We start from the raw sequence: 45,379 nt of genomic DNA, 5'->3' as shown, positions 1-45,379 counted from the left end.
GTGTCCTGCAGCAGGTAGAGGTCGGCGTGAGGCAGGGGGTCCCCGGCGCCGTCACGCAACACCCCGGTCCACGTCACCGCCTCCTGGGGGACCAACTTCACGTCGACCGTCTGGTCACGGGAGGTCTCGATGCCGCGGACCACCGCCGGCTGGTAGCCGCTGCCGGGCGGTGGGGTGACCACCAGGTCGACCTGGGCGGCGTCCACGGAGAGCGCGTAGCGGCCGGTGGCGTCGACGCCGGTGCTGGCGAGGGTGGCCCCGCCCGAGGGGTCGGTGGCCTTCACGGTGGCGCCGACGACGCTGCCGTCGCCGTCGATGGTGACCCGGCCGGAGATCGTGGTGACGGCGGCCTGGCTGGGTGTCGCCAGTCCGGCGGTCAGCAGCACGGCGCTGAGCAGTGCCACCAGCAGCCGTGCCGCGGCCCGGACCTGCGTGCTGGGCCGGGGCCTGAGCTGCGTACGCACAACGTGCCTCGATGTGAGCCGGTGCATCCTCGACATGTCTCCCCCTCGTCATGACGGGGCGACCACCGACGGCCCCCCGACGTCGACACGAGGCTGACAGCGCGGAGACAGCACAGACGCTTCTTGAGCAGCCCTTAAGCCGTTCTTGAGCCGCCGCTAGACCAGTGCGGACGTGCGGCGGCTCAGGAGTCGGCGTCCGGACCCTCGCGGAGCAGGAAGTCGACCAGCTCGGCAGCCATCTTGTTCACCCGCCGGTCGGTCGCGACCCAGTCGGGGCCGTGGCCGATCATCCGCATCGTGATCGCGCCATAGAGGGAGTGGAACAGGGTCAGCCCGTCGAAGTCGTCGGCCAGCTCGCCGCGCTCCCGGGCCCGCGCGATCACTCCACGCGAGAGCGACTGCCGGCGGCGGTTCACCTTCTCCTGGTAGATCCGCATGCCGTGCGGGGCGCTGAACACGTCGATCGAGAGCCGCAGCGTCGCCCACCCGTAGGTCTCGGTGTAGGAGTGGATCAGCGTCGCGGCGAGGTGCTCCAGGTCGCCGCGCAGGGTGCCGGTGTCGACGTCCTCGAGGGTGTCCTGGTGAGCGCTCACGGCGTCGATCAGCAGCACCAGCTTGTCCTGCCAGCGCAGGTAGACCGTCGACTTGCCGACCCCGGCCCGGCGCGCCACCGCGTCCATCGTGAAGCCGGACCAGCCGCGCTCGACGTACTCCTCCAGCGCGGCGGCGAGGATGCGCGACTCCGCCCCCGGAGAGCGAGGGCGCCCGCGCGAGCGGCGAGGGGGCTCCATTGGCTGATTAGAACACCCCGGAGGGGGCGCGACGCGGAACCCGGCGCGCGCCACGGATCGCGTTGCGGTGAGCGGTCAGCACGGACCAGACCGGCGGTGGTGGCGTCGGCATCGGGCGGGGGTCACGCCGGGCGCGCCGGCGCCAGCCGCGGCTGCGCCGGATCCGGCAGTGGGATGCGCACGGTGGCACGCAGCGTCCGGTCGCCCTGCGGGCCCGGCGGCACGCTCGACCAGGTCGGCGAGCTCGGGCCGGCCCGGTGGATCGACTCGCGCCGCGACCGCACCACCATCACCTCGAACTCCCGCTGCCCGAGCGCCTGCGCCAGCGTCGCGCGAGCGGCGTACAGGTCGACCGCGGAGCGGCCGCTGACTAGCACCTCCAGCGGCAGCACCAGCCCGGGAGTTCGCGGCCGGGGGACCGCCAGCGACTCGACGGTGTCGTCCCAGCGGCGCGGGCGGGGGACCACGGCGCCGGCCGGTGGTGCCGGGCGCGGGCCGCGCTGCAGCTCGGCGCGCAGCGGCCACTCGGCGGGCACCTGCGCCAGCCAGTACGTCGTCGCGTCCGGGTCGGTGCTCAGCTCCAGCGGCGGCAGGCCCAGCTCGGCGCGGGAGACGACCACGGACAGGATCGACACGGTGGCCCCCCGGCTCTGCTGACGTTGGTGCTGCGGCGTGGCCTCTCACGCTAGGCGGCCCACCAAGTCGACGCGGCCGAACGAGGCGCGGATATGCACTCGTCTGGACCGGTTTCGTGGGTGTCGTCGTGGGGCCGGCTTCTCGGTGGCAGGACGTTGCGGGAAGCCGTGGGTGGAGAGTCGGCGATGCCGTGCTCGATGGACGAACTCAGCTCCACAGAGCGGAGTAGGGCAGCGCCCAGAGCCGGTCTCCGAACGGAAGTGGCTGCCGACCTGTGTACAGGACCACGCCCATGGCGAATCGGTCGTTCAGTTTGTCACGCAGGAGTGCAAGTCCCTTGAAATCCCTTTGTGAGACCGAGCCGGCTGCCTTCATCTCCACCCCGGCAACCCGGCGTCCGTCACTTTCGATGACGATGTCGACCTCGCGGCCGTCGCGGTCGCGGAAGTGGAAGAGCCTCGCGGGCGTCTGCGCCCAGACCAGTTGCCGGCGGAGCTCCCCGGAGACAAACGACTCGAACAGGCCTCCCGCCGCGTCGCTGACTGCTCCTGGAGCCATCGCGGCCGGCGTCACGTGGTTGAGTCGCGCTGCGAGACCCGTATCCAAGAGAGCGACCTTGGGTCGGCCGGTGACTCGTTTGGTGAGGTTGTCGCCCCAGGCCGGCAGAACCTGGATGAGATACAGGGTTTCCAGTAGGTCGAGGTATCCGGGCAGGCTGGTCTCCGGAATGCCGGCGTCTTTGGCGATCCGGGCCTTGACCAGTTCGCCGGAAGTGTTGGCGGCAAGCAGGCGGAGTAGGTCGGGCAGGCGGTCAAGGTGGGCAAGTCGGCTGAGACTCTGGGCATCGCGGGTCGTGATGCGCTTGACGTAGTTGTCGAACCAGGCACTGCGTCGTCGCCCCACGCGGGTGAGGGGTTCGGGGAAGCTGCCCGCGCAGACGGCCTCGAGGTACTCCTCACGGGAGAGCGTGCCGACTCTGGCGCTGAGCGCTCTCTCGTCGCCGGCGAGAAGGCGGTCGACGAAGTCCTCTCGGTGGCCGGCGAGCTCCCCCTGGCTCAGTCCGTACAACACCACCGTCTCCGCGCGGCCAGCCAGGCTCTCCTCGGTCCCTGGGATGTGCAGCAGATCTGCCGACCCGGTGACCAGGAACCGTCCCGGTCGCCGATCCTCCTCCACCGCGTCCTTCATCGCACGCACCAACTCCGGCACGCGCTGCACTTCGTCGATGACCAGAAGTCCATCGGTCTGGCGGACGAAGGCGTCCGGGTCAGCGCGGGCGGCGCCGTAGGCCGCGGCCGCGTCGAGGCTGAGCACGGTCGCATCCCGGCCGACCACCACCTCCCGCGCCAGGGTGCTCTTGCCCACCTGGCGGGCGCCCTGAATCACGGTGATGGGCGTGTCGGCCAGGGTCTCCTCGACCAGTTCTCGTGCGTGCCGTGTCCGCAGGCCTGTGAGGCGATCCCCCGGTCTCATGTGTGCGAGGCTACTCTGCTGACCTGCAGTTTCGCTGGGACAGTCGCGGATTCGCGGAGGTTGAGTCGCGGATTCGCGAAGGTCGAGTCGCGGATTCGCGCGGTCTCGGTGGCGGCTATGACACACGATGTGGAGACGCAGGCTCGCTGGTGACAAGCCACACGATCGACGGAGCGCAGCCCCGGCAGCCGTGAAGCGCTCGGTGACAGCCCGCCGCAAGTCCGGGAAGCCGAGGCCCGCCGACGAGCCACCCACCCGGCCGGCGTCCGGCCACCCTCTAGGGTCGGAGACGGCCACGCCGACGACCAGATGGCGGCCGGCCCGCCCCCCGAGAGGACCTCGATGGACTGGTTCGCAGCCAACACCCACCACTGGGACGAGTGGACGGTGGCGCAGCTGGTCGAGGCCAAGGGGTCGCAACGGGTCAGCCTGGTCGTCCCGGCCCGCAACGAGGCCGGCACCGTCGGCGACGTCGTCACCCGGGTCCGCGAGGCACTCGTCGACACCGCCGCGCTGCTCGACGAGATCGTCGTCATCGACTCCGACTCCACCGACGACACCTACGCGGTCGCCGCCGACGCGGGGGCCGTGGTGCACCGCTCCGCCGAGATCCGACCCGATCTCGGCAGCGTCCCCGGCAAGGGCGAGGCGATGTGGAAGTCGCTGTTCGTCACCCGCGGCGACCTGATCGTCTTCATGGACGCCGACCTCGTCGACTGGGACACCCACTTCGTCCCGGGCCTGCTCGGCCCGCTGCTCACCCGCCCCGACATCTCCCTGGTCAAGGGGTTCTACGAGCGCCCCGGCGAGTCCGGCTCCTCCCTCGACGGCGGGCGGGTCACCGAGCTCGTCGCCCGCCCGCTCATCGCCCTCGACCACCCCGAGCTCGCCGGACTCGTGCAGCCGCTCGCCGGCGAGTGGGCCGTGCGCCGGTCGCTGTTCGAGACGCTGCCGGTGCCGACTGGGTACGCCGTGGAGTTGGCCGCGCTCGTCGACACCGCCGCCGCCGTCGGGGTCGGCGCGATCGCGCAGGTCGACCTCGGCCGGCGGGCGCACTCCCACCAGGAGCTGCTCGACCTCGGGGCGATGGCCACCCAGATCCTCGCGGCGATCCAGCGGCGGTCTGCCGCTGGTCGAGCCGGCGAGCGCCAGCGAGCCGAGTCGAGACCCGGTGAGCCAGGAGGCGGTGGTGGGCACGGTGGTCTGCCGGGTGCGGGGGTCTCGACTCGCATCGGCGCTGGGGCGCCTCGCGGCTCGACCGACGGGGGTCCCGCCGCTGGCGCGCCTCGCGGCTCGACCGACGGTGGGGTCGTCGCGCTGCGGCAGTACCACCCCCGCGACGGCCAGATCGTCCCCGTCGACCGGTCCGTGCTCGTCGGCGAACGGCCGCCCGCGATCACCGTGTCTCGGCAAGCTCGACCCTCGCAGGCGTCATGACCCTCAAGCTGGGCCGGCACGAGTTCGCCGACGACGCCACCCTGATGATGGCGATCGTCAACCGCACCCCCGACTCTTTCTTCGACAAGGGAGCCACCTGGGCCGAGGACAAGGCCTTCGACCGCGTCGCCACCGTCGTCGAGCAGGGCGCCGAGATCGTCGACATCGGCGGCATCAAGGCCGCCCCCGGGGTCGAGATCGACGCGGCCGAGGAGAAGGCGCGCGTCGTCGACTTCGTGGCGCGGGTGCGCGCGGCGTACCCCTCCCTCGTCATCTCCGTCGACACCTGGCGCGCCGAGGTCGGCGACGCCGCCTGCGCCGCCGGCGCCGACCTGCTCAACGACGCCTGGGGCGGCGCCGACCCCGAGCTCGTCGACGTCGCCGCCGCCCACGACGCCGCCGTCGTCTGCACCCACACCGGCGGGGTGACGCCACGCACCCGCCCCTATCGGATCGAGTACGACGACGTGGTGCGGGCCGCGATCGACGACACCGTGGCCTACGCCGAGCGGGCGGTCGCCGCCGGTGTCGACCCCCGGTCGGTGGTCATCGACCCCGCCCACGACTTCGGCAAGAACACCTTCCACTCCCTCGAGGTGACCCGCCGGCTCGGAGAGATGGTCGACACCGGCTGGCCGGTCCTGGTGTCGCTGTCGAACAAGGACTTCGTCGGCGAGACCCTCGACCTGCCCGTGGGGGAGCGGCTGGTCGGCACCCTCGCCGCCACCGCCGTCTGCGCGCTGGCCGGGGCGCGGATCTATCGCGTGCACCAGGTCGTCGAGACCCGCCAGACCGTCGACATGGTGTGGACCATCGCCGGGCGGCGCCGCCCGGCCCGGGCGATCCGGGGGATCCAGTGAGCGCCCCCGCCCAGCCCGGCCGGCCGCGCCGGGTGGCCCTCGTGCCGGGCGTGCTCGCGCTGCTGCCGGAGTACGCCTCGCTCGTCGACCCCGTCGCCGACCTCCGCGCCGCCGCGCTCGGCGCGGTCGGGTGGCTCGCCGAGGCCGGACCTGTCGAGGTGGTCGCCGACGCCCAGGGCCAGCGGGTCGCCGCGCACCTGCTCGCCGAGGTCGGCGGGGTCGCCACCCAGCCGCTCGACGCCGGCGACGGCCCGGTGCTGGTCGTCGCCAACGGCACCGCCCGCCGCGGCGAGAAGGCCCCCGGGCACCTCGACGACCGGGCACGGCCCTTCGACGACCGGCTCGCCGTCGCGCTCGGCGTACCGGCTGGTGCCGCTGGCGCACCCGACCCGGCCGCCCTCGCCACCCTCGACGAGTCCCTGGCCGGCGAGCTGCTGGTCGGCCACGTCGCCGGGCTGCGGGCGCTCGGCCGGCTGCTCACGCCGGAGCGCCGGGCCGAGGTGGGCTATGCCGACGACCCGTTCGGCGTGCAGTACTGGGTGGTGCGGTGGGCATGAGGGTGCTCCTCGATCGCGGCCCCGACGCGCCGCTCCACCCCCGCGACCCCGAGCTCACCGACCAGCGCCTCGCCGCCGCGTACGCCGCGCCCGCCGACCCGTGGCTGCGGGTCAACATGATCGGCACCGTCGACGGGGCCGCCACCGGCGAGTCCGGCCGCAGCGGGTCGATCAACAACGCCGCCGACCACCGGGTGTTCGCGCTGCTGCGGCGGCTCGCCGACGCCGTGGTGGTGGGTGCCGGCACGGTGCGGGCCGAGGAGTACGGCCCGGCCGACGTGCCGATCGTCGTGGTCAGCCGCCGCGGCGAGGTGCCGCCCACGCTGCGCGGCGCCCCGCCCGGCCGCGTCCTGCTCGCGACGTGCGAGCACGCCGACGGCCTGGCGCGGGCCCGGTCGCTGCTGGGGGACGAACACGTGCTGGTGCTCGGCTCGCACCGCGTCGACCTCGCCCGGCTGCGCGCCACGCTCGTCGAGCGGGGCCTGCGGCAGCTGCTCGCCGAGGGCGGTCCGCACCTGCTGCGCGACCTGCTCGCCGCCGGCGTCGTCGACGAGCTGACCACCACTGTCGTGCCGCGGGTGATCGCCGGCGACCACCCGCGGATCACCGCCGGCCCGCCCGTCGACGTGCCGCTCGAGCTGCGGCTGCTGCTCGAGGCCGAGGGCACGCTGCTGGCCCGGTGGTTCGTCGCCCGCTGAGAACGCGAGACGTGATCGTGTGGATCTGCACGCATCAGGCACGTGCAGATCCACACGATCACGCGCCCCTCTAGGGTTCAGCCATGCGCAGGGGGGACGTTGTGGTGGTGGCGGCGGTGACCACCGCGCTCACCCTGCTGCTCCTCGCCGGCCACGGACCCTGGGCCGGGCGGCCGATCCTCACGATCAGCGCCGGCAGCCACGGCCTCAACGCCGGCGACGTGCCGGTGCTGGTGCTGTGGGCGGCCGCGATGGTGGCCTGCGCCCGGCTGTGGCGCGACGCCGGGCCGTCGCGCTGAGCCGCGCTGCTCGGCGTACGGCGTGGGGTGCGGGGCGGCACCGAGCCGTCACACGTTCCGCGACACGCCGCGAAAACCCGGGAATCAGTGACGGGTCGGCGAGAGACGCGGGCCCGGAATGCCGACGGCCGTCGCGGGGTTACGACTCCACGTGACCACCGACGACTCCCGACGCGTCTCACTGCTGCTCGGGGTGCTGTTCGGGCTCGCGGGCATGGGGTCGGCGTCCGCGGCGATCGTGGTGCCGATCATCAGCGACGAGTTCGGGCTCGGCGTCGGCGGCGCCACCTGGACGATCAGCCTCTATGCGCTGATGTTCGCGGTCACCACCGCCGTCTACGGCCGGGTCTCCGACCTGGTCGGCATCAAGGCGCCACTGCTGTTCGGCATCGTGCTGATGAGCGGCGGCGCGCTGGTCGCCGCCCTCGCCCCGACGTTCGGGCTGCACCTGGTCGGCCGGCTGCTCCAGGGCGCCGGCGCCGCCGCCGTGCCCACGCTCGGCGTAGCCGTGCTCACCAGCCGGTACGACGCCCGGTTGCGCAGCCTGGCGCTCGGCCGGCTGGCCGCCACCGCCGCCGCGATCTCCTGCCTCGGCCCGCTGCTCGGCGGCGCCGTCGAGCACAGCCTCGGGTGGCGCGCGGTGATGGCGATCCCGATCCTCGGGGCGCTGGTGCTGCCGTTCCTGTGGCCCGCGCTCAGCGGCGAGGGCACCCGCGCCGAGCTCGACCTGATCGGCGCCGCCCTGGTCGCGGCCACCGCCGCCGGGCTGGTGCTGCTCGTGCAGTCGCCCTCGACCGGCGCCACCGTCGCCGTGATCGGGCTGCTGCTGCTCGTCTGCGGACTCCCCGCCGTCGCCTGGTGGGTGCGCCGCCGGCCACACGGCTTCCTGCCGGTCGCGGTGATCCGCAACGGCACCGTGGTGCGCCACGCGCTCGCCGGATCCGCCGTGCCCGCCGCCTGGTTCGCGCAACTGATCGCGGTGCCCGCGGTGCTGATCGGCGACGGCTGGCAGACCTGGACCGTCGGCCTGCTGCTCGTGCCCAGCGCCGTGCTCGCCGCCCTCGTGCCGCGCCTCACCGGCGGCCTCATCGACCGGCTCGGACCCAGCGGCTCGCTGTCGGTCTCGGCCGCGGTCGCCGCAGGCTCCCTCGGCGTCTGCGCCATCGGCGCCGCCACCGTCTCGCCGGTGCTGCTCGCCCTCGGCATCGTGCTCAACACCTTCGCCTTCGGCATCGGCCAGCCCTCGATGACCGCCGCGGTCGGCGACGCCGTCGCCCCCGAGGTGCGCGGCATCGCCCTCGGCGTCGCCACCCTGGTGTTCATGACCGGCGGCAGCGTCGGCTCCGCGGTGGTCGGCGGGCTCGGCGACGTGGCCGGCATCGGCGCCAGCCTCGGCGTACTCGCCGCGCTGCCACTGCTCGGCGTACTCGCTCTGGTGCCGGAGGTGCGCCGCACCGCCGGGGTCGTCGGCTAGGCGCTCACCCCCGCCGCGGCGGGTCGTGGGACGTCATACGAGGCGGTCGCTCTGGGAGCCATCCCGTATGACGTCCCGATGGCCTCGGCAGGACGTCATACGAGGCGGTCGCTCTGGGAGCCATCCCGTATGACGTCCCGGACGGCCGCGGCTCACACCACCTCGGCGACGATCGCCGCCAGCTCGACCACGCCCAGCAGCAGCACCACCGCGACGATCACCCCTACCCGCGCGCCGACCCCGACCCGTTTCCGGCCGCCGGAGACCACAGCCAGCGCGAACAGCCCGGCCAGCGCCGCCGCCCACACGACCGGACCGATCCGGTCGGCGGTCAGCCGGGCCAGCGCAAGCAAGGCCACCGCCAGCGACAGGGCGGTCCGCAGCTCCGCGAGCTGGGTGCGCTCGGGCGCCAGCCCCGCCTCCCGCGCGACCCGACTCACCCAGCCACCCGACTCACCCAGCCACCCGACTCATCCGGCCAGCACCAGCACCACCAGCAGCACCGCCACCAGCGCGGTGCCCAACGCCAGCACCACCCCGGCTCGCAGCCCGCCGATCGGCGCGCCCCGCCGGATCGCCCGCTCGGTCCCCGCCCACCGCAGCCAGCCCAGCACCGCGCACACCAGCGCCAGCACCACCAGCAGCATCGACAGCGACCGGGTCGCCCACTCCGGGTAGTCCGTCGGCACCGCGTCCAGCGCCACCCCGCCCGCCATCAACGCCAGCGAGGTGCGCACCCAGGCCAGGAACGTGCGCTCGTTGGCGAGCGAGAACCGGTAGTCCGGCTCATCGCCCTGCCCGTAGACCTGGTCCGGCCAGCGCCGGCCCATCGGCGTACCTCCTGCTGGTCGCGGCTGACGTCGGCAACCTATCGGGCGTGGCCGCCGCTAGCCCTGCTGCACCAGCCCGATGTCCTCGCCCGGCAGCACCACCTTGTCCTCGGCGCGCTCCCGCCGCGAGACCAGCAGCGTCAGCAGCGACACCGCCACCCAGGCGACGAGTACCAGGAGCGGCCGCGTCTCCAGCCGCGAGAAGTACGCCGCGTCGGTCACCGCCTCCAGCGCCGCGCCGTGCGGCACCAGCTCGGTCACCCACGGCCACGGGCGCGGCAGCAGCCCGGTATCGCGGCCGGTCGCCAGCGGCGTCATCAGCAGCACCGCCACCGCCACCGCGAGACCGATCCCGCCGATGCCGGCCAGCGACTCGTAGGCCAGCACCAGGAACGACGACGACATCATCGTCAGCCAACCCAGCAGCCACAGCTCCGGCCACGCCCCGGCATACCCCCACGCCTGCACCGCGGTCGCCGCCACCGCCGCGAGCGCCGCCGTGGCCGCCGCCATCGAGGTGATCCGGACCGCCGCGCGAGCACCGGTGCGCGCGACCGGACCCCACCCGAACGAGACCACCAGGCTGAGCAGGAACCCGGCCACGATCCAGCCCAGCGAGACGTACGCCGCGCCGAGCCGGTCGACGTCGCCGTTGGCCAGGGGCCGCACCCGCACAACCTTCACCTCGCGGGCGAACGTGGATGCCACCGCCCGCGCCTCGGCGGCCAGCGCCTCGACCAGCACCGGGTCACGCACCGAGGCGACGTAGAGCACGTCGCCGTCGGCCACCAGGTCGATCGCCAGGGCCGCGGTGACCTCGCCGCGGACCACGCTCGCGCGCGGGTCGACGTCGGCGTCGAGCGGCACCGCCACGACCGGCCGCCCCGGCAGCGCGTTGGCCCGGTCGGCCAGCGACTGCACCACCACCGGCGGGCCGGACAGCCCCAGGTCGACGCCCCTCAGCTCGGTCTCCGTGGCCGCCAACTGCCAGGCGACCGCCGCCTGCGCGACCACGACCGCCGCGAGCAGCGCCAGCACCGCCCGCGGGAAGACCTGCCGCAGCGACGCCATGGCGCCCAGCCTAGAGAGCGGCCGCCCTCCGGGAGGCCGAGGGGCGGCCGTCACACCCGGCGTACCCACGCACCGGCGCACCCGCCCGATCCACCGTCCGGCGTGACACGAGATCATGGCCGCGACCCCCGGTCGGCCACGGGCCGGCCACGAGCGCAGGAGGTGCGATGCCGGAGTCCGGCGCCGTGACCACCAAGGTGCCGTGGCGCCTGCGCGTCATGACGGTGGTGGGGCCGGTGCTGCTGCTGTCGTTCCTCGCGGTCGCGCTGGTGCCCGAGGTCGACGTCGACATCACCGCGCCGCGGGTCGCCGAGGCCGCGCAGACCAAGTGCCTGCCGACCGGCGACCTCGACAGCGTCCGCGCCCTGAACCGGTTCGCCGCCACCGTCCGGGGCGGCGGGGAGTTCGCCGGAGCCGACGTCGGCGCGAGCACGGTGCTCCAGGACGGCCGCCGGCTGCTGGTCTTCGGCGACACCCTGCGCGCCGCCGACTTCGAGGGGCAGCGGTTCGTGCGCAACTCGATGCTGGTCTTCTCACCCGGCTGCGCCAGCGTGGTGATGCCCGCCGACCACGGCGCGCTGATCCCCGACCGAGCCGACGGCGTGGGCTACTGGCCGATGTCGGTCGCCCGCGCCCGGCGGGCCGGCTACGACCTGGTGATCGTCTTCGCCCAGCGGGTCCGCAGCACCGGCGGCGCCGACGACGCGTTCGCCTTCGAGAACCTCGGCCCCGCGGCGGCGGTGTTCGTCGTCCCGCGAGGGGAGTCGCCGCAGCTGGCCAGCGTGCAGGACTTCGGCCCCGACCGGCCCGGGACCGAGCACCCCACCTGGGGGGCAGCCACCGAGGTCGCCGACGGTGGGAACGGCGAGTGGGTCTACCTCTACGGCACCTCGCGTCCCGAGGTCGAGGGTGTCTTCGGGTTCGCGCTGCAGGTGGCGCGGGTGCGGCCCGAGGAGGTGCTCGAGCAGGACGAGTGGCGCTACTGGGACGGCACCGACTGGGTCGCCGACCCCGACGCGGCCGCCGAGCTGATCGACGCGGTCGGCGGGGTGTCGCAGACGTTGAGCGTCTTCGAGAAGGACGGCACCTGGTACGCCGTCAGCAAGCGCGACGAGTTCCTCGGCACCGACCTCGCCGCCTGGACCGCCTCCGCCCCGACCGGGCCGTTCGCGCCCCCGGTGGCGTTGGCCGAGCTGCCCTCCACCGAGCAGGAGCTGCGCTACATGCCGCTGGCGCACCCGCAGCTGCTGCCCCGGCCGGGCTCGGTGGTGGTCTCCTACAGTCGCAACAACCCCGACGTCGGCAAGGTGCTCGACGACCCGTTCCTCTACCGGCCGCGGTTCCTGCGGGTCGACCTTCCGTAGCCGGGGTCTCGGCAGGCTCGACCACCGGTGGCGACTCGACCACCGGGAGAGGATCAGTCGGCCGAGAGCGCGTCGTCCATCGGGGAACGTGGGGCAGGCGCGGACGCCGACGCAGCCGGGGCCGCGAGCAGCCCGAGGTACTCGTCCATCAGCGCCGACAGCTCGTCGTGGTCGTCGGGGTCGCGGCCCACCTGGAACCCGGCCAGGATCACCACGCCCAGCAGTGCCAGCCGGGCCGCCCGCTCCGCGTCGCCCACGATCCGGTGCACCAGCCGCTGCACGGCCTCCAGCCGCCGGGCGTCCACCCGGGCCTGAGCCGCGGCGACCTGCTCGTCGGTGTGGCTCCACGCCCGCAGCGCCGCCTCGGCGCGGTGCGGCAGCGCGTGCACCGCCTCGCGGATCAGCGGCAACCCGGCGAGCGGGTCGCCCACCTGCTCGAGCAGCTCGGCGTACTGCTCGGTCTTGGACCGCTCCCAGTGCGCGAGCAGCTCGCCCACGAACGCGCGCATGCTCGGGAAGTGGTGGTAGAACGACCCGGTGGTGACCCCCAGGTCGCTGCACAGACGCCCCACCTTCAGGGCGCCCGGCCCCTCCGCGGCGAGCAGCCGCAGCGCGCAGTCGTAGTAGTCGGCTCGGTTGACCAGAATCGTCATGGGCCCTCCCCCAGGGCTGGATCGACAGTGATGGTGCCGGCACCTCCCTGGTCCAGGGACCGGGCTATCACGAGGCGCTGGATCTGGTTGGTGCCTTCGAAGATCTGCATGACCTTCGCTTCCCGCAGGTACCTCTCGACGGGGAAGTCTCTCGTGTAGCCGTAGCCGCCGAGCACCTGCACGGCGTCGGTGGTCACCTTCATCGCGTTGTCGGTGGCGACCAGCTTCGCGACCGACGCCTCGCGCCCGTAGGGCAGGCCGCGGTCCTTGAGCCGCGCCGCGTGCAGCATCGTCGCGCGCGCCGACTGCACCGCCGCCTCCATGTCGGCGAGCAGGAAGCCCAGCCCCTGGTGGTCGATGATCCGGCGGCCGAACGTCTCCCGCTGCTGCGCGTACGCCGTCGCGGCATCCAGCGCACCCTGGGCCAGCCCGGTCGCCACCGCGGCAATCCCGAGCCGGCCGGCGTCGAGCCCGGCGAGCGCGATCCGCAGGCCCTCACCCTCGGCGCCGAGCCGACGCTCGGCGCTCACCCGCACCCCGTCGAACCGCATGGTCGCGGTGGTGGAGCCGGTCAGCCCCATCTTCCGCTCGGCCGGGTCGGCCTCCAGGCCGGGGGAGTCGGCCGGCACCAGGAAGCAGGAGATGCCGTTGCGCTCCTCGGAGGTGCGGGCCATCACCTTGTAGAAGTCGGCCTCGCCGCCGTGGGTGGTCCACGCCTTCGCGCCGGTGATCACATAGTCGTCGCCGTCGCGGCGGGCGGTGGTGCGCATCGCCGCCGGGTCGGAGCCGGCGTGCGGCTCGGAGAGGCAGTAGGCGCCGAGCAGCTCCCCGCCGAGCATGTCGGGCAGCCACGCCTGCTGCTGCTCAGGGGTGCCGCGGGTGACCAGGCCGAAGCACGACAGCGCGTGCACGCTGGTGCCGACGCCGACGCTCGCCCACACCGAGCCGATCTCCTCCAGGACCTGGAGGTAGACCTCGTAGGGCTGCCCGCCGCCGCCCAGCTCCTCGGCGTACGGCAGACCCAGCAGGCCGGCCCGGCCCAGGGTGCGGAACACCTCGCGCGGGAACGTCGCGGTCTCCTCGGCCTCCGCCGCACGCGGGGCGAGCTCGCGGGCGACCAGGTCGCGCACCAGCCGCAGCAGGTCGGCAGACTCCTCGGACGGCAACACACGGGTCGCGGGCACGACGACACCCCATTCTCAAGATCTAGGCAAAGTTAAGTCCCCAGTCTCCCAGTTGGCAGCCGAACGGCCACGGACCACCCGAGTGGGCCATCCGCGATTCACCGGACCGGCAGACCGGAGGCGGTCGGCCGCCTAACCTCGAAGGATGCGCATCGACTGGGTCCCGGCCTCGGCGGCGCTCCTCGTCACCGGGGCGATGTCGCTCGCCTTCGCCCAGCTGCTGGCCGCCGGCGACTCCGACCTGCGCACGGCGCTGAGCATCGTGGAGCGCGAGGACGGCCGCTGGTTGGCCGCCTCGGCGCTCGACTTCCTCGCCGCGGTGGCGTTGACCATGGGGGTGCCGGCGGTGCTGTCGCTGTTCCGGGACCGGGGCCGCTACACCTCGGTCGCGGCCGCGTGCCTGCTGGTGGTGGGGTTCGTCGGGCTGGCCGGCTACAGCATGCTGCTGGTCTTCTTCCGGGCGCTGGTCCGCAGCGACGCGGTGCGGGGGAGAGCCCTCGACGACGTGCTGGACGACCCCGGACTGCAGGCGTTCCTGATCGTCTGGGTGGCGGCCTTCCTGATCGGCGAGCTGCTGCTCCTGATCGCGCTGGTTCAGGCCGGCCCGGCGGCCGCACCGGCGTGGGTGCCGGTGGCGCTGGGCGCGCACCTGTTCCTCCAGTCGCTCCTCGTGGTGCTGCCCGAGACGGTCGCCCGCAGCAGCGCGCTGCTGCTGACGGCGGCGCTGTGCGGGTTGGCGATCCGGGCGGCGCGGCCCGAGCCGGCGCACGGCACAGGCTGAGCCGCGGGCGCTACCCGCGGCCGGCGCGTGGGGAACCGGCCGCGGCCCTGCCCGCGCGGCGTACCGGATCAGGGCGGCCCGTGGCAGGCGGCCCGCTGTCCGAGTCAGGTCAGGTCACGGGCCGCCGGCACCGCTCAGGGCTTGGCGCCCTTGCGGGCCCGGGACGCCATCTTGGCCCGCTCGTTCTGGTCGAGCACCACCTTGCGGATGCGCACGGTCTCGGGGGTGACCTCGACGCACTCGTCCTCGCGGCAGAACTCCAGGCACTGCTCGAGGCTCAGCTTGCGCGGCGGGATCAGCTTCTCGAAGTTGTCGGAGGTGGCGGACCGGATGTTGGTCTGCTGCTTCTCCTTGGTGATGTTGACGTCCATGTCGTCGGCGCGGGAGTTCTCGCCGACGATCATGCCCTCGTAGACCTCGGTGGTCGGCTCGACGAACATCACCCCGCGCTCCTGCAGGTTCGTCATGGCGTACGCCGTGGCGGCGCCGGAGCGGTCGGCGACCAGCGAGCCGGACGCGCGGGAGCGGATCTCGCCGGCCCACGGCTCGTACTTCTCGAAGACGTGGTGGGCGATGCCGGTGCCGCGGGTCTCGGTGAGGAACTCGGTGCGGAAGCCGATCAGGCCGCGCGCGGGCACCAGGAACTCCATGCGCACCCAGCCGGTGCCGTGGTTGGTCATCTGCTCCATCCGGCCCTTGCGGGTCGCGAGCAGCTCGGTGATCGTGCCGAGGTACTCCTCGGGGGCGTCGATGGTGAGCCGCTCGACCGGCTCGTGCACCTTGCCGTCGATCTCGCGGGTGACCACCTGCGGCTTGCCGACGGTCAGCTCGTAGCCCTCGCGGCGCATCTGCTCGACCAGGATCGCCAGCGCCAGCTCGCCGCGGCCCTGCACCTCCCAGGCGTCGGGGCGCTCGGTGGGCAGGATGCGCAGGCTGACGTTGCCGATCAGCTCGGAGTCGAGCCGGTCCTTGACCAGCCGGGCGGTCACCTTGTGGCCCTTGCCGCCCTTGCCGACCAGCGGCGAGGTGTTGGTGCCGATCGTCATCGAGATCGCCGGCTCGTCGACGTGGATCAGCGGCAGCGCGACCGGGTTCTCGGGGTCGGCCAGCGTCTCGCCGATGGTGATCTCGGGGATGCCCGCGACCGCGACGATGTCGCCGGGGCCGGCCTTCTCGCCCGGCTTGCGCTCCAGGCCCTCGGTGATCAGCAGCTCGGTGATCTTGACGTTCTTCACGCTGCCGTCGCGGCGCATCCAGGCCACCGTCTGGCCCTTGCGCAGCTCGCCCTCGTGCACCCGCACCAGCGCCAGCCGGCCCAGGAACGGCGAGGCGTCGAGGTTGGTGACGTGGGCCTGCAGCGGCGCGCCCGGCGTGTACGACGGCGCCGGGATCGTCTCGAGGATCGTCTTGAACAGCGGCTCGAGGCTGTCGCCCTCGGGCATCGTGCCGTCGGCGGGCTGCTCCAGGGAGGCGATGCCGGCCTTGCCCGAGGCGTAGACGACCGGGAAGTCGAGGGCGGCCTGGCTGTGGCTGTCGTCGAGCAGGTCCATGAACAGCTCGTAGCTGTCGTCGACGACCTCGCTGATCCGGGCGTCGCCGCGGTCGGTCTTGTTGACCACCAGGATCACCGGCATGTCGGCGTTGAGGGCCTTGCGCAGCACGAAGCGGGTCTGCGGCAGCGGCCCCTCGGAGGCGTCGACGAGCAGCACGATGCCGTCGACCATCGACAGCGCGCGCTCGACCTCGCCGCCGAAGTCGGCGTGGCCGGGGGTGTCGATGATGTTGATCGTCATCGACTCGCCGCCGGCGGAGGGCCCGGTGTAGTGGATCGCGGTGTTCTTGGCGAGGATCGTGATCCCCTTCTCGCGCTCCAGGTCGCCTGAGTCCATGACCCGGTCGGCCACCCCCTCGGCCTGGTGCTCGGTGAAGGCGCCGCCCTGGCGGAGCATGGCGTCGACCAGCGTGGTCTTGCCGTGGTCGACGTGGGCGACGATCGCGACGTTGCGCAGGTTCGCGCTGGCGGTGCGGTCGGTGGAGGCGGGAGAAGACATACGGAGCTCGGGCTCCCTTTCGGCTGGCGGTCCGCCGGGCTGGCGGTCGTGACGGGGACGTCGGGTGCGGCGGTGGCGCGGCGGCGCTGCTGCGCGGACGATCCGACGGGCCCCGGGAAGTGTAGTGGCCGCCGGGGCGAGCGGCGGCATCGTCGGTCGGCACCGCCGCGCCTGGACAGGTGCTTCCACGAAGTGACTCGCCGGTAGTACGTTGCGCCGGCCGGCTCCGGGAGGGGGCCGGGTCATGTCCGTGACGCCGCCGACGCACCGGCGGCGTCTCTCTCGGGAGGGAACTCCGTGCGCCTGTCTCGCCTGCCCTGGGCAGCCCATTCCACGCCGTCCACGCCGTCCACGCCGTCCACGCCGTCCACGCCGTCCACGCCGTCCACGCCGAGGAGGCGGTCCCATCGGTCGGCGCTGCTCGCGCTGAGCCTCGTCGGCGGGCCGCTCGCCCTGCTCGCCCCGCCCACGGCCGCGTCCGCGGACGTGCCGGACCGCCCGTTCGACCACTACGTGGCGCTCGGCGACTCGTTCACCGCCGGGCCGCTGATCCCCGGCACCGCGCTGGTGCCCTGCGCCCGCTCGAACCGCAACTACCCCGCCAAGCTCGCCGAGCGGCTCGAGGTCGAGCTGACCGACGTGTCCTGCTCCGCGGCCCGCACCGAGCACCTCTTCGAGCCGCAGGAGGGCATCCTCGGCACCGCCCCGGCCCAGCTCGAGGCCCTGCGGCCCGACACCGACCTGGTCACCTTGGGCATCGGCGGCAACGACGGCGGCCTCTTCGGCACGCTCATCGACCGCTGCCCCGAGCTCGCCGCCGAGCGGCCGACCGGGGCGCCCTGCCGCGCGGAGTTCACCGTCGACGGCGTCGACACGATGGCCGCGCTGGTGCCCCGCACCGGCCGCAGCGTGGCCCGCGCGGTCGCGGCGATCCGGCAGCGGTCGCCGCACGCCACCGTGCTGGTGGTCGGCTACCCGCGGCTGATGCCCGCGGGCGGCTCCTGCACCAACGGCGCGGTGCCGATGACGCCCGCCGACATGGTCTGGGCCGACCGCCTGCAGAAGCAGCTCAACCGCGCCCTCGCCCGGGCGGCGTCCCGGCAGCGAGCGGGGTACGTCGACACCTACCGGCCCTCGCGCGGCCACGACGCCTGCGCGGGCGAGGACGCCTGGGTGCAGGGCAAGTGGATCGACGTGCTCAAGGCGATGGAGTACCACCCGTTCGAGTCGGGGATGACCGCGCTCGCCGGCCTGGTCTACGCGTCGCTGGCCGGCGACGACCTGGCTCGCGGCGGGCTCGCCCAGGCCTCGGGCACCGAGCCGGGCCACGCCCCGTCGCAGGCCGTCGACGGCGACCCCACCACCCGCTGGGCCAGCGGGGCCCGCGCCGACGGCGAGTGGCTGCGCGTCGACCTCGGCCGGAGGCGGACGGTGGACCGGGTGGTGCTGCGCTGGGAGACGGCGTACGCCCGCGGCTACCGGATCGAGGTGCGCGACGGCCGCCGGTGGCGAAAGGTCTGGTCGACGATCAACGGCGACGGCGGCCACGACACCGCGCGGTTCGCTCCGGTCACCACCCGGCACGTGCGGCTGGTCGGCGAGCGGCGGGCGACCCGCTACGGGATCTCGGTCTTCGACTTCGAGGTCTACGGTCCGGAACCCCGCGCCCGACAGGTGGTCCAGCCCACCGCATAACGCGGGGTTCTGTGGATGGTCGCGCGGGCCGGGCAGGCCTAACCTCGGAAAGGTGAGGGAGCAGCCGGTCGGGCCCGTGAGCCGCCCGCGTCGCGGCGCGCTCGGCCGCGCCCTGGCCGCGCTGCTCGCTCTCGGCCTGCCCGCCGCGCTGGTCACCCCGTCCGCCGCCGCGGACGACGGCGGCGGGCCGGCCGCCCTGGCCGCCCGCGACCACGCCTCGCCCGGTGGTGGCGGCGGCCACAGCCACGGAGGTGGCGGCGGGGGAGGCGGGGGAGGCGGGGGCCGATCGTCGTCCGGGCCGATCGCGATCGGCGTCGACAAGCGCGGCACGTCGTACGTCGGGTTCCGCAGCGGCGGCGCGCTGGTGCGGGTCAACTCCTCCGGCAAGGTCGTCGGGCGGGTCGGGCTCGACCAGGACGGCCCCGTCAGCGGCGTGTTCGCCTACGGGCGCGGACGGGTGTGGGTCGACTACGGCACCTCGGCCTCGCTGCTCGCCGGGCGGGGCCGCGTGCTCGAGCACTTCGAGCACCACGAGGGCAGCTGCCCGGACCGGGCGAGCGCCGAGCGCTACGGCGGCATCGTCGCGGTCCGCAACCGGGTCTACATCGCCAGCCGGTGCAGCGGCACCCTGCTGGCCTACAGCACCAGCGGCCAGCGCCTGGCCCGCGTCGACCTGCCCGGCCGCGGCTTCCCGCGCGGGATCGCCTACGCGCCGGAGCAGTCCGGGCACCCGGCACGGGTCTTCGTCGGCCTGCCCGACAGCGGACGGCTGGTCGCCTACTCGGTCTCCGCGCTGGGCCACCACGCGAAGGCGACGGTCGTGCGCGTGCCCCGGCCACGCGGCGGCCGCAAGCCGGTGCCGTCGGGGGTCACCGCCGACCGGTTCGGCCAGGTCGTCGTCGCCGACTCCGCCAACCACGCCGTCTACGTCCTCGACGCCAACCACAGGTTCTCCCACTACCGCACCCTCGGGCACCCCCCGCGGGCCAGCCGCCGCCTCGGGTCGCTCTGGTCGCCCGGGGCCCTCGCCCAGCACCCGCAGGACGGCGGGTCGCTCTCGGGCAACCTGTTCCTCGCCGACACCCACAACCGGCGCATCCAGCGCTGGGACGTCGGTGGCTACACCCACTGGGGGCAGCGGGTGAAGGCGCCGGCCGGTGGCGGCGGCTCGGGTGGTGGCTCGGGTGGTGGTGGCGGCGGCCAGGACCCGGACGACCCGGACGACCCGTCCCCGGTCGGACTGCCCCAGAACCTCGCGCCCCCGGAGATCACCGGCACCCCCTCGCCGGGGAACCGGCTCGAGTGCGACCCGGGCACCTGGAGCGGCTCCCCGTCGTACACGTTCGCCTGGACCGTCGGGTCGGGTGTTGCCGGCAACGGGCCGGTCTACGACCTCACCTCGTCCGACGTGGGCGTCTCGCTGGTCTGCGAGGTCACCGCGAGCAACCGCAAGGGCTCGGCGACCGCCGAGTCCGCGGCGGTGGCGATCGTGGCCGACGAACCCTGAGCTTCACCCGTCGGCCCGGCGCGACGCCGGTGACGCCGGTGCCGGTCCGGCCCCGGCCTAGGCTGGCGGCATGGTCACCATCGCCAGGAACGAGCGCGTCGACCTCGAGGGATTGCTCGACTTCGTCCGCCCGCGCCACCAGTTCGTGCTGCTCACTCACCGCGCCGACGGCCGTCCCCAGATGTCCCCGGTCGCCGGCGGGGTGTCCGCCGACGGCCACCTGGTCGTCTCCACCTACCCCGACCGGGCCAAGGCCACCAACCTGCGCCGCAACCCGGCCTGCTCGGTGATGGTGCTCTCCGACGACTGGAACGGCGCCTGGGTGCAGGTCGACGGCACCGCCGAGGTGCTCGACATGCCCGACCCCGAGGCCGAGGACGCGCTGGTGGAGTACTTCCGCTGCATCGCCGGCGAGCACCCCGACTGGGAGGAGTACCGCGCCGCGATGCGCCGCCAGGGCAAGTCGCTGCTGCGGATCACCGTCGAGCGGTGGGGCCCGGTCGCCACCGGCGGGTTCCCGCCGGACCGCGCGCCGCAGGACTGACGCCGTAGCCTTGCCGGTGTCGGTGGGCTGCGGTTCCCTCGTCCCATGACCTCTCGGACCGGCTGCTCGTTCGTCCCGCCCTACCTGCTGCGCCACCTCGCCGAGGCGGAAGCGGCGGCGACGCTGGCGGTCGACGAGGGGTTCCGTGCGTCCCGTGCGTCCCGGGCGGCGCGGGCCGGTGTCCGAGGCGGTACGCCGACCCCGCCGGCCGAGCGGCAGGCGGGGGCCTGGACCGTGCACACCGCCGACAACACCGAGACGCTCCCGGGCCGGGCGGTGCGCGCCACCGGCGAGCCCGACGTCGGCGACCCGGCCGTCGACGAGGCCGCGACCGGGGTCACCGCGGCGCTCGCCCTGTTCGAGGAGGTCTTCGGCCGCCGCTCCTACGACGGCGCCGGCGCCCCGGTCAGCGTGACCGTGCACTACGGCCGCGACTACGCCAACGCGTTCTGGGACGGCACCCAGCTGGTCTTCGGCGACGGCGACGGCCGGGTCTTCGAACGCTTCACCAAGCCGGTCGACGTGCTCGGCCACGAGCTCGCCCACGGCGTCGTCGAGCACACCGCCGGGCTGGTCTACTCCCACCAGTCCGGCGCCCTCAACGAGTCGCTGTGCGACGTCTTCGCCGCCTGCCTCAAGCAGCGGCTGCGCGGGCAGACCGCCGCCCAGGCCGACTGGTTGATCGGCGAGGGCCTCTTCCGGCCCGGCGTCGACGCCCGCGCGCTGCGCGACATGGCCGCCCCCGGCACCGCCTACGACGACCCCGCCCTGGGGCGCGACCCGCAGCCGGCCCACCTCGACGACTACGTCCACACCGACGACGACTCCGGTGGGGTGCACCTCAACTCCGGCATCCCCAACCGGGCGTTCGTGCTGGCCGCGCGCGCTCTCGGCGGCTCATCGTGGGAGGGCGCCGGCGCCATCTGGTACGCCGCGCTCACCGGCGGGCGGGTCGGCCCCGACACCGGCTTCGCCGGGTTCGCCGCGGCCACGGTGGCGGCCGCCGGCGGCTCCGCCGAGCAGGTCCGCGACGCCTGGGCGGAGGTCGGTGTGGTCCCCGACGACACTCCCGCGCCACCGGTGCCGGCGCCGGGCGGTGAGCCGCGCGGGGTGGTGCGGGTGCGGCGTACCGGAGGGTTCGCGGGCCTGGTCGCCGAGGGCGAGGTCGACCTCGACACCGACGACCCCCGGGCGCCGGAGCTGCGCGCGCTCGCCGACCGGGTCGACCTGGCGGCGGTGACCGGCGGAACGGCGCAGCCCGACCGGTTCGTCTACACCTTCGACGTGTGCGGCCACCACGCGGTGCTGCCCGAGCAGGCGCTGACCGACGACCTACGGCGCCTCGCGGGGCTGCTGCTGGACCGACGAGAGGGCAGGTGAGTCAGGGGGTGATCGGCACGTGAGCCGGGTCGAGCTCAGGCAAGAGCGCGGTCGAGCGCCGCCGACACGTGCAGCGTCGTGCACGGGAACACCGGCACGTCGCTGTCGGCCTGGCGCACCAGCAGCTCCAGCTCGGTGCAGCCGAGCACCACGCCCCCGGCGCCGGCGTCCCAGAGCTCCTCGATGACCGCCAGCACCGTGCGGCGGGAGCCGTCGTCGACCTTGCCGTGCACCAGCTCGTCGTAGATGATCCGGTCGACGGTCTCGTGGTGCCGCTCCTCGGGCACCAGCACCTGCAGGCCGTGCGAGGCGAGCCGGTCGGTGAAGAACGAGCGCGACATCGCGAACGAGGTGCCGAGGAAGGCCACCGACTCGACGTCCTCGGCCCGGCAGGCGTCGGCGACCACGTCGGCCAGGTGCAGCAGCGGGATGTCGATGGCGGCCTCGACCTGCTCGGCCACCCGGTGGAACGTCGTGGTGCACAGCAGGAGGAACTCCGCGCCGGCGCGCTCGACGCCGCGGGCCGCCTCGGTGAGCAGCGCCGCGACCTCGTCCCAGCGCTCCTCGCGCTGCAGCCGGGTCACCTCGGCGAAGTCGACCGACGACAAGACGGTCCGGGCCGAGCTCAGCCCGCCGAGACGGTCCTCCACGCCGCGGTTCAGCGCCTCGTAGTAGACCGCGCTGCTCTCCCAGCTCATGCCACCGATGAGTCCGATCGTCTGCACGCGCCGCAGTCTGCCATCCCCGCGGCCGAGTGCCACCTCCCGTGCCCCGGTTCGGGACCTTCGTCCCCACGCGTCTCGACAGGCGGACGAGCCGCCCGGTGGTCGAGTCTGGCCGGTGGTCGAGCCTGCCGAGACCCGGGGGTCGAGCGGCCGGTGGTCGAGCCTGCCGAGACCCGGGGGTCGAGTTTGGCCGGTGGTCGAACCTGCCGAAACCCGGGGGCAGTGGTCGAGCTTGCCGAGACTTCGCAGGCTCAGGCCTGGCGGTGGGGTCTCGACCCGCCCGTCGCGCCCTCCTCCGTCGGCCGCGGGGCTCGCTCGACCTCCACCGCGTCAGGCACAACGCAGGCTCAGGCCTGGCGGTGGACCTTGTGCTGGGCGGCCTGCGCGCGGGGCCGGATCACCAGCTCGTCGATGTTGACGTGGCTGGGCCGGGTGGCGATCCAGGCGATCGCGTCGGCGACGTCCTCGGCGACCAGAGGGTCGGGCACCCCGGCGTACACCGCGGCGGCGCGGTCCTGGTCGCCCTCGAACCGCACGAGCGCGAACTCGTCGGTGCGCACCATGCCCGGGGCGACCTCGGAGACCCGGATCGGCTCGCCGCACAGCTCCAGCCGCAGCGTCTCGGTGACCACCTTGGTGCCGTGCTTGGCCGCGGTGTAGCCGCCGCCGTTCTCGTAGGCGACCCGCCCGGCGGTCGACCCGACGTTCACGATCACCCCGTCGCCGCTGGCGCGCAGCGCGGGCAGCAGGGCCTGGGTGACCTGCATCAGGCCGACCACGTTCACCTCGTACATCGCCCGCCAGTCGGCGGCGTCGGCGTCCTCCACGGTCGCGGCGTCGAAGGCACCGCCGGCGTTGTTCACCAGCACGTGCAAGGAGCCGTCGGTGGCGTCGACCGCGGCGGCCAGCTCGCGCACCGAGTCGGCCGACGTGACGTCGCACCGCACCGCCAGGCCGCCGATCTCGGCGGCGAGTGCCTCGATCCGGTCGGTACGCCGCGCGGCGCACACCACGCGGAAGCCCGCCGCGGCGAGCGCCCGTGCCGTGGCCGCGCCGATGCCGCTGCTGGCGCCGGTGACCACCGCGAGGCGGGTGCCGGGGCTGGGTGAGGACGTGGTCGTGGGCGAGGCGACGGTCTCGGTCATGGCGCCCATTGTCGTGGAGGGCGTCCCGCTCACCGTCTTGACCCTCGAACCCGGCCGGGTGACGGTGGCACACTCGGGGCGTCCCCCCGATCCGTGCCCGGATCGACCCCCGACGCCCCCACCCCGACGCCCACCCCGTCGGCCCACCCGGCCGGCCGCTGCCGAGAGGTCCTGCCCATGCGTGCCACCGTCCTCGCCGCCGTCGCCGGGCTGCTCGGTGGCGGCTGCTGGGTGGGCGGCGCGCTGCTCGAGGAGGAGAGCCTGCACTGGGCCGGTCTCGCGCTGCTCGCGCTCGCGCTCGCCGCCGCCGGCACCCGCCTGGTCTCGAGCAGCGCGGGCTGGCTGCAGGCGCTGGTCGCCGTGGCCTTCCCGCTGCTGGTCTGGTCGGTGCTCGAGGTCGTGCGCGACGGCCTGGACGCCGACCCCGCCGTCGACGGCGTCGCCGGCGGTGCCGCGATGCTCATCGCGGTGGCCGGTCTGGTCCGGGCCCGGGCGGCGTCCAGGGCCGCCGTGCCCGTGGGGCCTGCGCCGCAGGTCCCGGCGCCGCGTCGCGCCGGCAGCCGCCGCGCCACCCGACGCGACCGGGGCACCCACGCCCACTGAGCGGGGGTAGGGAAGAACGCGTGGGAAGCCCGCTGCTCGGCGCGACGGCGAGACGCATGCGACACCCACCCGCGGGAATCGGAAAGGGCACACGCTGGTTGCAGGTCGATGGACGAGTGCGCCGCCGAGCGGCCGCCCCGCCGACCGCACCCCGGGGACCGGACCCGGCAGAGGCAGAAGAGGACGATGTGGACCCCATGAGGCGCCTGGCCATGATCAGCCTGCACACCTCGCCGCTCGACCAGCCCGGCACCGGCGACGCCGGCGGGATGAACGTCTACGTCCTCGAGCTCGCCAAGCGGCTCGCCGCCCACGGGGTCGAGATCGACATCTTCACCCGCGCCACCAGCTCGGCCCTGCCGCCCCAGGTCACGGCGTACGACGGGGTGACCGTGCGGCACGTCCACGCCGGGCCGTTCGAGGGCCTCACCAAGGAGGAGCTGCCCGCCCAGCTGTGCGCGTTCGCCCGTGAGGTGCTGCGGGTCGAGGCGGCGCATCCGGTGGGCCACTACGACCTGGTGCACTCGCACTACTGGCTCTCGGGCCAGGTCGGCGCGCTGGCCCGCGACCGGTGGGGCGTGCCGCTGGTGCACACCATGCACACGATGGCGAAGGTGAAGAACGCCGCGCTCGCCGACGGCGACGCTCCCGAGCCGGCCGCCCGGATCATCGGTGAGGAGCAGGTCGTCGAGGCCGCCGACATGCTGATCGGCAACACCGACGCGGAGGCCAAGCAGCTGATCAACCTCTACGACGCCGACCCCGGCCGGGTCGAGGTCGTCTACCCCGGCGTCGACCTGTCGGTCTTCCAGCCCCGCGACAAGGCCACCGCGCGCGCCGAGCTGGGGCTGCCCCAGGATGCCGCCGTGCTGATGTTCGCCGGCCGGATCCAGCCGCTGAAGGCGCCCGACGTGCTGCTGCGCGCGGTGGCGGTGCTGCTGGCCCGCCACCCCGAGCTGCGCTCCCGGCTGGTCGTGCCGATCGTCGGCGGCCCCTCCGGCAGCGGCCTCGAGCACCCCGAGTCGCTGGCCCAGCTCGCCACCGAGCTCGGCCTCGACGGGCCCGACGGGGTGGTCCGGTTCGTGCCGCCGGTCTCCCAGGCCGAGCTGGCGCGCTGGTGCGCGGCCGCCACCCTGGTCGCCGTCCCCTCCTACAACGAGTCGTTCGGGCTGGTCGCCGCCGAGGCACAGGCCACCGGCACCCCCGTGGTCGCCGCCGCCGTCGGCGGCCTCACCACCGTGGTCCGCGACGAGCGCAGCGGGCTGCTGGTCGAGGGCCACGACCCGGCCACCTGGGCCACCGCCCTGCTCCGGGTGGTCGCCGACGAGGCACTCCGGCGGCGCCTCGAGGCCGGCGCGCTCGCCCATGCCCGCACCTTCTCCTGGGAGGCCACCGCCGCCGCCACCCTCGAGGTCTACCACCGGGCCCGCGCGTCGATGCGGGAGGCGGCGGCGTGAGCGACCAGTCTCCGGCCGAGGCCTCGTCCGCGTCGGGAGTGCCACAGGCTCCGGTCGACGACGCCGTTCGCGCCGCCGTCGACGTGGTGCGCGCCCATCTCACCGACAGCGAGATCGAGCACCGCGAGCTCGCTGCGGGGGTCTTCTCGTTCTCGCTGCCGGGCGAGAAGAAGCTGCAGACCGCGGTGCGCCTCGACGTCGGCCCGCACGCCCTGGGCGTCCACGCGTTCGTCTGCCGCCGACCCGACGAGAACCACGAAGAGGTCTACCGCTGGCTGCTGCAGCGCAACCTGCGCATGTACGCCGTCGCGTTCGCCCTCGACCGGCTCGGCGACATCTACCTCGACGCCCGGCTGCCGCTCGGCACGATCACCCCCGAGGAGCTCGACCGGCTGCTCGGGTCGGTGCTGACCTACGCCGACGAGTCGTTCAACACCATCCTCGAGCTCGGCTTCGCCTCCTCGATCCGCAAGGAGTGGGAGTGGCGCAAGCTGCGTGGCGAGTCCACCCGCAACCTCGAGGCGTTCCGCGGATGGCTCGAGGCCGGCGAGGAGCCAGACTCCGACTGAGCGACGCGGCGGCGGGTCCGGCTCGGGCTGAGCTGTAACGCGGTGTCCGTGGCACTACCGCGGTGCTGGGACGCCGCAGTAGTCACCCGGACACCGCGTTACAAGCCGCACTGCGCGCGACTCCGGGCGCCGATGGTGACGAGGCGCGGGCGGTACGCCGCTCAGGCCGGCTGCGGGGAGTCGTCGGCCACGACCACCTTCGGCTTGCGCCGCGCGACCGCGACGCCGACCAACGCCAGCACGCCCCCGGCGTACGCCATCGCCGGCGGCACCTCGTCGAGGAAGACCAGGCCCAGCAGGATCGTGATCGGCGGCACCAGATAGGTGGTCACCCCGAGGCTGCTGGCGGTCATCGTCTTCAGCGCATACGCGTAGGTGCTGAACGCGATCGCGGTCGGGAACACCCCCAGATAGACCACCCACCAGATCGACGACGCGGGCGCGTCGCCGGCCTCGGAGAGCAGGGTGCCGAGCCACGGCAGGCAGGCGATGGCGCCGACCGTGCAGGCCAGCCACGTGAGGTGGACGGCGCCGATCCGCGCCATCAGCGGCTTCTGCAGGATCACGCTGATCGAGTAGACCACCGCCGAGACCAGGCACAGCACCACACCGAGCGCGTCGTGCTCGGGGTCGTCGGAGGTCGACCAGCCGATCAGCCCCACGCCGGCGAAGGCCAGCGCCAGCCCGAGCGCCAGGAACCCGGTGAACCGCTCGGCGAGGAACACCGCCGCGAGCAGCGCGATCAGCACCGGCGAGACCTGGATCAGCATCGAGGCGGTGCCGGCGTCGATGCGCCGCTCGCCCTCGTTCAGCGCGACGTTGTAGACGCCGTACCAGAGCACGCCGATCGCCACGATCGACACCCACTCGCGCCCGGTCGGGCGCGGCAGCCCGCGACTCAGCGCCACCACCCCCAGGCAGAGCGCCCCCACCAGCAGCCGACCCAGTGACAGCGCACCCGGCGAGAAGTCCTCGCCCAGGTGTCGGATCGCCACGAACGCGCTCGCCCACAGCACCAGCGTCACCGCCACCGCGGCCACGGGCAGCCAGGCCGCGGGCGCCGGCGCGGCGGGGGCAGGGGCGGCGCCGGCGGTGGGCCCGGCGGTGGGGGTGCTCGTCACCGGCTCAGCCTAGGAACCGCGGTGCGCGATCGGCACGCGGTTCTCCGACGTCGTACGCCGAGATCGCGCCAATGTGGGCGGCTGCCGGTCGGGTGGGCGCACCGAGAGGTCAAGCGTTCCCCGACACGCCGCGAGAACGCGGGAATCAGTGACCCCTCGGCGTCAGAGGTCCAGCTTGTAGCCGAGACCGCGGACCGTGACGAGGTACTTCGGCTCGCCCGGGTCCGGCTCGAGCTTCGCGCGCAGCCGCTTCACGTGCACGTCGAGGGTCTTGGTGTCGCCGACGTAGTCCGAGCCCCACACCCGGTCGATCAGCTGCCCGCGGGTGAGCACCCGGCCCGGGTTGCGCAGGAACATCTCCAGCAGCTCGAACTCCTTCAGCGGCAGCCGCTGCTCCTGGCCGTCGACGGTGACGACGTGCCGCTCGACGTCCATCCGCACCGGACCCGCCTCCAGCGTGGACGGCGCCAGGTCCGGCTCGGCGCCGCGGCGCAGCACCGCCCGGATCCGGGCGACCAGCTCACGCGAGCTGTAGGGCTTGGTGACGTAGTCGTCGGCGCCCAGCTCGAGGCCGACCACCTTGTCGACCTCCTCGTCCTTGGCGCTGACCATGATCACCGGCACGTGCGAGGTCTGCCGGATCTGACGGATCACCTCGGTGCCGGGCAGGCCCGGCAACATCAGGTCCAGCAGCACGATGTCGGCGCCGTTGCGCTCGAACTCGGTGAGCGCGTCGGTGCCGGTGGCCGCGATCGCCACCTCGAAGCCCTCCTTGCGCAGCATGTAGGCGAGAGCCTCGCTGTAGCTCTCTTCGTCCTCGACGACGAGTACCCGGGTCACCGGTGTTCCTCCTGGTTGCTGGAAGCGGTCGGGCCGTCGGCCAGACCGTCGTACGAGAGATCCACGGAGCCGTCCTCCGCCCCATCGTGGCGGTGATGGCGCGGCAGCGACAGCGTGAACGTCGACCCCTGGCCCTCCACCGACCACACCCGCACCTCGCCGCCGTGGGTGGCTGCGACGTGCTTGACGATCGACAGGCCCAGACCGGTGCCGCCGGTGGAGCGGTGCCGGGCCGGGTCGACCCGGTAGAAGCGCTCGAAGATGCGGTCGATCTCGTCGGCGGGGATGCCGATGCCCTGGTCGACCACCGAGATCTCCGCCCGGCCGTCCTCGGCCTTCGTGGTCACCAGCACCGTGGAGTCGGGATCGGAGTAGGACACCGCGTTCGCGACCAGGTTGGCCACCGCGGCGGTCACCTGCTCCTCGTTGCCGACCACGTGCAGGCCCGTCGTGCCGGAGGTGACGATCGAGATCCGCTTCGCCTCCGCGTCGATCGCGCTGGTGTCGACCGCCACCGCGACCACCTCGTCGAGCGCGAGCATCGTGGGCGCGTCCAGCGGGTCGTCGTCCTGCAAGCGGGACAGCTCGATCACCTGCTGCACCAGCCGGGTCAGCCGCTCGCTCTCGGTGAGCATCCGGTCCGCGAACCGCTTCACCGCCGTCGGGTCCTCCGCCGCGTCGTGCACCGCCTCCGCGAGCACCCGGATCGCACCCACCGGCGTCTTCAGCTCGTGGCTCACGTTGGCCACGAAGTCGCGGCGTACCGCCTCCACCCGCCGCTCCCGGGTGCGGTCCTCGACCAGCGCCAGCACCAGGCGCGAGCCCAGCGGCGCCACCCGCGCTGTGACGTGCCGGTTCGGGGTGGCCGACCGGGTCATCACCAGCTCGGTCTCACGGATCTGGCCGTCGCGGCGCACCTGGTGCACCAGCTCGGCCAGCTGGTCGGAGGCCAGGCGGGTGCCGCGGACCAGACCCAGGGCGTACGCCGGCGCGGACGCCTTCAGCACCAGGTCGGACTCGTCGACCACCACCGCGCTGCTGCGCAGCACCGACAGCACGGTCGCCACGCCGGTCGGCACCAGCGGCTCCTCGACCGGCGTCGCCTGGTGCTGCTGCCGGTCGCTGTAGTGCCAGGCCAGCACCGCGCCCCCGGAGACGAAGGCCCCGATGATCGCGGCCAGGAACGCCTGCGTCGTCGGGTCCACGGAGGTGATCGTACGGCCGCGTTCACCACCATTTCGCCGCGGGAGACCCCGGCTTCGAAACGTTCACCCCTCGTTCACCGCCCCACCCCGACTCGTCATGTAGGGCGCCTACGGTCGGCGGCATGCGTGAAGCCTTCCACGAACAGCTCGACTCCATGTTCGCCGACCTCGCCGACATCGCCCACAAGGTGCAGACCTCCGTGCAGCGCGCCACCGCCGCCCTGCTCAGCGGGGACGCCGACATGGCCGAGCACGTCATCTCCGCCGACGTCGAGATCGACCGGGCCCGGGAGCGGGTCGAGGACACCGCGTTCTCCCTGCTCTCCCTGCAGCAGCCGGTCGCCGGCGACCTGCGCACCGTGGTGGCCGCGCTGCGGATGGTCAGCGAGCTCGAGCGGATGGGCGACCTCTCTGTCCACGTCGCCAAGATCGCCCGGCTCCGCGTGCCCAACGTCGCCGTCCCCGACGAGCTGCGTCCCACCCTGGTCCGGATGGCCGAGGTCGCCCAGGAGATGGTCGGCCAGGTCACCTCGATCATCACCACCCGCGACGTCGAGGCCGCGATCGCCCTCGGCCGCGCCGACGAGGAGATGGACCAGCTGCGCCGGGCCAGCTTCTCGGTGCTCCTCGGCGACGGATGGACCCACGGCGTCGAGGCCGCGGTCGACATCGCCCTGCTCGGCCGCTACTACGAGCGGATCGCCGACCACGCCGTGTCGGTCGCCAACCGCGTCGTGTTCGTCGTCACCGGGGAGAACCCGGCCGCCGTCGACGCGTAGCTCACCCGGGACTTCTCACGCGTTGCCCTCACTTCACACGTGCTGTGCAACGCGTGAGAAGTGAGGGAATCGCCGGATATCCGGCGATCCTCCGGCCGGCCGCCCACCGACAGACGCAGATCGGCGCCATGCGCAGGGATGGCGCCGATCTTCGTGTACGTCGGGTGGGGCGGTGGGCTGCTCAGCGACCCTGGTTGGCCACGGCTGCGGCGGCTGCGGCCGCGGCCTCGGGGTCGAGGTAGGTGCCGCCGGCCACGGTCGGCTTCAGCTGGTCGTCGAGCTCGTAGACGAGCGGCATGCCGGTCGGCACGTTGAGGCCCGCGATGTCGTCGTCGCTGATGCCGTCGAGGTGCTTGATGATCGCCCGCAGGCTGTTGCCGTGGGCGGCGATCAGCACGGTCTTGCCGGCCTCGAGGTCGGCGGTGACGTCGGACTCCCAGTAGGGCAGCATCCGCTTGATGACGTCCTTGAGGCACTCGGTGCGCGGCATCTCGTCGCCGAGGTCGGCGTACTGGGGCAGGCCCACCTGCGACCACTCGTCGTCGTCGGCGATCGGCGGCGGCGGCACGTCGAACGAGCGGCGCCACAGCATGAACTGCTCCTCGCCGTACTTCTCGAGGGTCTCCTTCTTGTTCTTGCCCTGCAGCGCGCCGTAGTGGCGCTCGTTGAGCCGCCAGTGCCGGCGCACCGGGATCCAGTGCCGGTCGGCCGCGTCGAGCGCCAGGCAGGCGGTGCTGATCGCGCGCCGCTGCACCGAGGTGTGCACGACGTCCGGCAGCACGCCGGCCTCCTTCATCAGCTCCCCACCGCGCTTCGCCTCGGCGCGCCCCTTGTCGGTCAGGTCGACGTCGACCCAGCCGGTGAAGAGGTTCTTGGCGTTCCACTCGCTCTCGCCGTGGCGGAGCAGGATCAGCGTGTGGGTCATGCGACTCCCTCGGGTCGGCCGCCCGGGCGGGACGGCGTGGGTGGGGCGGCCGGACTCAGTGGCCGCTCTCCGGGGCCTCGGCGGCCTCGCAGCTGTAGGGCTCGGCGTCCGCGGCCGGCTCGGAGGCGGTGTCGTAGCCCTCGAACTCGTCGCACGCCGTCATCACCGGCACCTCGAGGGAGACCTCCTCGCCGGTGTCGAAGACCAGGGTGACCTCGACGAAGTAGCCCGCCTCGAGCTCGCCGCTCACGCCGATCCCGTCGTCACCGCTGAGCACCACGGCACCCTCGGCGGGCACCTCGATCGGCTCGAAGTCGTCGGGGGTGGCCTCGCCGCTCAGCGAGGTGAGCGTGGCGGCGGCTCCCTCGTTGTTGGACAAGGTGGCGGTGAACGTGCCGGCGTTCGGCTGCGCGGCGACCACCATCGCGCCCAGCACGTCGACCGACTTCTCCCGGTTGTTGACCCCGGCGCCGGGGGTGTCCACGGCGTCGGTGGCGTAGTTGAAGCCGCACGAGGTCAGCAGCGGAGCCAGCACGAGAGCCGCGGCGAGCGCGCTGGAGCGGTGGGGGAGGCGTCGGAGAAGCATCGATCAGGCCTTCGCAGGTCGTCGGCTGGCGCCGGGAGTCAGGGTGCGGGGGTCAGCCTAGCGGTGCGGCGGCCCGGTCAGCGGGCCAGCCCGACGTACGTGCCGGCGAACGCCATCGCGACCAGCACCAGGCCCAGGTAGGCCAGCGCGACCGTCAGCAGCCGGCTCGCCCCCAGGCGCAGCCCGAGCCGCAGCGGCAGGTAGGTCCAGCCCTCCTTGTTGTCGGCGACCAGCCCCCACAGCGCGGTGAGCAGGTGGACCCCGACCCCGAGCAGCGCCGCCAGCCCCGTCATCAGCGCGTGCGGCGGGTCGCCCTCGCTGGCCCCGCCCCACCCGCCGTAGGACAGGAACGCCGGATAGAGCGCGAACGCCACCGCCCACGGCAGGAACGAGAGCACCCCGCGGCGCAGCACCACGTTGCCGAGCAGGCCGACCAGCACCGAGAGCAGGTACGCCGCGCCGGCCACCAGTCCGTTCGTCACCGCCAGCGGCACCACCAGCAGCACCCCGCAGGCGAGCGCGAACCAGGCCGTGCCGGGGTCGAGCCGGCCGTCGGCCAGCGGCTTGCCGGGCACGTCGTACTCGGCGTCGCGGCGCCGGTCGACCAGGTCGTTGTGCCAGCCGAGCACCGCCTGGCCGACCAGCACCGTCACGAACACCAGGCCCACCTCGCGGGTCGGCCGGTTCGCCAGGGCGGCGGCCACCGCGAGCCCGATCGCGATCAGCACGGCCTGCCGCGGGTGGGCGCTGCGCAGCAGCAGCAGGGGGGTCGCGTCGAGGATCCGGCGCCGGCGGACCGGTTCGGTGGCGCGATGGCCGGCCGGGGACGGGGCGTCGGCCCCGGGTGGGGGCGCGGTCTCGGCGGTCGGAGAGGCGGTCGCGACACCGGTCGCGGTGCCGGGCTTGGTCTCGGCCTTGGTCTCGGCTCCGGCGTCGGCGGGGCCCGGTGTCGCCCCGTCGGCTCGGGGCGCCGCGGTCACCGTCGCGGCGGTGGCACGGGTGCCGGTCGCCGGGCCGGCCGGTGTCGCCGGGGTCGGCGTGGCGGTGTCGGGTGCGGAGCGGGAGCGACGGCGCCAGGGAGTCTTGGCCATGCCCGGCAGTATCGGTCACCCGACCGGGTGGGCCTACCCCTTCTCGGGCCGAATTCGGCGGCATTCCGCGACGTGCGACCGACAATCGCCGATGAGGTTTCGACCCTCGATCGGCGGGGTAGAAGAGGGTGTTGCCGCCCGCCCGGATTCACCCGCCGGATTGCGCCGCAGCACGAAGACCCGACGCCTGTCAAGCCCCGATTGCGCCTCTGACCTGCGCAAACGCGAATCACAGCGGCGCCGAAGCGTGATAGACTAGGTCCCCTAGGAAGGGGTACCTGACATATGACTTTCACTGTCGGCGAAACGGTCGTCTATCCGAATCACGGGGCCGCAGTCATCGAGGACATCGAGATGCGGACGATCAAGGGGGAGGACCGGCAGTACCTCGTCCTGCGGATCGTCGCCCAGCAGGACCTGGTCGTGAGGGTGCCGGCGTGCAACCTCGACCTGGTCGGGGTGCGCGACGTCGTCGACAAGGAGGGCCTGGACCGCGTCTTCGACGTCCTGCGGGCCGCCCACGTCGAGGAGCCGACCAACTGGTCGCGACGCTACAAGGCCAACCTCGAGAAGCTGCACAGCGGTGACGTGATGAAGGTGGCCGAGGTCGTCCGCGACCTGTGGCGCCGCGAGCGCGACCGCGGGCTCTCGGCCGGCGAGAAGCGGATGCTCGCCAAGGCCCGCCAGATCCTGGTCTCCGAGCTCGCGCTCGCCGAGAAGACCAACGAGGACAAGGCCGAGGCCATGCTCGACGAGGTGCTCGCTTCCTGAAGCGCTCCACCCCCCAGCTGCACCGACGAGGCCCCCGGGAGACCGGGGGCCTCGTCGCATTTCCGCGACGGCGAGGCCCCGGGACGTCATACGTTGCGGCTGCCGGGGCGACCGGATCGCATGACGTTCCCGGGGAGGTCATACGGTGGGGTCGCCATGACGACCGACCCGTATGACGCCACCGGACCGCTGCTGGGCGCCGTCCTCGAGGAGGGGCGCGGCTCGCTGCCGTTCGCGCTGATCCACGGTGAGGCGCTGGTGACCTGCGCGGCGTGGGCGCTCGGGGAGGCGGGGGTCAGCCCGGTCGACCTCGGCCCGGACCGCACCGCGCTCGCGGAGCTGGCCGAGCTGGCGGCCCGTGCCGAGACCGCCGGCACCGACGGCACCGGCGGGGAGACCGACCCGCAGCGGCCGTTCGTGCTGCACGACTCGCTGTGCCCGATGACCCCGGCCGGGTTCGTGGCCGAGTGCGTCGCGCACGCCGAGCGGACCGGTGAGGTCGTGGTCGGCACCCGCCCGGTGACCGACACCGTCAAGCAGACCGCCGACGGCCGCGTCGGTGAGACCGTCGACCGCGACCAGCTGCTCGCGGTCGCCTCTCCGGTGGTGCTCCCCGCGCCGGTGCTGGCCGTCCTGCACCGCAGCGGTGCGGTGGCCGAGCTGCCGGTCGCCGACCTCGCGGCGCTGGTTCCGTGGCTGAGGGAGCGGTTCGCCGTGGCGCTGGTGACCGCGCCGAGCGAGGGACGCCGGGTCGCCTCCGAGGACGACGTCCGGCTGCTCGAGGCGCTCACCTCTCGCTGACCGCCGGCTCACTCCACTCCAGGTCGTCAGCGCGGAACGTCGCCGGCACCAGGTGCCTGTGATGTTCCGCGATCGCACGCCCGAGCGGCGGCGGCTCAGGCCGGGTCGAAGTCGACCACGTCCAGCGGGTCGTCGACCGGCCCCGGTGAGGGCGGGGTGACCACCAGCGCGGCCGCCAGCGCGACGTCCTCGGGGAAGGTGACCTTGAGGTTGCGCGAGGTGCTCGGCACCGCCGCGATCGGGACCGAGCCGTAGCGCTCCAGGCAGCTGGCGGTGTCGGTGCCCTCGAAGCCCTCCCGGGCGGCGGCGGCGTACGCCGTGAGCAGCGCGTCGGCGCGGAACGCCTGGGGGGTCTGCACCCCCGCGAGCCCCGCGGGCACGGCGCCGCCGGTGGCGGTGACCAGCCCGGAGAGCGGCACCACCGGGATCACGCCCCCCGTGGCGCGGGCGGCCGCGAGGGTCTCGGCGAAGAGCTCGGGCCCGGCCAGCGGGCGCGCCCCGTCGTGGATCGCCACGACGTCGATCTCGCCGGCCTCGATGTCGGGGGCCAGCACCTGCAGTGCCTGCCACTCCGAGGCGTGCCGGGTCTGCCCGCCGGTGACCAGCAGCGCCTCGCGCTCGCCCAGCCAGGGAGCGACCGCGTCGGCGACCGCCCCCTCCTCGCCGGGCCGGACGACCACCACCAGCCGATGGATATCGGGCACGGTCAGCGCCGCCCGCACCGACCAGGTGAGCACCGGGGTCTCGCCCAACGGCAGCAGCACCTTGTTGACCTCGGCGCCGACCCGGCTGCCGCTCCCGGCGGCGAGGATGACGACGGCGGCGGACACGGCCCGCAGGCTACCCGCCGGGCCGGGCCCGGCGGCGTACCGGGCGGCGAGGGTTTTCACGGCCGTTACATGGCGTAACCGCGACCGAACACTCGGCGGCCTAGGTTCACCTTCTGGTGAAGGAGGACGAATGCAGCTCACCGCGTCCGGGCTCGGGCCACGATGACGCCGCGCAGTGCCGGCACCGAGGAGTGGCAGCCGGTCTGCCGCGCCGACGACCTGGAGCCGGAGCGGGGTGCGGTCGCCCTCGTGCACGGGCAGGCGATCGCGCTGTTCCGGCTCGGCGAGGAGGAGGTCTACGCGCTCGGCAACCACGACCCGTTCGCGCGGGCGTCGGTGATGGCGCGCGGCATCGTCGGCCGCCGCGGCGACGTCCCGTTCGTCGCCTCCCCGGCCCACAAGCACGCGTTCGACCTGCGCACCGGCCGGTGTCTCGAGGACGCCCACGTCTCGGTGCCAGCCTACGACGTGCGCGTCGTCGACGGCGTGGTGCAGGTGGGCCACCGCAAGCAGGACGCGGCCTGACCAGGGTGGGGCGGGCCGCGTCCGCCTGATCGCTCGTGTCGGGCGGGGTCGTGTGCTCCACGACGCGCCATGGCGCGTCCTCAGGCACACGACCCGGATCGGTCAGCCGAGACCCTCGACCGCCTCCTCGTACTCCTCGACCTCCTCGTCGAGGCGCACCAGCCGGCGACCCACCAGCCACGCGGCGATCGGGATGGCCAGGTAGAAGAACCCGGCCTGGGTCGCGGCGTCGGAGGTGTGGGAGTGCGTGGCCTCCACCCAGTGCAGGATCGTCACCGACAGCACCAGGTAGCCCACGAAGAGCAGCACCCGCGACCCCTGCGGCAGCCGCCTGCTGGAGCCGGCCGTGAACGCCGCGTCGCCCACCAGCGAGTAGGCCACACCGAACACCACGACCACGATGCCGGACAGCCCGACCAGGCCGCCGACGAACGCGATCCAGTCACCCTGGCTCAGCACGAACCACGAGAAGACCGTCAGTGCGGCCAGCGTCACCACACCACCGGTGTCGAGCCGACGCCATCGCACCGCGAGCACTCCGGCCACACCGAGGGTGAGCAGCACGTCGAACAGCCGCTCGGAGAACCCCACTTGCCAGTCGGTGAGGTTCAGCAGCAACGCCGGCAGTGCCCACGCGGTGACCACCACCAGCCCCGAGCCGAGCTCCCGGTCGCCGCCCCGACGGCCGGAGCGGCCGCGACCCCACAGCCACAGCCCGATGGCCAGCGCGAGTGCGGCCAGCGCCGGCAGGCCGTACTGCTGCAGCCGCTCGGTCGGGAACGAGGTCGCGAACCCGGGCAGCTCGGGCCGCTGCAGCTGGGAGACCAGCACCACGCCGAACGAGACCGCCAGCACCGTGGCGATGAACGGCATGGCCAGCGCCACGCTGCAGGTGTAGAGCAGCCGCTCCTCGGCGATCTCGAACGCGCCGGTGGCCGCGAACCGCGTCACCAGCCGCACCACCAGCGCCAGCAGCAGCAGAGAGACGACCGTGCGGACGACCGCCACCGGCCGCTCGCGCACGTACGCCGCCCACTCGCCCAGCTCGTCGAGGAGCAGCAGCCACAGCTTCACCGCGAGCAGCGCCGCCAGCAGCCACCGGGCCAGCCGGGCGCCCACCGACCGGGCGGACAGCGCGATGCCCTCGGAGAGGTCGAGGCTGAAGTCCACCACGGCCACCGCGGAGACGTAGACCAGCGGCAGCAGCAGCCCGTCGATCTCCACGATCGTGCCGGCCATCATCGCCTGCACGCTGCCCTGGAAGCCCTCCTGCACGAACACCACGTGGATCCACAGCAGGCTGCCGAAGAACGCGAGCAGCCCGACGACGACCAGCACCCGCAGCAGCGCCGTCCACCAGCGAGCCGCCCGCAGCCGGCGCCGCCCGGGCGGGCCCAGCCGCGCCGCGACCAGCGAGGCCACGACCGTGGCCACGACCGAGGCGAGCAGCGCGCCGGGGGCGAGGTAGTAGCCGGCCCGCACCAGCTCCGGACCCCACTCCAGGGCGACCCGGTCGTTGACCTCGAACGAGATCGGCACCCGCAGCGTGGCGTTGGTGAGCACGAACAGCGCAGCGACGACCAGCCGCACCGCCGGCGAGGCGGCCAGTGCCCCCCACAGCAGCAGCGACCAGGCCACCAGGAACGCCGTCAGCGTCACCGGCAGCAGCCCGACCGGCAGGAAGACCGGCGGGTCCTGCCCGATCGCGAGCAGGTCGCCGCGGCGCCACTCGTCGACGAACACCACCGAGACCAGCAGCCCGGCCAGCATCACCAGACCCGCCCGGGCCAGGTGCAGCTGCGAGCGGCTCAGGCCGCGCAGCCGCAGGTGGCTCTCGAGGACGACGTCGCGGAAGGTCGCCTCCCACACCGGCCGCACCGGCGCCACGACCGCGCGGTGCAGGCGCCGCCGGGGGACCGGCTCCTCGCCGGGCCGGGCTGCCGGCGGGGCCTCGGAGGGGACCTCGGTCGCCGGTGGTCCGGCGGGCTCGCGGCTCACGCGCGGGGCTCCAGGATCATCACGACCATCCCCTGCCAGGTCGTCGCGGGCACCAGCAGCGTGCCGTCGTCGGTCGCACCGACCGCCGGGTTGAACACGTAGCCCTGCCCGGGCGGCTCGAAGGAGGCCTGCAGCGCGCCGGTGCGCAGGTCGTGTGCGGTGACGCGGTACTCCCGCTGGAAGAGGTCCTCCTCGTGTCCGGTCTCGGAGAGGAGGACCCGCCCGTCGGCGACCACCGGCCGACCAGCGGCCGGGGTGGACAGCCGCAGCCGCCACAGCACCCGGCCGTCGCGGGCGTCGAAGGCCCGGACCACGCCGAGCGAGTCGGCGAGCACCACGACGCCGTCGGCCGCGGCCGGACCCAGCGTGAGCCGGGTCCACGGGTTCGGCCGGAACCACAGGCGGCGCCCGGTGGCGGCGTCGACCGCCAGCAGCCCGCTCGGCCCGCGCTGTCGCACGATGTCGGCGAACACCACCCCGTCGGCGTACGCCGCGTTGCTGAACAAGGACGCGTCCGGCACCGACCACACCGGCTCACCGGTGGCCCCGTCGTAGCGGGTGAGCGCGCCGGCGCCGTAGACGACGTCGCCGCCGGGCAGCGGCAGCGGCGGGGTGCTGCTGACCGCGTTGTCGATCGGCCGGAACCAGCGCGGTTGCCCGGACTCCAGATCGACCGCGGCCAGGCCGGCCCCGAAAGCCGGCACGAACACGGTGTCTCCGGCCACCGCGGGCAGCGAGCCGGGGAACGGCCTGGCGGTGGGGAACCGCCAGCGGGGCTCGTCGCCGTCGACGGGAAGGGCCCAGATCTCGCGGTCCTTCTGCACGACGACGAGGTCCCCCGCGTCCGTGCTCGCGGGGGTGACGCCGGTCAGGCTCTGCTTGACGCGCAGCACCGGCTCGGCCCGGTCGGGGGCCGTGCTGCGGTAGAGCACCTGGTCCTGGCCGGGCGCCAACAGCGTGTCGCCGACCAGTGCCGGCGGTGCGCTCGGGGAGGCCGGCAGCACCCGCACCTCGCTGGCGAACGTCACGCCGCGCCGTCGGGCGGCCTCGGTGAGCGGGTAGGCGTAGTGGGCCGAGCCGTGCCCTTCGGCGTCGACCGCGGCGGTGAAGACCAGGCAGTCGTCGAGCAGGCCGGCCGCCGGGCCGACCTCCAGCGTGGCATCGGGCTCGGGCAGCGGGAGCGGCCACGACCGCACCCGCCCGCCGTCGGCGATCGAGCGCACCTCGACCAGGCCGTCCGTGGTCACCGAGACCACCTCGTCGCCCACCACGACCGGCGCGGTCTCGGTGTCGTCGACCGGCACGCTCCACGCCCGCTCTCCGTCGGCGAGGGCGAACGACTCGAGCCGGGATCCCTCGCCGTTCACGACCACGGCCTCCTCGCCGACCGCGAGCGCGGCTCCCGCGACGTACCGGCTGCGGGCCTGCCACGCCAGGCCGCCGTCCGCGGCATCGAGCGCGGTGAGCCCGCCGCCGTCGTCGGCGGCCAGCACGCGGCCGCCGGCCACCGCCGGGCCCGCTGCCCAGGCGGCGTCCAGTGCGGCGGACCAGGCGGTGTCCCCGCTGTCCGGGTCGAGCGCGGTGAGGCCGCCGTCGCGGTCGGCGACCACCGCCCGCCCCTCGGCCAGGGCGGGTGCGGAGGCGGCCGGGGCCGCCAGGTCGTGCTCCCACCGCACGGTGCCGTCGGCCAGGTCGATGCCGGCCACCGTGGCGTCGTCGGAGGCGACCACCGCGAGGTCGTCGACGACCAGCGGGGTGGCGGAGACGACGTCGTCGAAGCGGTGCGCCCAGTGGGCCCGGCCGTCGGCGAGGTCGAGCGCCCAGAGGGTCTTCTCGGCGTCGGCGACCAGCACGAGTCCCCCGGCCAGCGCCGGGGCGGCCACCACCGGCCCGGTGAGCGCGATCCGCCACCGCACCTCGCCGGTGTGCAGGTCGCGCGCGGAGACGAGCCCGTCGACCTCGGCGGTGACGGCCACGTCGTCGTCGCCGACCGGCGGGAACCCGGGCGCGGTGCGGCGGACGTCGCTCCAGGCCAGCTCGGGCAGCAACGCGCCGTCGTCGAGGTGGTTGCTGCGGGCCGCGTCCAGGCCGAGCGTGTCACCGGCGTGGGGGTCGGCCCGCACCGGGTCCGGGGTCTCGGCGGTCCAGGCGTGCCCGGGCCCGTGGAAGGCGCGCAGCTCCTCGGTGATCTCGATGTCCTGCGCGGGCAGCACGTCGATGGTCTTCACCGGCCCGACGCCGGGGCAGGTCCACTCCTCGATCCGCTCGGGGTCGCCGGAGCCGTCGGCGAAGGTGTACTCGCTCTCGGTGACGTAGTGCGCGCAGTCGGTGAACCGGCGGCCGCCGACCTCGACGTCCACGACCTCGCTCAACGTCGTCTCGTAGACCAGCGTCGCGTCGCCCACCGACCCCTCGTAGGACCAGGAGTGCCCCTCCTCGACCGGCAGCTGGTACGCCGGCGCGACCGGGTCGACCGCCTGGTGCTCGAGCCGCGACCACAGCGCGTGCTGGGAGATCTCGGTCTCGGTCACGCCGAGATAGAGCGTGTTGGCCACCTCGCCCACGCCGGGGAAGTCGTCGTAGCGAGTCGCCAGGGCGACCGCGTCGAGCTCGGCGTCGACGCCGGCGCGGCCGGTGACCTGCTTGACCCGGGTGCCCGAGGGGCGACCGTGGTCGTAGACGTCGTAGACCCAGGTGGTGCCGACCTCGAGCGGGTGCAGCTCACGTAGCTCGGCGCCCTCGACCCGCGGCTCGGAGACCTGCACGGCCGCCAGCACCCCCGTCGGCACCAGGACCACCGCCGGCACCCAGCCCAGCGCCGACCGGGCTGCCGAGCGCAGTGCGGGCCGCCGGCGACCCGGCCGCAGGGCAGGGGAGGGCTCGGTGTCCGGGCTCATGGCTCACCGGTCCGCTCAGAGCCCGCTGGGGATCGTGCCGGTCAGCACGTCGTCGCCCTCGAGCAGGGTGTCCTGCCAGACCAGCCGGTCGCCCGACAGCGCCGGGAAGCCCTGCTGGCCGTCGGTGGGCACGATGTCGTAGATCGTGCCGGTCGCGAACGAGTAGAGGTAGAGGTCGGTGTCGGCGATCGACGCCCCGAGGCTCTCGGCGACGCCGCCGCCCAGGGAGCCGACCTCGTTGCTCCACACGGCGTAGTCGCCGTTCAGCGCCGCGCCGAACCAGGCACCGTCGTCGCTGAGGTCGACCCGGCTGCCGTCGAGCCCGAACAGCGCCACGGTGCCGCCCTCGTCGACCGCCAGCACCCGCTCGCCGTACGCCGCGATCGAGAGCACCGCCTCGTCCATCTGGCCGAGCTCGACCAGCTCGCCGCCGGCCCCGGCCGATCCGCCGCCGTCCGAGCCGTCGGGTGCCCGCCACGCGAGCACCTGCCCGTCGGCGGAGCCCAGGCCCACCGTGCCGGCACCGGCGCCGACGCTGATCGGGTTGACCGTCAGCGGCACCGAGGTCACCTCGCCGGCGGCGTCGACGTACTTCAGCGCCTCGTCGTCGAAGGAGACCCACGCGGCGCCGTCCTCGGAGCCGGCCAGGCCGCGCGCGGCGGTCTCGACGAAGTCCTCCTCGGCGAGGACCGTGGTGCCGTCGTCGGCGTGGCGGACGACCTCGCCGGAGCTGTCGAGGGTGATGACGGCGTCGCCGGCGAAGACCACCTGGGCGGTCTCGGGCACCCCGGCCTGCTGCGGGCCGGAGCCGTCGAAGCCGGCGCTGCTCGCGCTGCCGAGGAAGCTGCCGTCGTCGAGGTCGAGCCAGGCGATCCGGTCACCGGAGATCGCCGGCTGCACCTGCGACTGGCTGGTCGTGGCCACCCCCAGGGCCGGGGTCTCGTCGCTGCCGGCGCAGCCAGCGCAGATCTGGTTGAGCTCGAAGATCTCGCGGGCCACGGTCGCCACGGTCGGGTCGGCGCCGGTGTCGCGGATCGCCTGCTCGATCGCCGACCGTGCGTCGAGGAAGCCCGAGGTGGGCCCGAGCAGCGAGGTCAGCGCGTGGTAGACCGCCGCGTCGAACTGGGCGGCGAGCTCGGAGGTGTTGCCGTCGGCACCGTCGACCTGCGCGAGCCGGGAGCGGATCGACCACAGCGTGTTGTTCCAGATCGCGGAGTTCAGGTGCACGCCGCCGCCGTCCTGGTCGAACCCGCGCAGCAGCCGCAGCCGGAAGCCGGGGGCCAGCAGCCGCAGGTAGTCGTCGTAGGTCGTGCCGTTGAGCAGCTCGCGGGTGGCCAGCACCCCCGACTGCGTCTCGGAGCACAGCGGCTGCGCGGAGCTCACCTGGGCGCAGAGGTCCTCGCCGAGCGTCGAGTCGTCGCTGCCCTTGACCCGGTTGCCGATCACGTTGCCGAAGTAGTCGGCGAAGCTCTCGTCGAGCGCACCCGACTGGCCCACGTAGACCAGCCCGGAGGTCGTCTCGGTGACGCCGTGGGTGATCTCGTGGCCGGTCACGTCGAGCGTGACCAGCTGGCCGTCGCCGCCGCCGCCCTCGCACGGGTTGCCGTAGACCATCTGCCGCAGCGCCGAGCTGAAGAAGGCGTTGCAGAAGTCGCCGCCGCCGAAGTTGACCGTCGAGACCAGCGACCCGCCCTGGCCGTCCCAGCTGGCCCGGCCGTGCACCTCGCTGAAGTAGTCGTAGACCGAGCGGCTGTGGGCCTGCGCGGCGAGGGCGTCGGGATCGGGGGCGCCGCCCCGGACGACGTACGGGTCGCCGGGTAGACCGGACTGGCTGCTGCTGCCGGCGACGTCGAAGACCTGGATGCCACCCTCGTCGGTGGCCGGGTCGTAGGTCGGCACCGTGGTGTCCTTCAGCAGCACGCCGCCGCCCTGGCTCAACCCCTGTGCGGTGAGCTCCTCCCCGTTCGGGCCCCGGCCGATGATCTCGACCGGGTCGCCGGGAGCGGCCGCCGGTGAGCCCGCCGGTGAGCCCGCGGCCAGGGCAGCGAGCGCGCGCACCGGGCCGCGGCGGACGCCGGGCCGCAGGCTGCTGCTCGGCACCAGCGTCGCGTCGCTGGTGCCCGGACGCAGCGAGACCAGGTCGCCGTTGACGGCGCTGAGGTAGTAGACGCCGTCGGAGATGCCGGTGGTACTGCCGCCCTCACCGCTCCCGCCGCCGGTGAGGCCCGCGACGGTGATCTCCCAGGCCAGCTGCCCCGCTCCGTCCGGTACGACGACCAGGCGCGGTTCGCCGATCACCTCACCGCCGGAGAGCCGACGCGCCGCGCGCTCGGCGCGGGCCGCCCCCAGCACCGGGGTGGTCTCGACCTTCAGCCCCGGGAACACCCGACCGCGGACCGCGGTCAGCCGCGGCTCGTCGTCGGCCTCGCCGAGGGTGAACGTGAGCGTGCCGTCGAGCACCGGCACCCGGTCGACCACCTGTTCGGCGCGGACCGTGGCGGTGCCCGCCGCGCTGGTCGGGCCGACGTCGTCGAGCCGCACCGAGCGGGCGTCGACGCCGAACAGGTCGCGGCCGTAGCCGCCCAGGAACCCGCGCACCACGGCCGCCGCAGCGTCGCCGGCGAAGAAGCGGCCGCCGGACAGCTCGGCGAGATAGCCGGTGACGTCGTCCTGACGGCCCACCCAGCCCGAGGAGGTGTCGGACCGCAGCCGGTCGATCGCGGCCTGCAGCGACGCGAGCCGGTCGCGGGCGCTGCCGTCCGCGCCGGCACGGACGTAGGTCTCCGAGGCCACCAGCGTCGTGGGCCGGGTGCCGTCGCCGCCCACCAGCTCGGTGCCCTGGCAGGCGGACAGTGACATGACGGCGGCCAGCAGGGCGGCGGTCGGAAGGAGCCGGCGGCGCCGGGACGGGATCGTGGCCATGGTCCGGCGATTCTGGCAGCCGCGCCGGCGGTGTCAACGAGAGTTGCGCCGAGCGGCGAAGTTGGCCGAAAACGGGGTGCCGGCGCGGGTTCGCGTGCACGATGCGGCCTGTCGCCATGCGTGCGCCGCCTCACCCGAGGCCCGGCGACGCGTGCAAAGAACGTGCCGGGGGTGTACACCTAGCCCGGCCACCCGGGGCCGCCGTCCGAGCCGACTCCCGACCCCCAGATCCGAGCCAGACCGAGCCCCGCACGACCCGCTCGCGTGAGAGAGGTACCCCGCGTGACCTGTCCGAAGTGTTCCACCGGAAACCCGGAGGTGGCGTTCTTCTGCCACCGCTGCGGTTCCTCCCTGAAGGGAAGCGCCTCCGGACGCGCCGGCACCTATGCCGTGCAGTCCAGCGAGGGCGTGAACCAGTTCGCGCTGATCTCCACGATCATGCCGCACACGAACCGCGAGACCGCCGACAACTACCGCTGGGCGATGATCGTCAGCGCCGTGCTGATCGTGGCCGCCACCGCCTTCGGGCTGCTGCCGGTCGCGGTGGCCGCCGCGGCGTTCCTGATCCCGCTGGCCTACCTGGTCTACATCTACGACGTGAACCTGTGGGAGGACGCCCCCGCCCCAGTGGTGATCGGGCTGTTCTTCGTCACCGGCGGGCTGTCGGTGCTGGTCTCCCTGGTGTTCTACCGGTGGGTCTTCGACGACCAGTTCGCCTCGTTCGGGCCAGGCTCCGCCCGCGGCGGCATCGAGTCGCTCTCGATCCCGGCGCTGCTGATCTTCGCGGTGTTGCTGCCGGTCGTCGCCGAGCTGGTCAAGAACCTGCCCGGCGCGCTGCTGGCCCGGATGCCGCAGTTCGACGACATGATCGACGGCCTCACCTTCGGGGTCGCCGCCGGCACGGCCTACGCCGCGTTCGAGACGCTGGTGGTGTTCTCGTCGATCTTCACCGACGGCGAGTTCCGCACCGAGAACGGCCTGGCGACCTGGATGGTCGTGATCGTCAACCTGATGGTGGTCAAGAGCCTGGTCTACGGCACCGCCACCGGCATCGCGGTCGCCGCGTTCTCCGGCAAGGGCGAGGGCTACGACGGGTTCACCGCCTACTACGTGAAGAACCTGGCGTTCGCGATGGGCGCCAACGTCCTCTACTGGCTGGGCGTCCGGTTCGCGGCGTACCTGCCCTACGGACAGGCGCTCGGCCTCATCTGGGGCTTCGTGGTGCTCGCGGTGCTGGTCATCCGGATCCGGGTGATGCTGCAGGCCGCGCTGCTCGAGGCCGCGATCGAGGACGCCGCCAAGGAGGGCCACTCCAAGCGGGACACGTTCGTGGAGACCTTCTGCCCGGAGTGCGAGAACATGCTGCTGGTCGGTGCGCAGTTCTGCATCGCCTGCGGCAGCTCGGTGCGCTCCACCTCCCACCAGGCGCGCAGGCACATGCACCCCGCGGAGGCCGTGCCGCAAGCGTCGGAGACGACGGAAGGCGGTGTGGCGTGAGCGAGCCCAACACCCCCCAGGACCCCGCGGCGAACCCGCCGCAGCAGCCCGACCCCGCCGCGCCGGCGGAGCAGCCGGCGCAGCCCGGTGCTCAGCCGATGCCGCCGGGCTACCCGCAGCAGGGCTATCCGCAGCCGTACGCCGGGCAGCCGGGACAGCCGATGCCGCAGGGCTACCCGCAGGGCCAGCCCGGGCAGGCGCAGTACCCGCCGCAGGGCTACCCCCAGCAGCCCTACCCGGGGCAGCCGGGGCAGCCGGGGCAGCCGGGCCAGTGGCAGCCGCAGCCCGGGCAGTGGCAGCCGGGCTCGCCGTACCCGCCCCAGCCGGGCCGTCCCCCGGGCCC

43 protein-coding genes (1 of these 43 cut by a window edge) are annotated in these 45,379 nt (G+C 73.9%); 21 read left to right on the top strand and 22 right to left on the bottom strand.

The annotated features are described in order from the left end of the window. The 4 genes from D6B71_RS18915 to D6B71_RS18900 all read right to left on the bottom strand — a co-directional run. On the bottom strand, window positions 1-464 hold a 464-nt coding region (locus D6B71_RS18915; protein ID WP_164519740.1), incomplete at its 3' end, for a carboxypeptidase-like regulatory domain-containing protein. Window positions 465-646: 182 nt separating this feature from the next. Further along, window positions 647-1,255, bottom strand: coding sequence for a TetR/AcrR family transcriptional regulator (locus D6B71_RS18910; protein ID WP_121257980.1), 609 nt, complete (start codon window positions 1,253-1,255; stop codon window positions 647-649). Window positions 1,256-1,377: 122 nt separating this feature from the next. Continuing rightward, window positions 1,378-1,890, bottom strand: coding sequence for a hypothetical protein (locus D6B71_RS18905; protein ID WP_121257978.1), 513 nt, complete (start codon window positions 1,888-1,890; stop codon window positions 1,378-1,380). Window positions 1,891-2,098: 208 nt separating this feature from the next. Further along, window positions 2,099-3,364 carry an ATP-binding protein gene (locus D6B71_RS18900; protein ID WP_121257976.1) on the bottom strand — a complete coding sequence of 422 codons (1,266 nt, stop codon included), beginning with the start codon at window positions 3,362-3,364 and terminating at the stop codon, window positions 2,099-2,101. A gap of 342 nt (window positions 3,365-3,706) precedes the next feature. Here D6B71_RS18900 and D6B71_RS18895 point away from each other — a divergent pair, with 342 nt between their 5' ends. From D6B71_RS18895 to D6B71_RS18870, 6 genes are all read left to right on the top strand, one after another. Next, on the top strand, window positions 3,707-4,801 hold the full coding sequence (locus tag D6B71_RS18895) for a glucosyl-3-phosphoglycerate synthase (protein WP_240641554.1): 1,095 nt from the start codon (window positions 3,707-3,709) through the stop codon (window positions 4,799-4,801). Then, window positions 4,798-5,661, top strand: a complete 864-nt coding sequence (gene folP / locus D6B71_RS18890) for a dihydropteroate synthase (RefSeq protein ID WP_121257974.1) — start codon at window positions 4,798-4,800, stop codon at window positions 5,659-5,661. The genes D6B71_RS18895 and folP overlap by 4 nt, the downstream gene beginning before the upstream one ends. Beyond that, window positions 5,658-6,218 carry a class III extradiol ring-cleavage dioxygenase family protein gene (locus tag D6B71_RS18885; RefSeq protein ID WP_121257972.1) on the top strand — a complete coding sequence of 187 codons (561 nt, stop codon included), beginning with the start codon at window positions 5,658-5,660 and terminating at the stop codon, window positions 6,216-6,218. Before folP ends, D6B71_RS18885 begins: the two co-directional genes overlap by 4 nt. Continuing rightward, window positions 6,215-6,916, top strand: coding sequence for a dihydrofolate reductase family protein (locus D6B71_RS18880; protein ID WP_121257995.1), 702 nt, complete (start codon window positions 6,215-6,217; stop codon window positions 6,914-6,916). The genes D6B71_RS18885 and D6B71_RS18880 overlap by 4 nt, the downstream gene beginning before the upstream one ends. Before the next feature lie 83 nt (window positions 6,917-6,999). Beyond that, window positions 7,000-7,215, top strand: a complete 216-nt coding sequence (locus D6B71_RS18875; protein ID WP_126688323.1) for a hypothetical protein — start codon at window positions 7,000-7,002, stop codon at window positions 7,213-7,215. A gap of 151 nt (window positions 7,216-7,366) precedes the next feature. Beyond that, window positions 7,367-8,689, top strand: coding sequence for an MFS transporter (locus D6B71_RS18870; protein WP_164519739.1), 1,323 nt, complete (start codon window positions 7,367-7,369; stop codon window positions 8,687-8,689). A gap of 152 nt (window positions 8,690-8,841) precedes the next feature. On the opposite strand, the gene D6B71_RS18865 is transcribed toward D6B71_RS18870, so the two are convergent. The 3 genes from D6B71_RS18865 to D6B71_RS22930 are packed head-to-tail and all read right to left on the bottom strand — an operon-like array spanning window position 8,842 to window position 10,590. Continuing rightward, window positions 8,842-9,129, bottom strand: a complete 288-nt coding sequence (locus tag D6B71_RS18865; RefSeq protein WP_121257966.1) for a DUF202 domain-containing protein — start codon at window positions 9,127-9,129, stop codon at window positions 8,842-8,844. A gap of 30 nt (window positions 9,130-9,159) precedes the next feature. Continuing rightward, window positions 9,160-9,519 (bottom strand): YidH family protein, encoded by a 360-nt coding sequence (locus tag D6B71_RS18860; protein WP_121257964.1) that lies wholly within the window; start codon window positions 9,517-9,519, stop codon window positions 9,160-9,162. A gap of 57 nt (window positions 9,520-9,576) precedes the next feature. Then, window positions 9,577-10,590 (bottom strand): hypothetical protein, encoded by a 1,014-nt coding sequence (locus tag D6B71_RS22930; protein WP_164519738.1) that lies wholly within the window; start codon window positions 10,588-10,590, stop codon window positions 9,577-9,579. Window positions 10,591-10,757: 167 nt separating this feature from the next. Here D6B71_RS22930 and D6B71_RS18850 point away from each other — a divergent pair, with 167 nt between their 5' ends. Continuing rightward, window positions 10,758-11,954 (top strand): DUF4185 domain-containing protein, encoded by a 1,197-nt coding sequence (locus tag D6B71_RS18850; protein ID WP_121257962.1) that lies wholly within the window; start codon window positions 10,758-10,760, stop codon window positions 11,952-11,954. A 53-nt stretch (window positions 11,955-12,007) separates the two neighbouring features. Here D6B71_RS18850 and D6B71_RS18845 read toward each other — a convergent pair whose 3' ends face one another. Both D6B71_RS18845 and D6B71_RS18840 read right to left on the bottom strand, forming a co-directional pair. Further along, window positions 12,008-12,607, bottom strand: coding sequence for a TetR/AcrR family transcriptional regulator (locus D6B71_RS18845; RefSeq protein WP_121257960.1), 600 nt, complete (start codon window positions 12,605-12,607; stop codon window positions 12,008-12,010). Beyond that, the gene (locus tag D6B71_RS18840) at window positions 12,604-13,791 is read right to left on the bottom strand and encodes an acyl-CoA dehydrogenase family protein (RefSeq protein WP_121257958.1); all 1,188 of its coding nucleotides are present in this window, start codon (window positions 13,789-13,791) and stop codon (window positions 12,604-12,606) included. The genes D6B71_RS18845 and D6B71_RS18840 overlap by 4 nt, the downstream gene beginning before the upstream one ends. 145 nt (window positions 13,792-13,936) lie before the next feature. Here D6B71_RS18840 and D6B71_RS18835 point away from each other — a divergent pair, with 145 nt between their 5' ends. Beyond that, window positions 13,937-14,572: a hypothetical protein gene (locus D6B71_RS18835; RefSeq protein ID WP_121257956.1), complete on the top strand. Its 636-nt coding sequence runs from the start codon at window positions 13,937-13,939 to the stop codon at window positions 14,570-14,572. 134 nt (window positions 14,573-14,706) lie between these two features. Here D6B71_RS18835 and typA read toward each other — a convergent pair whose 3' ends face one another. Further along, entirely contained in the window at window positions 14,707-16,623 is a 1,917-nt protein-coding gene (gene typA, locus D6B71_RS18830) for a translational GTPase TypA (RefSeq protein ID WP_121257954.1), read from the bottom strand. Between the two features lie 297 nt (window positions 16,624-16,920). Between typA and D6B71_RS18825 the strand changes: the two genes are divergently transcribed. The 4 genes from D6B71_RS18825 to D6B71_RS18810 all read left to right on the top strand — a co-directional run bounded on the left by D6B71_RS18825 (window position 16,921) and on the right by D6B71_RS18810 (window position 21,749). Then, the gene (locus D6B71_RS18825; RefSeq protein ID WP_121257952.1) at window positions 16,921-18,318 is read left to right on the top strand and encodes a GDSL-type esterase/lipase family protein; all 1,398 of its coding nucleotides are present in this window, start codon (window positions 16,921-16,923) and stop codon (window positions 18,316-18,318) included. Between the two features lie 52 nt (window positions 18,319-18,370). Continuing rightward, window positions 18,371-19,825: an NHL repeat-containing protein gene (locus D6B71_RS18820; protein WP_126688322.1), complete on the top strand. Its 1,455-nt coding sequence runs from the start codon at window positions 18,371-18,373 to the stop codon at window positions 19,823-19,825. Window positions 19,826-19,895: 70 nt separating this feature from the next. Beyond that, window positions 19,896-20,369, top strand: coding sequence for a PPOX class F420-dependent oxidoreductase (locus D6B71_RS18815; protein ID WP_121257949.1), 474 nt, complete (start codon window positions 19,896-19,898; stop codon window positions 20,367-20,369). 45 nt (window positions 20,370-20,414) lie between these two features. Next, on the top strand, window positions 20,415-21,749 hold the full coding sequence (locus D6B71_RS18810; RefSeq protein ID WP_121257947.1) for a protealysin inhibitor emfourin: 1,335 nt from the start codon (window positions 20,415-20,417) through the stop codon (window positions 21,747-21,749). A 35-nt stretch (window positions 21,750-21,784) separates the two neighbouring features. Here the strand turns inward: D6B71_RS18810 and D6B71_RS18805 are convergent, their stop codons facing one another. Together D6B71_RS18805 and D6B71_RS18800 are read right to left on the bottom strand one after the other, a co-directional pair. Continuing rightward, window positions 21,785-22,474, bottom strand: a complete 690-nt coding sequence (locus D6B71_RS18805) for an aspartate/glutamate racemase family protein (protein WP_121257945.1) — start codon at window positions 22,472-22,474, stop codon at window positions 21,785-21,787. A 347-nt stretch (window positions 22,475-22,821) separates the two neighbouring features. Beyond that, on the bottom strand, window positions 22,822-23,619 hold the full coding sequence (locus D6B71_RS18800; protein ID WP_121257943.1) for an SDR family oxidoreductase: 798 nt from the start codon (window positions 23,617-23,619) through the stop codon (window positions 22,822-22,824). A gap of 177 nt (window positions 23,620-23,796) precedes the next feature. On the opposite strand from D6B71_RS18800, the gene D6B71_RS18795 reads away from it, so the two are divergent. From D6B71_RS18795 to D6B71_RS18785, 3 genes are all read left to right on the top strand, one after another. Continuing rightward, complete coding sequence (locus D6B71_RS18795; RefSeq protein WP_121257941.1) at window positions 23,797-24,222, top strand: hypothetical protein; 426 nt, start codon at window positions 23,797-23,799, stop codon at window positions 24,220-24,222. Between the two features lie 197 nt (window positions 24,223-24,419). Further along, the gene (gene mshA, locus D6B71_RS18790; protein ID WP_121257939.1) at window positions 24,420-25,679 is read left to right on the top strand and encodes a D-inositol-3-phosphate glycosyltransferase; all 1,260 of its coding nucleotides are present in this window, start codon (window positions 24,420-24,422) and stop codon (window positions 25,677-25,679) included. Window positions 25,680-25,762: 83 nt separating this feature from the next. Further along, window positions 25,763-26,248, top strand: coding sequence for a type III secretion system chaperone family protein (locus tag D6B71_RS18785; protein WP_276311015.1), 486 nt, complete (start codon window positions 25,763-25,765; stop codon window positions 26,246-26,248). A 161-nt stretch (window positions 26,249-26,409) separates the two neighbouring features. Here the strand turns inward: D6B71_RS18785 and D6B71_RS18780 are convergent, their stop codons facing one another. From D6B71_RS18780 to D6B71_RS18770, 3 genes are all read right to left on the bottom strand, one after another. Then, a complete protein-coding gene (locus D6B71_RS18780) occupies window positions 26,410-27,369 on the bottom strand; it encodes a DMT family transporter (protein WP_240641553.1) in 960 nt (319 codons plus the stop codon). 162 nt (window positions 27,370-27,531) lie between these two features. Continuing rightward, window positions 27,532-28,209, bottom strand: coding sequence for a response regulator transcription factor (locus tag D6B71_RS18775; RefSeq protein ID WP_121257937.1), 678 nt, complete (start codon window positions 28,207-28,209; stop codon window positions 27,532-27,534). After that, window positions 28,206-29,414: a sensor histidine kinase gene (locus D6B71_RS18770; protein WP_121257935.1), complete on the bottom strand. Its 1,209-nt coding sequence runs from the start codon at window positions 29,412-29,414 to the stop codon at window positions 28,206-28,208. Before D6B71_RS18770 ends, D6B71_RS18775 begins: the two co-directional genes overlap by 4 nt. Before the next feature lie 122 nt (window positions 29,415-29,536). Between D6B71_RS18770 and phoU the strand changes: the two genes are divergently transcribed. Next, on the top strand, window positions 29,537-30,193 hold the full coding sequence (gene phoU, locus D6B71_RS18765; protein ID WP_121257933.1) for a phosphate signaling complex protein PhoU: 657 nt from the start codon (window positions 29,537-29,539) through the stop codon (window positions 30,191-30,193). Window positions 30,194-30,374: 181 nt separating this feature from the next. On the opposite strand, the gene D6B71_RS18760 is transcribed toward phoU, so the two are convergent. The 3 genes from D6B71_RS18760 to D6B71_RS18750 all read right to left on the bottom strand — a co-directional run bounded on the left by D6B71_RS18760 (window position 30,375) and on the right by D6B71_RS18750 (window position 32,795). After that, on the bottom strand, window positions 30,375-31,118 hold the full coding sequence (locus D6B71_RS18760) for a phosphoglyceromutase (protein ID WP_121257931.1): 744 nt from the start codon (window positions 31,116-31,118) through the stop codon (window positions 30,375-30,377). Window positions 31,119-31,173: 55 nt separating this feature from the next. After that, window positions 31,174-31,704, bottom strand: coding sequence for a copper chaperone PCu(A)C (locus tag D6B71_RS18755; protein ID WP_121257929.1), 531 nt, complete (start codon window positions 31,702-31,704; stop codon window positions 31,174-31,176). A gap of 77 nt (window positions 31,705-31,781) precedes the next feature. Then, window positions 31,782-32,795: a UbiA family prenyltransferase gene (locus tag D6B71_RS18750; RefSeq protein WP_121257927.1), complete on the bottom strand. Its 1,014-nt coding sequence runs from the start codon at window positions 32,793-32,795 to the stop codon at window positions 31,782-31,784. A 285-nt stretch (window positions 32,796-33,080) separates the two neighbouring features. Between D6B71_RS18750 and D6B71_RS18745 the strand changes: the two genes are divergently transcribed. Beyond that, window positions 33,081-33,566, top strand: coding sequence for a CarD family transcriptional regulator (locus D6B71_RS18745; RefSeq protein ID WP_121257925.1), 486 nt, complete (start codon window positions 33,081-33,083; stop codon window positions 33,564-33,566). 156 nt (window positions 33,567-33,722) lie between these two features. Then, complete coding sequence (locus D6B71_RS18740) at window positions 33,723-34,367, top strand: 2-C-methyl-D-erythritol 4-phosphate cytidylyltransferase (protein ID WP_121257923.1); 645 nt, start codon at window positions 33,723-33,725, stop codon at window positions 34,365-34,367. Between the two features lie 95 nt (window positions 34,368-34,462). Here the strand turns inward: D6B71_RS18740 and D6B71_RS18735 are convergent, their stop codons facing one another. Beyond that, complete coding sequence (locus tag D6B71_RS18735) at window positions 34,463-35,197, bottom strand: IspD/TarI family cytidylyltransferase (RefSeq protein WP_121257921.1); 735 nt, start codon at window positions 35,195-35,197, stop codon at window positions 34,463-34,465. A gap of 162 nt (window positions 35,198-35,359) precedes the next feature. On the opposite strand from D6B71_RS18735, the gene nirD reads away from it, so the two are divergent. Beyond that, on the top strand, window positions 35,360-35,722 hold the full coding sequence (nirD, locus tag D6B71_RS18730; RefSeq protein WP_121257919.1) for a nitrite reductase small subunit NirD: 363 nt from the start codon (window positions 35,360-35,362) through the stop codon (window positions 35,720-35,722). A gap of 102 nt (window positions 35,723-35,824) precedes the next feature. Here the strand turns inward: nirD and D6B71_RS18725 are convergent, their stop codons facing one another. The 3 genes from D6B71_RS18725 to D6B71_RS18715 are packed head-to-tail and all read right to left on the bottom strand — an operon-like array spanning window position 35,825 to window position 43,539. After that, a complete protein-coding gene (locus D6B71_RS18725; RefSeq protein ID WP_121257917.1) occupies window positions 35,825-37,720 on the bottom strand; it encodes a hypothetical protein in 1,896 nt (631 codons plus the stop codon). Next, window positions 37,717-40,617 carry an outer membrane protein assembly factor BamB family protein gene (locus tag D6B71_RS18720; protein ID WP_121257915.1) on the bottom strand — a complete coding sequence of 967 codons (2,901 nt, stop codon included), beginning with the start codon at window positions 40,615-40,617 and terminating at the stop codon, window positions 37,717-37,719. Before D6B71_RS18720 ends, D6B71_RS18725 begins: the two co-directional genes overlap by 4 nt. Window positions 40,618-40,632: 15 nt before the next feature. Further along, window positions 40,633-43,539, bottom strand: coding sequence for a M4 family metallopeptidase (locus D6B71_RS18715; protein WP_121257913.1), 2,907 nt, complete (start codon window positions 43,537-43,539; stop codon window positions 40,633-40,635). Window positions 43,540-43,821: 282 nt separating this feature from the next. On the opposite strand from D6B71_RS18715, the gene D6B71_RS18710 reads away from it, so the two are divergent. Then, a complete protein-coding gene (locus D6B71_RS18710) occupies window positions 43,822-45,036 on the top strand; it encodes a PrsW family glutamic-type intramembrane protease (RefSeq protein WP_126688321.1) in 1,215 nt (404 codons plus the stop codon). Continuing rightward, window positions 45,033-45,379, top strand: partial view of a hypothetical protein gene (locus tag D6B71_RS18705; protein WP_121257910.1) — the beginning only. It continues 787 nt past the right edge of the window; the window shows 347 of its 1,134 coding nt (coding positions 1-347); it begins with the start codon at window positions 45,033-45,035; its stop codon lies off the right edge, out of view. Before D6B71_RS18710 ends, D6B71_RS18705 begins: the two co-directional genes overlap by 4 nt.

Origin of the sequence: Nocardioides ferulae (assembly GCF_003660455.1) — a bacterium.
Taxonomy (GTDB): domain Bacteria; phylum Actinomycetota; class Actinomycetes; order Propionibacteriales; family Nocardioidaceae; genus Nocardioides; species Nocardioides ferulae.
The sequence above is the reverse complement of the archived record's forward strand: the minus strand, read 5'-3'. Positions and strand labels throughout refer to the sequence as shown.

Bases quoted from the DNA above. Each gene is read 5' to 3' on its own strand.
- D6B71_RS18910 (WP_121257980.1), bottom strand. From the start codon at position 1,255: ATGGAGCCCCCTCGCCGCTCGCGCGGGCGCCCTCGCTCTCCGGGGGCG.
- D6B71_RS18900 (WP_121257976.1), bottom strand. From the start codon at position 3,364: ATGAGACCGGGGGATCGCCTCACAGGCCTGCGGACACGGCACGCACGA.
- D6B71_RS18895 (WP_240641554.1), top strand. From the start codon at position 3,707: ATGGACTGGTTCGCAGCCAACACCCACCACTGGGACGAGTGGACGGTG.
- folP (WP_121257974.1), top strand. From the start codon at position 4,798: ATGACCCTCAAGCTGGGCCGGCACGAGTTCGCCGACGACGCCACCCTG.
- D6B71_RS18880 (WP_121257995.1), top strand. From the start codon at position 6,215: ATGAGGGTGCTCCTCGATCGCGGCCCCGACGCGCCGCTCCACCCCCGC.
- D6B71_RS18875 (WP_126688323.1), top strand. From the start codon at position 7,000: ATGCGCAGGGGGGACGTTGTGGTGGTGGCGGCGGTGACCACCGCGCTC.
- D6B71_RS18860 (WP_121257964.1), bottom strand. From the start codon at position 9,519: ATGGGCCGGCGCTGGCCGGACCAGGTCTACGGGCAGGGCGATGAGCCG.
- D6B71_RS22930 (WP_164519738.1), bottom strand. From the start codon at position 10,590: ATGGCGTCGCTGCGGCAGGTCTTCCCGCGGGCGGTGCTGGCGCTGCTC.
- D6B71_RS18850 (WP_121257962.1), top strand. From the start codon at position 10,758: ATGCCGGAGTCCGGCGCCGTGACCACCAAGGTGCCGTGGCGCCTGCGC.
- D6B71_RS18845 (WP_121257960.1), bottom strand. From the start codon at position 12,607: ATGACGATTCTGGTCAACCGAGCCGACTACTACGACTGCGCGCTGCGG.
- D6B71_RS18835 (WP_121257956.1), top strand. From the start codon at position 13,937: ATGCGCATCGACTGGGTCCCGGCCTCGGCGGCGCTCCTCGTCACCGGG.
- typA (WP_121257954.1), bottom strand. From the start codon at position 16,623: ATGTCTTCTCCCGCCTCCACCGACCGCACCGCCAGCGCGAACCTGCGC.
- D6B71_RS18815 (WP_121257949.1), top strand. From the start codon at position 19,896: ATGGTCACCATCGCCAGGAACGAGCGCGTCGACCTCGAGGGATTGCTC.
- D6B71_RS18810 (WP_121257947.1), top strand. From the start codon at position 20,415: ATGACCTCTCGGACCGGCTGCTCGTTCGTCCCGCCCTACCTGCTGCGC.
- D6B71_RS18800 (WP_121257943.1), bottom strand. From the start codon at position 23,619: ATGACCGAGACCGTCGCCTCGCCCACGACCACGTCCTCACCCAGCCCC.
- D6B71_RS18795 (WP_121257941.1), top strand. From the start codon at position 23,797: ATGCGTGCCACCGTCCTCGCCGCCGTCGCCGGGCTGCTCGGTGGCGGC.
- mshA (WP_121257939.1), top strand. From the start codon at position 24,420: ATGAGGCGCCTGGCCATGATCAGCCTGCACACCTCGCCGCTCGACCAG.
- phoU (WP_121257933.1), top strand. From the start codon at position 29,537: ATGCGTGAAGCCTTCCACGAACAGCTCGACTCCATGTTCGCCGACCTC.
- D6B71_RS18760 (WP_121257931.1), bottom strand. From the start codon at position 31,118: ATGACCCACACGCTGATCCTGCTCCGCCACGGCGAGAGCGAGTGGAAC.
- D6B71_RS18755 (WP_121257929.1), bottom strand. From the start codon at position 31,704: ATGCTTCTCCGACGCCTCCCCCACCGCTCCAGCGCGCTCGCCGCGGCT.
- D6B71_RS18750 (WP_121257927.1), bottom strand. From the start codon at position 32,795: ATGGCCAAGACTCCCTGGCGCCGTCGCTCCCGCTCCGCACCCGACACC.
- D6B71_RS18745 (WP_121257925.1), top strand. From the start codon at position 33,081: ATGACTTTCACTGTCGGCGAAACGGTCGTCTATCCGAATCACGGGGCC.
- D6B71_RS18740 (WP_121257923.1), top strand. From the start codon at position 33,723: ATGACGACCGACCCGTATGACGCCACCGGACCGCTGCTGGGCGCCGTC.
- nirD (WP_121257919.1), top strand. From the start codon at position 35,360: ATGACGCCGCGCAGTGCCGGCACCGAGGAGTGGCAGCCGGTCTGCCGC.
- D6B71_RS18720 (WP_121257915.1), bottom strand. From the start codon at position 40,617: ATGAGCCCGGACACCGAGCCCTCCCCTGCCCTGCGGCCGGGTCGCCGG.
- D6B71_RS18715 (WP_121257913.1), bottom strand. From the start codon at position 43,539: ATGGCCACGATCCCGTCCCGGCGCCGCCGGCTCCTTCCGACCGCCGCC.